This is a genomic window from Rhizobium sp. P1_E6, from assembly GCF_056405875.1.
The window spans coordinates 54,504-108,012 of the sequence record NZ_JBFUBG010000003.1 but is presented as its reverse complement, the minus strand read 5'-3'; the positions used below and the strand labels follow the sequence as shown (position 1 = coordinate 108,012).

The 53,509-nt window shown below is 59.6% G+C and carries 65 protein-coding genes, 3 tRNA genes and 1 pseudogene (2 of these 69 only partly in view); 45 read left to right on the top strand and 24 right to left on the bottom strand.

The window, feature by feature from the left end; all coding sequences use genetic code 11:
* Positions 1-2,213, bottom strand: partial view of a type I DNA topoisomerase gene (topA, locus tag AC1D35_RS03245; RefSeq protein WP_113310773.1) — the 5' portion only. The gene continues 439 nt to the left of window position 1, outside the view; 2,213 of the gene's 2,652 nt are visible here — the first part of the coding sequence; it begins with the start codon at positions 2,211-2,213; its stop codon lies off the left edge, out of view.
* Between the two features lie 255 nt (positions 2,214-2,468).
* Here topA and AC1D35_RS03240 point away from each other — a divergent pair, with 255 nt between their 5' ends.
* Positions 2,469-2,696 carry a hypothetical protein gene (locus tag AC1D35_RS03240; protein ID WP_113301263.1) on the top strand — a complete coding sequence of 76 codons (228 nt, stop codon included), beginning with the start codon at positions 2,469-2,471 and terminating at the stop codon, positions 2,694-2,696.
* Here the strand turns inward: AC1D35_RS03240 and dprA are convergent.
* Genes dprA through AC1D35_RS03220 form a run of 4 tightly spaced genes read right to left on the bottom strand, consistent with a single transcriptional unit; the run spans position 2,651 to position 6,718 of the window.
* Entirely contained in the window at positions 2,651-3,799 is a 1,149-nt protein-coding gene (dprA, locus tag AC1D35_RS03235; RefSeq protein ID WP_113310774.1) for a DNA-processing protein DprA, read from the bottom strand. The genes AC1D35_RS03240 and dprA overlap by 46 nt on opposite strands.
* The gene (gene plsY / locus AC1D35_RS03230) at positions 3,799-4,419 is read right to left on the bottom strand and encodes a glycerol-3-phosphate 1-O-acyltransferase PlsY (protein ID WP_113310775.1); all 621 of its coding nucleotides are present in this window, start codon (positions 4,417-4,419) and stop codon (positions 3,799-3,801) included. Before plsY ends, dprA begins: the two co-directional genes overlap by 1 nt.
* Positions 4,420-4,472: 53 nt before the next feature.
* Positions 4,473-5,765 (bottom strand): dihydroorotase, encoded by a 1,293-nt coding sequence (locus tag AC1D35_RS03225; protein WP_113310776.1) that lies wholly within the window; start codon positions 5,763-5,765, stop codon positions 4,473-4,475.
* On the bottom strand, positions 5,762-6,718 hold the full coding sequence (locus AC1D35_RS03220) for an aspartate carbamoyltransferase catalytic subunit (protein ID WP_477938219.1): 957 nt from the start codon (positions 6,716-6,718) through the stop codon (positions 5,762-5,764). The genes AC1D35_RS03225 and AC1D35_RS03220 overlap by 4 nt, the downstream gene beginning before the upstream one ends.
* 284 nt (positions 6,719-7,002) lie before the next feature.
* Between AC1D35_RS03220 and AC1D35_RS03215 the strand changes: the two genes are divergently transcribed.
* Together AC1D35_RS03215 and AC1D35_RS03210 are read left to right on the top strand one after the other, a co-directional pair.
* Entirely contained in the window at positions 7,003-8,661 is a 1,659-nt protein-coding gene (locus AC1D35_RS03215; protein WP_113310778.1) for an acyl-CoA dehydrogenase family protein, read from the top strand.
* A complete protein-coding gene (locus AC1D35_RS03210; RefSeq protein WP_113310779.1) occupies positions 8,661-9,278 on the top strand; it encodes a GNAT family N-acetyltransferase in 618 nt (205 codons plus the stop codon). Before AC1D35_RS03215 ends, AC1D35_RS03210 begins: the two co-directional genes overlap by 1 nt.
* Positions 9,279-9,389: 111 nt before the next feature.
* On the opposite strand, the gene AC1D35_RS03205 is transcribed toward AC1D35_RS03210, so the two are convergent.
* Positions 9,390-12,254, bottom strand: a complete 2,865-nt coding sequence (locus AC1D35_RS03205) for an Rne/Rng family ribonuclease (RefSeq protein ID WP_113310780.1) — start codon at positions 12,252-12,254, stop codon at positions 9,390-9,392.
* Positions 12,255-12,953: 699 nt separating this feature from the next.
* On the opposite strand from AC1D35_RS03205, the gene AC1D35_RS03200 reads away from it, so the two are divergent.
* The 3 genes from AC1D35_RS03200 to prfB all read left to right on the top strand — a co-directional run bounded on the left by AC1D35_RS03200 (position 12,954) and on the right by prfB (position 18,153).
* The gene (locus AC1D35_RS03200; RefSeq protein WP_477938218.1) at positions 12,954-14,135 is read left to right on the top strand and encodes an N-acetylmuramoyl-L-alanine amidase; all 1,182 of its coding nucleotides are present in this window, start codon (positions 12,954-12,956) and stop codon (positions 14,133-14,135) included.
* 306 nt (positions 14,136-14,441) lie between these two features.
* Positions 14,442-16,901, top strand: a complete 2,460-nt coding sequence (locus AC1D35_RS03195; protein WP_113310782.1) for a penicillin-binding protein 1A — start codon at positions 14,442-14,444, stop codon at positions 16,899-16,901.
* Between the two features lie 120 nt (positions 16,902-17,021).
* A protein-coding gene (gene prfB, locus AC1D35_RS03190) for a peptide chain release factor 2 (protein WP_162747266.1) occupies positions 17,022-18,153 on the top strand; the annotation gives its coding sequence in 2 pieces (ribosomal slippage) (positions 17,022-17,090 and positions 17,092-18,153; 1,131 coding nt in all).
* Between the two features lie 52 nt (positions 18,154-18,205).
* Here prfB and AC1D35_RS03185 read toward each other — a convergent pair.
* Genes AC1D35_RS03185 through AC1D35_RS03175 form a run of 3 tightly spaced genes read right to left on the bottom strand, consistent with a single transcriptional unit; the run spans position 18,206 to position 20,551 of the window.
* Complete coding sequence (locus AC1D35_RS03185) at positions 18,206-19,225, bottom strand: alpha/beta hydrolase family protein (protein ID WP_113310783.1); 1,020 nt, start codon at positions 19,223-19,225, stop codon at positions 18,206-18,208.
* A 29-nt stretch (positions 19,226-19,254) separates the two neighbouring features.
* Positions 19,255-19,773, bottom strand: a complete 519-nt coding sequence (locus tag AC1D35_RS03180) for a hypothetical protein (RefSeq protein WP_113310784.1) — start codon at positions 19,771-19,773, stop codon at positions 19,255-19,257.
* Between the two features lie 4 nt (positions 19,774-19,777).
* The gene (locus AC1D35_RS03175; protein ID WP_113301275.1) at positions 19,778-20,551 is read right to left on the bottom strand and encodes an NAD kinase; all 774 of its coding nucleotides are present in this window, start codon (positions 20,549-20,551) and stop codon (positions 19,778-19,780) included.
* A 238-nt stretch (positions 20,552-20,789) separates the two neighbouring features.
* Between AC1D35_RS03175 and AC1D35_RS03170 the strand changes: the two genes are divergently transcribed.
* From AC1D35_RS03170 to AC1D35_RS03155, 4 genes are all read left to right on the top strand, one after another.
* Positions 20,790-20,865 (top strand) — tRNA-Thr (locus AC1D35_RS03170).
* A gap of 105 nt (positions 20,866-20,970) precedes the next feature.
* Positions 20,971-21,297, top strand: a complete 327-nt coding sequence (locus tag AC1D35_RS03165) for a hypothetical protein (protein WP_113310785.1) — start codon at positions 20,971-20,973, stop codon at positions 21,295-21,297.
* A 195-nt stretch (positions 21,298-21,492) separates the two neighbouring features.
* Positions 21,493-21,999 carry a DinB family protein gene (locus tag AC1D35_RS03160; RefSeq protein WP_113310788.1) on the top strand — a complete coding sequence of 169 codons (507 nt, stop codon included), beginning with the start codon at positions 21,493-21,495 and terminating at the stop codon, positions 21,997-21,999.
* A gap of 74 nt (positions 22,000-22,073) precedes the next feature.
* Positions 22,074-22,607 (top strand): TetR/AcrR family transcriptional regulator, encoded by a 534-nt coding sequence (locus tag AC1D35_RS03155; RefSeq protein ID WP_477832729.1) that lies wholly within the window; start codon positions 22,074-22,076, stop codon positions 22,605-22,607.
* An 18-nt stretch (positions 22,608-22,625) separates the two neighbouring features.
* Here the strand turns inward: AC1D35_RS03155 and AC1D35_RS03150 are convergent, their stop codons facing one another.
* From AC1D35_RS03150 to rlmB, 3 genes are all read right to left on the bottom strand, one after another.
* The gene (locus AC1D35_RS03150) at positions 22,626-22,769 is read right to left on the bottom strand and encodes a hypothetical protein (protein ID WP_162748577.1); all 144 of its coding nucleotides are present in this window, start codon (positions 22,767-22,769) and stop codon (positions 22,626-22,628) included.
* Positions 22,770-22,829: 60 nt separating this feature from the next.
* Positions 22,830-22,988 carry a hypothetical protein gene (locus AC1D35_RS03145; protein ID WP_477832728.1) on the bottom strand — a complete coding sequence of 53 codons (159 nt, stop codon included), beginning with the start codon at positions 22,986-22,988 and terminating at the stop codon, positions 22,830-22,832.
* A gap of 173 nt (positions 22,989-23,161) precedes the next feature.
* A complete protein-coding gene (gene rlmB / locus AC1D35_RS03140) occupies positions 23,162-24,052 on the bottom strand; it encodes a 23S rRNA (guanosine(2251)-2'-O)-methyltransferase RlmB (protein ID WP_113301278.1) in 891 nt (296 codons plus the stop codon).
* 203 nt (positions 24,053-24,255) lie between these two features.
* On the opposite strand from rlmB, the gene AC1D35_RS03135 reads away from it, so the two are divergent.
* The 30 genes from AC1D35_RS03135 (at position 24,256) to rplQ (ending at position 40,965) form a co-directional block, all read left to right on the top strand.
* A tRNA-Tyr gene (locus AC1D35_RS03135) sits at positions 24,256-24,340 on the top strand.
* Between the two features lie 24 nt (positions 24,341-24,364).
* Positions 24,365-24,438, top strand: a tRNA-Gly gene (locus tag AC1D35_RS03130).
* 351 nt (positions 24,439-24,789) lie between these two features.
* Complete coding sequence (gene tuf / locus AC1D35_RS03125) at positions 24,790-25,965, top strand: elongation factor Tu (protein ID WP_113510738.1); 1,176 nt, start codon at positions 24,790-24,792, stop codon at positions 25,963-25,965.
* 306 nt (positions 25,966-26,271) lie between these two features.
* Positions 26,272-26,580, top strand: a complete 309-nt coding sequence (rpsJ, locus tag AC1D35_RS03120) for a 30S ribosomal protein S10 (RefSeq protein ID WP_003547547.1) — start codon at positions 26,272-26,274, stop codon at positions 26,578-26,580.
* 33 nt (positions 26,581-26,613) lie between these two features.
* On the top strand, positions 26,614-27,255 hold the full coding sequence (rplC, locus tag AC1D35_RS03115; protein WP_113297893.1) for a 50S ribosomal protein L3: 642 nt from the start codon (positions 26,614-26,616) through the stop codon (positions 27,253-27,255).
* Positions 27,256-27,268: 13 nt separating this feature from the next.
* Positions 27,269-27,889 carry a 50S ribosomal protein L4 gene (gene rplD / locus AC1D35_RS03110; RefSeq protein ID WP_007812861.1) on the top strand — a complete coding sequence of 207 codons (621 nt, stop codon included), beginning with the start codon at positions 27,269-27,271 and terminating at the stop codon, positions 27,887-27,889.
* Positions 27,886-28,179, top strand: coding sequence for a 50S ribosomal protein L23 (locus tag AC1D35_RS03105; protein WP_007812862.1), 294 nt, complete (start codon positions 27,886-27,888; stop codon positions 28,177-28,179). Before rplD ends, AC1D35_RS03105 begins: the two co-directional genes overlap by 4 nt.
* 10 nt (positions 28,180-28,189) lie before the next feature.
* Entirely contained in the window at positions 28,190-29,026 is an 837-nt protein-coding gene (rplB, locus tag AC1D35_RS03100; protein ID WP_113297892.1) for a 50S ribosomal protein L2, read from the top strand.
* Between the two features lie 15 nt (positions 29,027-29,041).
* On the top strand, positions 29,042-29,320 hold the full coding sequence (gene rpsS, locus AC1D35_RS03095) for a 30S ribosomal protein S19 (protein WP_007531666.1): 279 nt from the start codon (positions 29,042-29,044) through the stop codon (positions 29,318-29,320).
* Positions 29,321-29,322: 2 nt separating this feature from the next.
* On the top strand, positions 29,323-29,712 hold the full coding sequence (gene rplV, locus AC1D35_RS03090; protein ID WP_018115519.1) for a 50S ribosomal protein L22: 390 nt from the start codon (positions 29,323-29,325) through the stop codon (positions 29,710-29,712).
* On the top strand, positions 29,712-30,446 hold the full coding sequence (gene rpsC, locus AC1D35_RS03085) for a 30S ribosomal protein S3 (RefSeq protein WP_007812868.1): 735 nt from the start codon (positions 29,712-29,714) through the stop codon (positions 30,444-30,446). The genes rplV and rpsC overlap by 1 nt, the downstream gene beginning before the upstream one ends.
* Before the next feature lie 38 nt (positions 30,447-30,484).
* Entirely contained in the window at positions 30,485-30,898 is a 414-nt protein-coding gene (rplP, locus tag AC1D35_RS03080; RefSeq protein ID WP_003573792.1) for a 50S ribosomal protein L16, read from the top strand.
* Positions 30,899-30,910: 12 nt separating this feature from the next.
* The gene (rpmC, locus tag AC1D35_RS03075; RefSeq protein ID WP_018115518.1) at positions 30,911-31,111 is read left to right on the top strand and encodes a 50S ribosomal protein L29; all 201 of its coding nucleotides are present in this window, start codon (positions 30,911-30,913) and stop codon (positions 31,109-31,111) included.
* Between the two features lie 11 nt (positions 31,112-31,122).
* Positions 31,123-31,362, top strand: coding sequence for a 30S ribosomal protein S17 (rpsQ, locus tag AC1D35_RS03070; protein ID WP_007812872.1), 240 nt, complete (start codon positions 31,123-31,125; stop codon positions 31,360-31,362).
* Positions 31,363-31,623: 261 nt separating this feature from the next.
* Positions 31,624-31,992: a 50S ribosomal protein L14 gene (gene rplN, locus AC1D35_RS03065; protein ID WP_003573790.1), complete on the top strand. Its 369-nt coding sequence runs from the start codon at positions 31,624-31,626 to the stop codon at positions 31,990-31,992.
* 12 nt (positions 31,993-32,004) lie between these two features.
* Entirely contained in the window at positions 32,005-32,313 is a 309-nt protein-coding gene (gene rplX / locus AC1D35_RS03060) for a 50S ribosomal protein L24 (RefSeq protein ID WP_113297891.1), read from the top strand.
* A complete protein-coding gene (gene rplE, locus AC1D35_RS03055) occupies positions 32,306-32,863 on the top strand; it encodes a 50S ribosomal protein L5 (protein ID WP_113297890.1) in 558 nt (185 codons plus the stop codon). The genes rplX and rplE overlap by 8 nt, the downstream gene beginning before the upstream one ends.
* A gap of 32 nt (positions 32,864-32,895) precedes the next feature.
* The gene (gene rpsN, locus AC1D35_RS03050) at positions 32,896-33,201 is read left to right on the top strand and encodes a 30S ribosomal protein S14 (protein WP_113297889.1); all 306 of its coding nucleotides are present in this window, start codon (positions 32,896-32,898) and stop codon (positions 33,199-33,201) included.
* Positions 33,202-33,213: 12 nt separating this feature from the next.
* Positions 33,214-33,612: a 30S ribosomal protein S8 gene (rpsH, locus tag AC1D35_RS03045; RefSeq protein WP_113297888.1), complete on the top strand. Its 399-nt coding sequence runs from the start codon at positions 33,214-33,216 to the stop codon at positions 33,610-33,612.
* Between the two features lie 41 nt (positions 33,613-33,653).
* Positions 33,654-34,187 (top strand): 50S ribosomal protein L6, encoded by a 534-nt coding sequence (gene rplF / locus AC1D35_RS03040; RefSeq protein ID WP_113297887.1) that lies wholly within the window; start codon positions 33,654-33,656, stop codon positions 34,185-34,187.
* A gap of 12 nt (positions 34,188-34,199) precedes the next feature.
* Entirely contained in the window at positions 34,200-34,562 is a 363-nt protein-coding gene (gene rplR / locus AC1D35_RS03035) for a 50S ribosomal protein L18 (RefSeq protein ID WP_113297886.1), read from the top strand.
* 131 nt (positions 34,563-34,693) lie between these two features.
* Positions 34,694-35,263, top strand: a complete 570-nt coding sequence (rpsE, locus tag AC1D35_RS03030; protein ID WP_007812885.1) for a 30S ribosomal protein S5 — start codon at positions 34,694-34,696, stop codon at positions 35,261-35,263.
* Between the two features lie 13 nt (positions 35,264-35,276).
* The gene (gene rpmD / locus AC1D35_RS03025) at positions 35,277-35,486 is read left to right on the top strand and encodes a 50S ribosomal protein L30 (RefSeq protein WP_113297885.1); all 210 of its coding nucleotides are present in this window, start codon (positions 35,277-35,279) and stop codon (positions 35,484-35,486) included.
* Positions 35,487-35,502: 16 nt separating this feature from the next.
* Positions 35,503-35,976, top strand: a complete 474-nt coding sequence (gene rplO / locus AC1D35_RS03020; RefSeq protein ID WP_113309267.1) for a 50S ribosomal protein L15 — start codon at positions 35,503-35,505, stop codon at positions 35,974-35,976.
* 234 nt (positions 35,977-36,210) lie between these two features.
* A complete protein-coding gene (secY, locus tag AC1D35_RS03015) occupies positions 36,211-37,551 on the top strand; it encodes a preprotein translocase subunit SecY (RefSeq protein ID WP_113297883.1) in 1,341 nt (446 codons plus the stop codon).
* On the top strand, positions 37,548-38,198 hold the full coding sequence (locus tag AC1D35_RS03010; RefSeq protein ID WP_113297882.1) for an adenylate kinase: 651 nt from the start codon (positions 37,548-37,550) through the stop codon (positions 38,196-38,198). The genes secY and AC1D35_RS03010 overlap by 4 nt, the downstream gene beginning before the upstream one ends.
* 219 nt (positions 38,199-38,417) lie before the next feature.
* Positions 38,418-38,786, top strand: a complete 369-nt coding sequence (gene rpsM, locus AC1D35_RS03005) for a 30S ribosomal protein S13 (protein WP_113297881.1) — start codon at positions 38,418-38,420, stop codon at positions 38,784-38,786.
* Positions 38,787-38,919: 133 nt separating this feature from the next.
* Positions 38,920-39,309 carry a 30S ribosomal protein S11 gene (gene rpsK, locus AC1D35_RS03000; RefSeq protein ID WP_003547577.1) on the top strand — a complete coding sequence of 130 codons (390 nt, stop codon included), beginning with the start codon at positions 38,920-38,922 and terminating at the stop codon, positions 39,307-39,309.
* Between the two features lie 97 nt (positions 39,310-39,406).
* The gene (locus AC1D35_RS02995) at positions 39,407-40,417 is read left to right on the top strand and encodes a DNA-directed RNA polymerase subunit alpha (protein WP_007812895.1); all 1,011 of its coding nucleotides are present in this window, start codon (positions 39,407-39,409) and stop codon (positions 40,415-40,417) included.
* A gap of 125 nt (positions 40,418-40,542) precedes the next feature.
* Positions 40,543-40,965, top strand: coding sequence for a 50S ribosomal protein L17 (rplQ, locus tag AC1D35_RS02990; RefSeq protein WP_007812897.1), 423 nt, complete (start codon positions 40,543-40,545; stop codon positions 40,963-40,965).
* Between the two features lie 76 nt (positions 40,966-41,041).
* Here rplQ and AC1D35_RS02985 read toward each other — a convergent pair.
* Positions 41,042-41,414: pseudogene (locus tag AC1D35_RS02985) on the bottom strand (VOC family protein).
* A gap of 97 nt (positions 41,415-41,511) precedes the next feature.
* The gene (locus AC1D35_RS02980) at positions 41,512-42,381 is read right to left on the bottom strand and encodes a DUF817 domain-containing protein (protein WP_113309266.1); all 870 of its coding nucleotides are present in this window, start codon (positions 42,379-42,381) and stop codon (positions 41,512-41,514) included.
* Positions 42,382-42,523: 142 nt separating this feature from the next.
* Between AC1D35_RS02980 and AC1D35_RS02975 the strand changes: the two genes are divergently transcribed.
* Positions 42,524-42,949: a ribosomal maturation YjgA family protein gene (locus AC1D35_RS02975; protein ID WP_477837183.1), complete on the top strand. Its 426-nt coding sequence runs from the start codon at positions 42,524-42,526 to the stop codon at positions 42,947-42,949.
* 9 nt (positions 42,950-42,958) lie between these two features.
* Here the strand turns inward: AC1D35_RS02975 and msrQ are convergent, their stop codons facing one another.
* Both msrQ and msrP read right to left on the bottom strand, forming a co-directional pair.
* A complete protein-coding gene (gene msrQ / locus AC1D35_RS02970; RefSeq protein ID WP_113297877.1) occupies positions 42,959-43,621 on the bottom strand; it encodes a protein-methionine-sulfoxide reductase heme-binding subunit MsrQ in 663 nt (220 codons plus the stop codon).
* Positions 43,621-44,568 carry a protein-methionine-sulfoxide reductase catalytic subunit MsrP gene (gene msrP, locus AC1D35_RS02965; RefSeq protein ID WP_113309265.1) on the bottom strand — a complete coding sequence of 316 codons (948 nt, stop codon included), beginning with the start codon at positions 44,566-44,568 and terminating at the stop codon, positions 43,621-43,623. The genes msrQ and msrP overlap by 1 nt, the downstream gene beginning before the upstream one ends.
* A gap of 318 nt (positions 44,569-44,886) precedes the next feature.
* Between msrP and ilvD the strand changes: the two genes are divergently transcribed.
* Positions 44,887-46,725: a dihydroxy-acid dehydratase gene (gene ilvD / locus AC1D35_RS02960; protein ID WP_113297875.1), complete on the top strand. Its 1,839-nt coding sequence runs from the start codon at positions 44,887-44,889 to the stop codon at positions 46,723-46,725.
* 58 nt (positions 46,726-46,783) lie between these two features.
* Here ilvD and AC1D35_RS02955 read toward each other — a convergent pair whose 3' ends face one another.
* Positions 46,784-47,188: a GFA family protein gene (locus tag AC1D35_RS02955; protein WP_477938217.1), complete on the bottom strand. Its 405-nt coding sequence runs from the start codon at positions 47,186-47,188 to the stop codon at positions 46,784-46,786.
* Positions 47,189-47,263: 75 nt separating this feature from the next.
* Between AC1D35_RS02955 and AC1D35_RS02950 the strand changes: the two genes are divergently transcribed.
* Positions 47,264-47,722: a MarR family winged helix-turn-helix transcriptional regulator gene (locus AC1D35_RS02950; RefSeq protein ID WP_113309263.1), complete on the top strand. Its 459-nt coding sequence runs from the start codon at positions 47,264-47,266 to the stop codon at positions 47,720-47,722.
* Positions 47,723-47,728: 6 nt separating this feature from the next.
* On the opposite strand, the gene AC1D35_RS02945 is transcribed toward AC1D35_RS02950, so the two are convergent.
* Complete coding sequence (locus AC1D35_RS02945; protein ID WP_113309262.1) at positions 47,729-48,079, bottom strand: lysozyme inhibitor LprI family protein; 351 nt, start codon at positions 48,077-48,079, stop codon at positions 47,729-47,731.
* Between the two features lie 287 nt (positions 48,080-48,366).
* On the opposite strand from AC1D35_RS02945, the gene AC1D35_RS02940 reads away from it, so the two are divergent.
* Together AC1D35_RS02940 and AC1D35_RS02935 are read left to right on the top strand one after the other, a co-directional pair.
* Positions 48,367-49,767 carry a DegQ family serine endoprotease gene (locus AC1D35_RS02940; RefSeq protein WP_113297871.1) on the top strand — a complete coding sequence of 467 codons (1,401 nt, stop codon included), beginning with the start codon at positions 48,367-48,369 and terminating at the stop codon, positions 49,765-49,767.
* Positions 49,764-51,080, top strand: a complete 1,317-nt coding sequence (locus tag AC1D35_RS02935; protein WP_113297870.1) for a replication-associated recombination protein A — start codon at positions 49,764-49,766, stop codon at positions 51,078-51,080. The genes AC1D35_RS02940 and AC1D35_RS02935 overlap by 4 nt, the downstream gene beginning before the upstream one ends.
* Positions 51,081-51,098: 18 nt before the next feature.
* Here AC1D35_RS02935 and AC1D35_RS02930 read toward each other — a convergent pair whose 3' ends face one another.
* The 6 genes from AC1D35_RS02930 to AC1D35_RS02905 form a co-directional block, all read right to left on the bottom strand.
* Positions 51,099-51,404, bottom strand: a complete 306-nt coding sequence (locus AC1D35_RS02930) for a DUF1883 domain-containing protein (RefSeq protein ID WP_113297869.1) — start codon at positions 51,402-51,404, stop codon at positions 51,099-51,101.
* A gap of 124 nt (positions 51,405-51,528) precedes the next feature.
* Positions 51,529-51,792 carry a hypothetical protein gene (locus AC1D35_RS02925; protein WP_113297868.1) on the bottom strand — a complete coding sequence of 88 codons (264 nt, stop codon included), beginning with the start codon at positions 51,790-51,792 and terminating at the stop codon, positions 51,529-51,531.
* A gap of 23 nt (positions 51,793-51,815) precedes the next feature.
* Complete coding sequence (locus AC1D35_RS02920) at positions 51,816-52,001, bottom strand: hypothetical protein (protein WP_113309261.1); 186 nt, start codon at positions 51,999-52,001, stop codon at positions 51,816-51,818.
* A gap of 122 nt (positions 52,002-52,123) precedes the next feature.
* Complete coding sequence (gene dapA, locus AC1D35_RS02915; RefSeq protein ID WP_113309260.1) at positions 52,124-53,044, bottom strand: 4-hydroxy-tetrahydrodipicolinate synthase; 921 nt, start codon at positions 53,042-53,044, stop codon at positions 52,124-52,126.
* A 9-nt stretch (positions 53,045-53,053) separates the two neighbouring features.
* Positions 53,054-53,200 (bottom strand): hypothetical protein, encoded by a 147-nt coding sequence (locus AC1D35_RS02910; protein ID WP_477837164.1) that lies wholly within the window; start codon positions 53,198-53,200, stop codon positions 53,054-53,056.
* A gap of 115 nt (positions 53,201-53,315) precedes the next feature.
* A protein-coding gene (locus AC1D35_RS02905) for a 2-dehydropantoate 2-reductase (protein ID WP_113309259.1) crosses the window boundary here: on the bottom strand, positions 53,316-53,509 show its 3' end. Its footprint extends 811 nt past the window's final position; 194 of the gene's 1,005 nt are visible here — the last part of the coding sequence; its start codon lies off the right edge, out of view; the stop codon is at positions 53,316-53,318.

Below are 53,509 nucleotides of genomic sequence, written 5' to 3'. Positions count from 1 at the left end.
GGCCCGTAGCGACCGAGCCCGGAAGAGATCATCTTGCCGGACTCCGGATGCTTGCCGATATCGCGCGGCAGCGAAATCAGCGCCATCGCTTTCTCGTAATCGATATCCTCAGGCTTCCAGCCCTTCGGCAGCGAAGAGCGCTTGGCGTCCTTGCCGTCGCCACGCTGGATATAGGGGCCGAAACGGCCCGAACGCAGCGTCAGTTCCTCGCCGGTGGTCGGATCGGTGCCGAGGTTCTTCGGTTCGTTCAGCGCAGCGCCTTCAGCCTCGCCGCCATTTTCGGAGGAAAGCTGGCGGGTATAGTTGCATTCCGGATAGTTCGAGCAGCCGACGAAGGCGCCATATTTGCCAAGCTTCAGCGACAGGTTGCCAGTACCGCAGACCTGGCAGATGCGCGGATCGCTGCCATCCTCGCGCTTGGGGAAGACCAGCGGCGCCAGCGCCTCGTTCAACGAGTCCAATACGTTGGTGACGCGCAGTTCCTTGGTGTCTTCGATCTGCGAGAAGAAATCCTTCCAGAAGTCGCGAAGAACCTGTTTCCAGTTGAGTTCGCCGGCCGAGATCCGGTCGAGCTTCTCTTCGAGATCGGCCGTAAAGTCGTATTCCACGTATTTCGTGAAAAAGCTTTCGAGGAAGGCGGTGACGAGACGCCCTTTCGCCTGCGGGATCAGCTTGCGTTTGTCGATCGTCACATAGTCGCGGTCGCGCAGCGTAGCCAGCGTCGCGGCATAGGTGGACGGCCGGCCGATGCCGAGCTCTTCCATCTTCTTGATGAGCGAAGCTTCGGAATAGCGCGGCGGCGGCTCGGTGAAATGCTGTGTCGAGTTGATCTTCTGCTTGGCGAGGTTCTCGCGCGCATTGATCTCCGGCAGGCGACCATCCTCGTCGTCGGCGTCGTCGCTCTGTTCGCCGTCTTCCTTCTGGTCGGTATAGGCGGCGATGAAGCCATCGAAGCGGATGACGGAGCCTACCGCACGCAACCCAGCCTTCTGGCCGTTATTGTCGGCAATGATTTCCGCCGTCGTGCGCTCAATCTCGGCCGACGCCATCTGGCTGGCAATGCCGCGCTTCCAGATCAGGTCATAGAGGCGGATCTGGTCGGCATCGAGGAACTTGCGGACGCGGTCTGGCGAGCGGTTGAAATCGGTCGGACGGATCGCTTCGTGCGCTTCCTGGGCGTTCTTGGCCTTGGTGGAGTAGAAGCGCGCCTTTTCGGGCAGATAACGCTCGCCGAACTGATCTGCGATGGCGCCGCGCGCCGCATCGATCGCTTCCGGCGCCATCTGCACGCCGTCGGTACGCATATAGGTGATCAGACCGACCGTCTCGCCGCCGATATCGAAACCCTCATAGAGCTTCTGCGCGACCTGCATGGTGCGCGAAGCCGAGAAACCGAGCTTGGAGGAGGCGGCCTGTTGCAATGTGGAGGTCGTGAAGGGCGGAGCCGGATTGCGCTTGACAGGTTTTGCCTCGACGCTTTCGACGACATAGCTTGCGCCTTCCAGCAGTGCCTTCAGTTTGCCGGCGTCGTCACCATTGCCGATCGCGCGCGGCTGCAGCCGCTTGCCGTCGGCGGCAACCAGCCTTGCTTCGAACTCGTCGCCGCGTGGCGTCTTCAGGAGCGCCGAAAGGTTCCAGTATTCCTCGGAGATGAAGCGCTCGATCTCGGATTCACGATCGCAGACGAGGCGCAGCGCAACCGACTGCACGCGGCCGGCCGACCGCGCGCCGGGCAGCTTGCGCCAGAGAACGGGCGACAGGTTAAAGCCGACGAGATAATCGAGCGCACGGCGCGCGAGATAGGCATCGACCAAGGGGACATCGATGTCACGCGGATCGGCCATCGCATCGAGCACGGCTTTCTTGGTGATGGCGTTGAAGACGACGCGCTTGACGGGCTTGCCGTTGATGACGCGCTTCTTGTTCAGAAGGTCGAGAACATGCCAGGAGATCGCTTCGCCTTCGCGATCGGGGTCGGTCGCCAGGAACAGCGCATCGGAGGATTTCACCGCGTCGGCAATATCCTTCATGCGCTTGGACGAGGCGCTATCCACCTCCCACAGCATCTCGAAATCCTGATCCGGAAGAACTGATCCATCCTTGGCAGGCAGATCGCGCACATGGCCGAAAGAGGCGAGCACCTTGTATCCTGGACCCAGATACTTGTTGATCGTCTTGGCCTTGGCAGGCGATTCCACCACTACAACATTCATGATGATTCTCTAAAAAAGTGCCGATCCGGCGAACAAGCAGGCGGAACATGCACTGCAGCATGAATACCGGCCCTCCGACATGGACAGGGAATTCGCTCTGGTCAAGAGGTTTGCTCTAATTTTACGTCTTTGCGACGTGACGCAACCATTGCGCGACTGTTGGCGTATTGCAATTCAAGATAATTGCTCTATCATTTTTGAAGTTTGGTTCGGGCTCCTTATAAAGCAGCCTTTTCTGATTTCACAGAGACAATTATGGCGCCCAAGGTTGCAGGAACAGACATCGATCGCTCGGCATCGCGTGAGAACATTGCTTTCATCCGGCAGATGCTTGGAGAGTTACGTCAGGTAGCTGAACGCGAAAATGCGGAGATGCTCTGCTATCTTATCGAAATGGCCTATGTCGAATCTGGCGACCTGCAGGCACGCATGACAGCTCAGTCGGTCATGGAAACTGAAACCAACCCGCCGGCATGGCGGTGAAGCCGCCCGGCCATATCCAGCTCCAGAAGAACGAGATAGACGGCGGATGCCGAAAGGCCCGTATGGCGAATAATGTCGTCGATCTCCGCCGGCGTCGGGCCAAGCGCATCGATGACGAGTGTGCGATCCGTTTCGTCGGGCGGAAGCGATATCCTGCCACCTTCGCGCCTCGGTTCTTCTGCTGACGGCAGCGAGAAGAGATCGGGCTGGGAGAGCGGCGCCAAGGCCTCGACAACGTCCTCAGCTGCGGTGACGATCATCGCCCCGTCCTTCAATAGTCCGTTCGTACCGTGACAGCGCGGATCGAGCGGCGAGCCCGGCACGGCAAAGACCAGCCGTCCGAATTCGCCAGCCATCCGCGCGGTGATCAGCGAACCGGAACGAACCGCTGCTTCCACGACAACGACACCGAGCGAGATGCCTGATATCAGCCGGTTGCGGCGTGGGAAATCGCGGGCGCGCGGTTCCCAGCCGAAAGGCATCTCACTGACGGCAAGCCCGTTGCCATTCCATATATCCTCGAGCAGCCCGACATTTTCGGGCGGGTAGGGCTGGTCCAGCCCTCCGGCCATTGCGGCAATGGTGCCGGTATCAAGGCTCGCCCGGTGGGCGGCCGTATCGATGCCACGGGCAAGCCCGGAGACCACGGTATAGCCCGCCCGGCCGCAGTCGCGGGCGACCATCGCCGCAAACTTCGCGCCGCTGATCGAAGCGTTGCGCGAACCGACGATGCCCACCGCCGGCCTGTCACCCACGGAAAGATCACCCTTGACCGCCAGCAGCGGCGGCGCGCCGTCGATCTGACGCAGAGCCTGCGGATAGTCGGGCTCGCCGATACCGACGAAGCGGGCGCCGAAGCGCTGTGCTGCCTCAAGTTCACGATGGGCTTCAGCCTCGGTGGCTATGCGGATCGAACGGGTCGCACCGCCGCGCGCCGAAAGCTCCGGCAGCATGGAAAGTGCCGCTTCTGCCGAGCCGAAATGATTAACGAGATCACGAAAAGTCGCGGGGCCGACGTTGTCGGAACGGATCAGCCTCAGCCAGGCGATCCTCTGCCTCTCCGTCAGCGCAATTCCCTTTGGCCTTGCGCTGAGCGCGTCCATTACCCTTTAGCCCCGATCTTGCTTTCCGTCCCGCTCATCAGGCGGGAGATATTCGCCTTGTGTTTCCAGTAGGAAATGACGGTCATGATTGCCATGATCGCCGCTACCTTTTCATCGCCCAATATCCACAGTGCAACCGGAATGACAAGCATCGCAACCAGAGCGGAAAGCGAGGAATAACGGGTGGTAAATGCGGTTCCCAGCCAGACGGCTGCAAACAGCAGAACCATTGATGGAGCGACGCCGAGCAGCGTGCCGATATAGGTGGCGACGCCTTTGCCGCCCTTGAAGCCGATCCAGACCGGGAAGAGGTGGCCGATGAAGGCAAAGAAACCAGCGATGATGCCCGCTTCCTCACCCACGAAATAGGCCATGACCCAGGCGGCTGCGGCAGCCTTCAGCGCATCGAGCAGCAACGTTGCGGCCGCAAGCTTCTTGTTGCCGGTACGCAGGACATTGGTGGCGCCGATATTGCCGGAGCCGATGCTGCGCACGTCGCCAAGGCCGGCGGCGCGCGTAAGAATGAGACCGAACGGGATGGAGCCGAGCAGGTAGCCCACGAAGACGGCGGCAAGCGCCAGGGGCAGCGTAATCTGCCAGGTGACAAGATCAGATATCATTTTGTTCCCCAACTCTTCTTGCGGAGAGCCCACCAGCAAGGGCAGGGCAGCCTTCAGCCCTGCAATGCGTGAACCAGCTTGCCCCTGACATAGGTCGCGACGGCCCGCCCGCTGAAGCGCGCATCCTCAAACGGCGTGTTCTTCGAGCGGGAAAGAAGCATGTCCTTGGCGACAAGCCAAGGCTCTTCGAGGTCGATCAAGGCAATATCGGCCTTCGCACCGGGCTTCAATGTTCCGGCATCGAGCCCGAAGATCTGTGCCGGGCGGGTCGACATCGCATCGATCAGCCGCATCAGGCTGACATCGCCGCTGTGGTGCAGCCGCAATGCTGCAGCCAGCATCGTTTCGAGCCCTACGGCCCCATCCTCAGCCTCGCCAAAGGGCAGGCGTTTGGTATCGACATCCTGCGGATCGTGGGAGGAGACGATGATATCGATTGCACCCCTGGCCAGCGCGTCCACCATCGCGACCCGATCGTCCTCGGAGCGTAGCGGTGGATAGAGCTTGAAGAAGGTGCGGTATTCGCCGATGTCGTTCTCGTTCAGCGCCAGATTGTTGATCGACACACCGCAGGTGACATTCGCACCACGCGAACGGGCAAGCTCGATCGCCTCGACCGATTCCGGAACCGATATCATCGCCGCATGGTAGTTGCCTCGCGTCAGTTGGGCGATGCGCAGGTCGCGCTCGATCGGGATGAGCTCCGCTTCCTTCGGAATGCCGGAAAGGCCGAGCCAGCTTGCCAGCAGGCCTTCATGCATGACGCCGTTGGCGCCGAGATATTTGTCGCGCGTGGCGCAGGCGATGACGGCACCGAATTCGCGCGCATAGGTCATCACCCGGCGCAGCACCTGTGTGTCGTGGATGCTCGAATGGGCATCCGTGAAGGCGACGGCGCCTGCCTGCATCAGCAGGCCGATTTCCGTCATTTCTTCGCCGGCAAGCCCCTTGGTGATGGCCGCTGCCGGATAGACATTGACGACGGCTGTATCCCGCGCCGTCTTCTTGACGAATTCGACGAGCGCGATGTCGTCGATAACAGGATGGGTATCCGGCATCATGATGATGGAGGTAACACCGCCCGCTGCCGCAGCACGGCTCGCCGAAGCGATCGTCTCGCGGTGTTCGCCACCCGGTTCGCCGATATGGACGCGCGCATCGACGAGGCCCGGCGTCGCGACGAGACCGGTGCAGTCGCGCACGGTAGCGCCTTCCGGCGTGCCCTGGTTCTGCGCATCCTTGCCGGCCGCAACGATGAGACCGTTCTTGACGATAACGGTCCCGACCTCATCGAGATTGCGGGAGGGGTCGACGATGCGCACATTCTTGAGGACGAGATTGCTCATGCGCCCACTCCCTCGGTGCGCGGCCCCTGATTCTGGGAAACGAGCAGGGTTTCCATGACGGCCATGCGCACGGCAACCCCCATCTCCACCTGTTCGGCGATCACGCTCTGCGGCCCGTCGGCGACCTCAGAGGCGATTTCCACGCCGCGGTTCATCGGTCCCGGATGCATGACGAGGGCATCGTCCTTCGCCGCCTTCAGCGTTTCCGCATCCAGGCCGTAGAAATGATAATATTCACGCACCGACGGCACGAAGGCGCCGGACATGCGCTCGCGCTGCAGCCGCAGCATCATCACCACATCGGCGTCCTTCAGCCCTTCCTTCATCGAATGGAAGACCTCGACACCCATCTCGGCAATGCCGGCCGGCAGCAACGTTGCGGGGGCGACGACGCGCACCCTTGCGCCCGTGGCGTTCAGAAGCAGGATGTTGGAGCGCGCCACGCGCGAATGCAGCACGTCGCCGCAGATCGCCACGATGATGCGCGAGAGCCGGCCCTTGGCGCGGCGGATCGTCAGCGCGTCGAGCAGCGCCTGCGTCGGGTGCTCATGCTGGCCATCGCCGGCATTGACGACGGAGCAGGAGACCTTCTGCGCCAGAAGGGCTGCAGCACCGGCGCTGGAATGACGGATGATCAGGACATCAGGCCGCATCGCGTTCAGCGTCATCGCCGTATCGATCAGCGTCTCGCCCTTCTTCACCGAGGAATTGCCGACCGACATGTTCATCACGTCGGCGCCGAGGCGTTTGCCGGCAAGTTCGAAGGAGGCTTGCGTTCGCGTCGACGCTTCAAAGAAGAGGTTGATCTGCGTCAGTCCCCGAAGGGTCGACGTCTTCTTTTCTCTCTGTCGGCTGATCTTGACGGCTTCGTCAGCCTTGTCGAGAAGATAGGTAATATCCTGCTCGGTGAGGCCCTTGATGCCAATGAGGTGGCGGTGGGGGAAAAAGACCATGACCCTGCCTCTTATTGTCTTCGCGGGGTCTATAAAGAGTGCGGGGGGAAGGGGCAAGCGCGTGTTATGCGCAAATCCCTATGTTCCCCATGCATTTTCCGTCGAATCTCGCTACTGCATGATTCCTTAAATCGGAATCGATTTAAGGATAAAATTATGCAGCAATTTAAAGTGCTACAGCGTCCTTTGCGCGTCTGAAAAGACGCGCGGCGCTGTAGAGCAGAAATCTGCGAATCACAAACTTCCGGTTTACCTTTGCCGGGCTCATGAAATAGAAGCGAATAATGACCGCCGCAAACCGGATTGAAGACAAACTCGCCGAACTCAACCAGCCGAGCCTCTGGTCGGGAATCAATGCCTATAGATCCGATCCGCTGATCGTCGATCTGACCTCCACGCTGCCGCGCACCATCCGCGAAGACCTTGAAAACATGGGCCGCTACGTGACCTCGCCGGAAGCGCAGGAACTGGCGCGCATGGCAAACCAGGGCACGCCGCAGCTTCGAACCCACGGTCCGCGCGGCGAGCGTCTGGATATCGTCGAATTCCACCCGGCCTGGCATGCGCTGATGCGCCGTTCCATGGCCTCGGGCCTGCATTCCTCCGTCTGGGATCCGCAGGCCGATACGGAGGCGAAGGACCAGGCCCACCACATTCGCGCGGCTCGTTTCTATCTGACGGCGCAACTCGAATCCGGCCATCTCTGCCCGATAACGATGACCAGCGCGTCCGTTGCCGCGCTCTCGGCGTCACCGGCTGTGCAGAAGGACTGGGCGCCGAAGATCCTGTCGCGCAAATATGATTCATCCAACCGTCCCGCCATGCAGAAGTCGGCCGTGACGATCGGTATGGGCATGACGGAAAAACAGGGTGGCACGGATGTCCGCGCCAACAAGACTGCTGCCGAAAAGGTCAGCGAGGGCATCTATCGCCTCTCCGGCCACAAGTGGTTTATGTCCGCGCCGATGAGCGACGCCTTCATCATGCTGGGGCAGACAAAGGAGGGCATGGGCTGCTTCCTGGTACCGCGTCTTCTGGAGGATGGTTCGGCTAACGGCCTGCAGTTCCAGCGCCTGAAGGACAAGATCGGCAACCGCTCCAACGCCTCTTCCGAGGTGGAGTTTACGGATACGTTCGGCTTCCTGCTCGGGGCTCCGGATGGTGGCATCCGCACCATTCTCGATATGGTGACGCTGACGCGTCTCGATTGCGCACTCGCCTCTTCCGGCATCATGCGCGCCTCGCTGGCCGAAGCCGTGCACCACACCCGCGGCCGCAGCGTTTTCGGCAAGATGCTCGTCAACCAGCCGATCATGACGCGCGTGCTCGCCGACATGGCGCTCGATGTGGCCGCAGCCACGGCGCTCTCCTTCCGCCTTGCAGATGCCTTCGACAAGGCGCGCGGCAATGCCGAAGATGCCGCCTACGCCCGCGTCATGACGCCGGTCGCCAAATACTGGTGCTGCAAGATCGCCCCGGCGCTGATCTACGAGGCGATGGAGTGCATCGGCGGCAGCGGCTACATCGAAGAACGTCCGATCGCCCGCCATTATCGCGAGGCCCCGGTCAATGCGATCTGGGAAGGTTCGGGCAATGTCATGGCGCTGGACGTGCTGCGCGTCTTGAACCGCGGCAAGGACCTCTTCGAGACGGTTTTTGCAGGTCTCGCACGCGATCTCGGCCCGGCTGGCAAGAAGACGATCGACGTGCTGCGCGCAGCGATCGCGCTCTGCGAACAGGACGAGGGTGCTGCCCGCCTGCTCGTCGAACAGCTGGCACTCGCCGCCGGTGCCGCCGAACTCTACCGCCTCGGGGCAGGACGCATTGCCGATGCCTTCATCGAGACCCGACTTGCCGGCGGCTGGCGCTCGACCTACGGCATGCTCGATTCCCGCTTTGACGCGAGTTATATCGTCGACCTGCTTTATCCGCCGGCTGCGTAGTGCCGGCGTTTCGCAATGCGCGGCAGGACGATCTCGATGAGATCTATGCCATCTCGCTTGCGACCGGCGACGGCGGACAGGATGCGAGCCATCTCTATCGCGATAACAGGCTGATCGGTCATATCTATTCGGCACCCTACGTGGTGCTCGGCCCGGAAATGACCCTTGTCGCGGAAGACGAACAGGGCATTGCCGGCTATATCGTTGGTGCTTACGACACGGCCGCTTTCGAAGGCTTGCTCGAGCGCGAATGGTGGCCCTCTTTGCGCGATCAGTATGCCGATCCTGCCGGCGATCCGTCCCAATGGACCGCCGATGAACGCCGCAGCTTTGCGATCCATCATCCACGCATCATGTCGGCTGATATCGTCGAAGCCTACCCCGCCCATATTCACATGAATCTCCTGCTGCGCCTGCAAGGGCAGGGCGTCGGTGGCATGCTTCTGAAGCAGTGGGTGTCACAGGCCCGAAAGGCAGGCGTGCGCGGTATTCATCTCGGGGTCAATGCCGGCAACCAGGGCGGCCAGCACTTCTGGTCCTCACGAGGTTTCGTGCGCCTGCTCCCGCCGCTCGTCTCGGCATCGGAAACCACTGTCTGGTTCGGCCGCACACTCTAGGCTGAACTTCGTCCGACGAGCAGCAGGCTGAACGCCCTTCATTTAACGACATAAAAAATCCGGCCGCGTTGCCGCAGCCGGATCGTGTCACTTATCGCCGAAAATCAGCGTTCAGAAGAAGCCGCGGCGCTGCCACCAGCCGGCCTTCTTCGGCTTGCCTTCGCCGTCAGTCTCTCCGTTTTCGGTGCGGTTCGAGGTGACCGTCGGTTCGGAGGACGAGATGTTGGAGCCGCGGTTGGCGCGGGCAGGCTTTGCCTCTTCCTGTGCTGGGGTCGCGAGATCTGCAGAGGCTTCCATCACTTCAGGCTCGGCTTCGGCAACCGGCGCCTCAGCAGCAACCGCTTCTGCGACCGGCGTTTCAATGATGGGCTCTTCGACCGGCGAGGGTGCTGCGACCTTACGGCGGCCACGGCCGCGTGCGGGCTTGACCACTTCGGCAATGCTTTCGCTGCCTTCGATGGCTGCTGCCGCGGACTGGCCTTCATTGGTTTCAGCTGCGATGACTTCGATCACCTCTGCCTCGGTCGCAGACGTCACTTCGGCTACGCTATCGTCGGCTTCATCCGCGTCGCCGTCTTCGGAAGCTGCACCTTCAGCGCCTTCCTCACCACGGTTACGGCGTCCGCCACGCTTGCCTCGACGGCGGCGCTTGCGGCGCTGGGAGTCATCGCCCTCGGCGTGGGCGTCTGCAACACCTTCGGCGGCATCGCTGTCGCCTTCGCTGCCCTCGTCTTCGCCCTCTTCGCCATCGTCAGCCTCGTCGGAGACGGTATCGGCTCCAACCTGCTGCTCGGCAGTTCCGTTGCGGCCACGACGGCGGCGACGGCGTTTGCGCTTGCGTCCATTTTCGCCTTCACCCTCTGCGCGGGCGGCAGCAGCCGGGCGCTCGGAAGTGGCAGGCTTTTCTTCCAGCTCTTCGTCTTCTTCCTCGTCGTGCTCGATGACGACATCATCATCATCATCATCGTCGGGGATGGCTGCGAAATTGAAGAGGCTTTCGATCTTGACGGGGTTTTCAACCGGTTCGCCACGATCGATCGCGAAGTGCTGAGCACCAACCGAACCATCAGCATCGATGATGATCGCCACGCCGAAGCGGGCTTCATAATCGACGATCGTCTGGCGCTTGTGGTTGAGCAGGTAGAGCGCGATATCGGGCGTCGTGCGTACCGTGATATTATGCGTGGTGTTCTTGAGCAGATACTCCTCGACGCCGCGCAGCACATGCAGGGCAACGGAGGACTGCGAACGAACGTGGCCGGTGCCGCCGCAATGCGAGCAGACCTGCGTCGTCGATTCAAGAACGGAAGCGCGGATGCGCTGGCGCGACATTTCCAGAAGGCCGAAATGCGAGATGCGGCCGACCTGGATGCGGGCGCGATCGTTCTTCAGGCATTCCTTCAGCTTCTTCTCGACGGCGCGATTGTTGCGCTTTTCTTCCATGTCGATGAAGTCGATGACGATAAGGCCGGCAAGGTCGCGAAGGCGAAGCTGACGGGCGACTTCGTCTGCAGCCTCGAGGTTCGTCTGGAGAGCCGTATCCTCGATCGAGTGCTCGCGGGTCGAGCGGCCGGAGTTGACGTCGATAGAAACCAGCGCTTCCGTCTGGTTCATGATCAGATAACCGCCGGACTTCAGCGTTACCTGCGGCTGCAGCATGCGGTCGAGCTGCGCTTCGATGCCGGAGCGGGAGAAGATCGGATGGATGTCGCGGTAGGGCTGAACAACCTTGGCATGGCTCGGCATCAGCATCTTCATGAAGTCTTTCGCTTCACGATAGCCTTCTTCGCCGGAGACGATGACTTCGCTGATATCCTTGTTGTAGAGATCGCGGATCGAGCGCTTGATGAGCGAACCTTCCTCGTAGACGAGGCAGGGTGCCGTGGAGGCGAGCGTCAGCGTGCGGACGTTCTCCCACAGGCGCATCAGATATTCGAAGTCGCGCTTGACCTCGACCTTGGTGCGGTTCGCACCGGCCGTGCGCAGGATCACGCCCATGCCCTGCGGCACCTCCAGCATGCGGGCGATTTCCTTCAGCCGCTTGCGGTCCTGTGGGTTGGTGATCTTGCGGGAAATGCCGCCGCCACGTGCCGTGTTCGGCATCAGAACCGAATAGCGGCCTGCGAGCGACAGATATGTCGTGAGGGCAGCGCCCTTGTTACCGCGTTCTTCCTTGGCGACCTGCACCAGCAGGATCTGGCGGCGCTTGATGACTTCCTGGATGCGGTACTGCTTGCGCGGCTTGCGCTGCACACGGTCCGGAACCTCTTCCATCGCGTCTTCGGCGCCGACGGATTCAATAACTTCCTCTTCGCCGTGGTCGTCATCATCGTCGTCATCATCCTGACGGCGCTTGGAGACGTCCTCGGAGATGGAGTCCGTTTCGACCATTGCGGCCATCTCGCCGCCGGTCGAGCCTTCGTCGTCGTTGTCGGCAACAGACGCTTCCGCTGCTGCCTCTTCGGCGACAGGTTCGACTACCTTCTTGCGGCTGCGGCGGGCGCGGGGCTTCTTGGCCGGGGCTTCTTCAGCAACAGGTGCTGCCTCTTCGGCGGGTGCGGCTGCTTCTTCTGCCGCGACTGCCTCGGGCTGTTCGACCGGAACGATGCCGATATCAGGCTGGTCCTGCGTCGAGAGATCGACCATAGGAGCCGTCTCGACATGCTCGACATCCTCGTCGCGGCGGTGCTCCTCGGCTTCGGCACGAAGCAGGGCCTGACGGTCGGCAAGCGGTATCTGGTAATAGTCGGGATGGATTTCGGCAAAGGCCAGGAAGCCGTGCCGGTTGCCGCCGTAGTCTACGAAAGCGGCCTGCAGCGAGGGCTCTACCCTCGTTACCTTTGCAAGATAGATGTTGCCGCGGATCTGCTTCTTGTGCTGCGACTCGAAGTCAAATTCTTCTATACGGTTCCCGCGAACGACAACGACGCGCGTCTCTTCTTCGTGAGACGCATCGATAAGCATTTTGTCTGCCATGTAAGCTGAGCTCCTCGGCGAGGCCGCGAGAGCGCATTCCCGACTGCTGTTGACACAGAAAGAATGCGGTCCGCAGTGGCCGCGCCGGATAATGAAAGTCGAGATTGGTGCGAGGGGCAGGGCAGCAGCCAGACCGCAGCCGGAACATTTTCGTTCCGGGGCCTGTACACTTCAGATAAAACCTGCTGCGAAACCATCAACAACCAAGCGCGATCGATAAATGACGAAGACCCATTTCGGGTCCGATGAGTTTGCTCCCTGAGAGCGTGGTGGCTGATCCACCAATGAAGTCCCAGCATGAAGCCGGAAAATCAGGATCCAGTTCTTGAGTGGAAATGCATTAGACGGCGGACGATTACCGGTTGTGGCGCCAGGTCCGTAGTGGCTGGCTGCCTCGCGGCGACTCTATCCCGTCAACACCTCTACCCTAAAATTTGTTGTATGTTTTCTCTGTCACAATAGCAAGGGAAAAGCCAAATGTGCCATAATATTGATGGATTTCGTATCGCATAAACTCCTCGGGGATAGGCGATCCTGAGTCGTGGTCGGTGCGTGCGCGCTCGCCTCCAGCGGGCGTCCGCGGAAACGGTGGTGGCTCCATCGCGATAATAAATAGGGTGTGGCGGGCTATTGTTTAAGAGTTCTCGGATCGCGGCGGAGTTGTCCGCAGGGCGCAAACTTGGTTTTACGGCGTGGCTTTTGGCCTTCGCAGTATTTTGCGCGGTCCCGGGCGCGGCAGCCGGTACGAAGGATCCCCTGCTGGCCTACGGAGCACGCATCGTCGGCGACGACGCCAGAACCCGCATCGTTATCGATTTCGACCGTGAGCCGCGTTTTTCCGTCCACTATATCGCCAATCCCGAGCGTATCGTCGTTGACCTGCCGGCAACGGCCTTTGGTTTCCCCGCCAAGGATCTTGAGGCGCGTGGCCTCTTCAAGGACATTCGCTACGGCGCCATGGACGAGGGCAGCGCCCGCATTGTGCTGACGGCGGCGCGTCCGGTCCAGCTCGCGCTGGCCAAGGTGCAGATGGATGAGAGCGGTAATGGCCACCGGCTGGTGCTCGATGCCGAGATGATCGACAAACAGAAGTTCGCCGAGTTGGTGAAGACGCAGTCCTGGACCGATCAGGCCGATGCAGCGCAGACGACAAGTGCGATTCCCCAGCCGGAAAAGACCGCACCCGGAGATTTCGTCATTGCCATCGATGCCGGCCATGGCGGCATCGATACCGGCGCGATCGGTGTCGATACGAAGACCGAGGAAAAGCAGGTGACGCTAGCCTTCGCCAAGGCGCTCGCCGACCGCCTGAACAAGGAGCGGGGCATCAAGGCTTTTCTGACGCGCGACAACGACGAATTCCTGTCGCTCTCGCAGCGCGTGCTCATCGCCCGACAGAACCATGCGGGCCTCTTCATTTCGCTGCATGCCGATACGCTGAAGCAGAAGGACATTCGCGGCGCAACCGTCTACACGATTTCCGACAAGGCTTCGGACAAGCTCGCCGCCGATCTCGCTGAGCGCGAAAACCTGTCGGACCAGATCGCCGGGAAGGAAACGGTCGCCGAGCCGCCCGAGGTTGCTGATATCCTCCTCGACCTGACGCGGCGCGAGACGCAGGCGTTCTCGATCTCGCTCGCCGAAAGCGTGCTCGCTTCCTTCAAGGACCAGGTCGGCACGATCAATAATCCGCATCGTCACGCAGGCTTCCGTGTACTGCAGGCGCCAGATGTTCCCTCGATCCTGCTCGAACTCGGCTTCCTCTCCAATGTCGATGACGAGAAGCTTTTGCTTGACGATACGTGGCGAGTGAAGATGACCGATCTTCTGACGGATGCAGTGAAGCGTTACCGCACCAGCCTGATGGCAAACGGTGGTTAGTGCCTATCCCGGTCAGAACGATTCAATCTGAACGGTAAAGGCTTTAAACCAGGCGTTGCCCGTAAGTAACAACCACCCTAAACCGGGCCTCTTGCCGGAAGGGAAGGCGAAAGTGGCGGGGTAAGCCCTATTTTGCTCACATTCGCGCCGTTACTCCACTCTATATGTTTCGCACCTGTCTAAGACGAAATCGCCTTGTGGCGCCAACGCTCATGGAGTAAGCCGCGCAACGTGCAATGAGACATGATCTGTGCGATTGTTGCGGCTGCGCCGATCTAATGATTAGAAATACCGGTAGCTGAAAATATGGTTAGACTTCTTGGATATTTCTTCGGGATAGCGTGTGTCCTTTTCCTGGGCGCTGCGGCGGTTATTGCCGTCTATCTTGCCAATGTCGCGAAGGATCTTCCTGACTATGCGGTGCTCAACAGCTATGCGCCGCCGGTCACCACCCGTGTTCACGCCGGCAACGGTGCCCTCATGGCCGAATACGCCAAGGAAAAGCGCCTTTTCCTGCCGATCCAGGCGATCCCGGACCGCGTGAAGGCGGCCTTCCTTTCGGCTGAAGACAAGAATTTCTACAACCATCCTGGCGTTGACCTGACGGGCCTCGGCCGCGCTATCCTCGTCAACCTGCAGAATTTCGGCTCAGGCCGCCGGCCGGTCGGTGCTTCGACGATCACCCAGCAGGTGGCGAAGAACTTCCTTCTGACCTCGGACCAGACGATCGACCGCAAGATCAAGGAAGCAATCCTTTCCTTTCGCATCGAGCAGGCCTACAGCAAGGACAAGATCCTCGAGCTCTATCTCAATGAGATCTTCTTTGGCCTGAACTCCTACGGTATCGGCAGCGCCTCGCTCACCTATTTCAACAAGTCGGTCACCGAACTGACGATCGCCGAATCCGCCTATCTCGCTTCGTTGCCGAAGGGCCCGGCCAACTACCATCCCTTCCGTCATCCGGAAGCCGCTCTCGAGCGCCGCAACTGGGTGATCGATCGTATGGTAGAGAATGGCTATGTGAGCCAGAGCGACGGCGAGGACGCCAAGAAGCAGCCGCTCGGCGTCACTGCCCGCACCAGCGGCCCGTCTCTTTTTGCTTCCGACTATTTCGCCGAAGCCGTCCGTCGCCAGCTCATCGACCAGTACGGCGAGAAGACGCTGTATGAAGGCGGTCTCTCGGTGCGCACCTCGCTCGATCCGCAGATGCAGCTCGAGGCCCGCAAGGCGCTGCAGGACGGCTTGGTCACCTATGACGAGCGTCGGGGTTTTCACGGCCCGGTCAAGCAGATCGCTGCCTCGGGGGACTGGGGACCGGCGCTCGCCGAAGTTCCCGCTCTCTCCGACGTGCCGGAATGGCGCCTTGCCGTCGTGCTTGCCGTGTCCAACGAGGCCGTCGATATCGGTCTCCAGCCGCCGAAGGATGGGGGTGGCAAGGTTGCGGCCGCGCGCGAGCGCGGCACGATCGCCGCCAAGGACATGCAGTGGGCATTCCGCTCCGCCACCGGCGACCGCAAGTCGACAAGGTCGCCGGTCGGCGTCGTGACGGCAGGCGATGTCGTTTATGTCGAGCGCCTTGGCGGTGACGGCTCGACCTCCTATCGTCTGCGCCAGCCACCGAAAGTGCAGGGCGGTCTCGTCGCCATGGATCCGAAGACCGGCCGCGTTCTCGCCATGGTCGGCGGCTTCTCCTATGCCCAGTCGGAATTCAATCGCGCCACTCAGGCGATGCGCCAGCCGGGCTCCTCCTTCAAGCCCTTCGTTTATGCTGCCGCGATGGACAACGGCTACACGCCGGCCTCGGTCATCATGGATGCGCCGATCGAGATCGTTTCGGGCGGTCAGGTGTGGAAGCCGGAAAACTACGGCGGCGAAGTCAGCGGTCCCTCGACGCTGCGCTCCGGCATCGAGAATTCGCGCAACCTGATGACGGTGCGCCTTGCTAATGACCTCGGCATGAATATCGTCGCGGAATATGCAGAACGCTTCGGCATCTACGACAAGATGCCGCCGCTGCTCGCCATGTCGCTCGGCTCGGGTGAAACGACGGTGCTGCGCATGGTTTCGGCCTATTCGGTCATCGCCAATGGCGGCAAGCAGATCAAGCCGACGCTGATCGACCGCATTCAGGACCGTTACGGCAAGACGATCTTCAGGCACGAGGAACGTCTTTGCGAAGGCTGCAATGCGGGCGACTGGCAGAGCCAGGAAGAGCCTAACATCGTCGACAACCGCGAGCAGGTTCTCGATCCGATGACCTCTTACCAGATCACCTCGATGATGCAGGGCGTCATCCAGCGTGGTACCGCGGCCGGCAAGGTCGATCTGGCGGGCCGCGACGTTGCCGGCAAGACTGGCACGACCAACGATGAGAAGGACGCCTGGTTCGTCGGCTTCACGCCGGATCTGGTCGCAGGCCTTTACATGGGCTTCGATACGCCGGCTCCGCTCGGCCGCGGCGGCACGGGTGGTGTTCTCTCGGCGCCGATCTTCAACGAATTCATGCAGGCGGCCGTCAAGGATATGCCGGAATCCAAATTCGTGGTCCCGGCCGGCATGAACATGATCGCGATCAACCGCAAGACCGGCATGGCAGCTGTCGACGGCGATCCAGGCACCATCATCGAAGCCTTCAAGCCAGGCACCGGCCCGGCCGACAGCCTCTCTGTCATCGGCATGGACGGCACGATGGCGCCGGAGGAAATCCTGCGCACGTCGCCGCAGGCAAACCAGGCGGTTCAGACCAACACGCCAGGCCTGTTCTGATCGACACCGATTTTTGTTGCGCCCGCCGCGGCTCTTTACATCCGCGGCAGGCGTCTCTATGTCACGAGCCTTAAAGAATAGCCCGGCATTCCCAGAATACCGAAGCAAAGAAGCAGGAAAATGCGAGCGGAAATCCAGAACATAGTCGATGAAACCAAGCAGGCTATCACCCTGCTGAGGAGGCATCTTTGACTGGGACCAGGCGGTAAGACGACTGGACTGGTTGAACAACAAGGCAGAGGATCCCAACCTCTGGAACGATGCACAGGAAGCCCAGAAGCTGATGCGCGAGCGTCAGCAGCTCGATGATGGCATCAATGGGGTCAGGGCGCTGGAACAGCAGCTTTCCGACAATGTCGAGCTCATTGAACTCGGGGAAGAAGAAGGCGACGAAAGCATCGTCAAGGAAGCCGAGGCCGCGCTGAAAAGCCTGCAGGCCGAGGCAGCCCGCCGACAGGTCGAAGCCATGCTATCAGGCGAAGCTGATGGCAACGACACCTACCTGGAAGTCCATTCCGGCGCGGGCGGCACGGAAAGCCAGGACTGGGCGAACATGCTTCTGCGCATGTACACCCGCTGGGCCGAGCGCCAGCGCTTCAAGGTCGAGCTCATGGAAGTGCATGACGGGGAAGAAGCCGGCATCAAATCCGCCACATTGCTGGTAAAAGGCCATAACGCCTATGGCTGGCTGAAGACGGAATCGGGCGTCCATCGTCTCGTGCGCATCTCGCCCTACGACAGCAATGCGCGCCGCCACACATCCTTCTCGTCGATCTGGGTCTATCCCGTCGTCGACGACTCGATCCAGATCGAGATCAACGAAAGCGACTGCCGTATCGACACCTACCGTTCGTCGGGCGCCGGCGGCCAGCACGTTAACACCACCGACTCGGCAGTGCGCATCACGCATATCCCGACAGGCATCGTCGTGCAGTGCCAACAGGAGCGTTCGCAGCACAAGAACCGCGCCAAGGCCTGGGACATGCTGCGCGCCCGCATGTACGAAGCCGAGTTGAAGAAGCGCGAGGACGCCGCCAACGCCGAAGCCGCTTCCAAGACGGATATCGGCTGGGGCCACCAGATCCGCTCCTACGTTCTGCAGCCCTACCAGCTGGTAAAAGACCTGCGCACCGGCGTTGCGAGCACGGCTCCTGACGACGTGCTCGATGGCGACTTGAACGAGTTCATGGAAGCCGCACTTGCTCACCGCATCAGCGGCGCAGCCGACGCTGTCGTCGACGATGTCGACTGACCAGTGAAGACAGATCTGAGATAGAAGGCCCCGGAAACGGGGCTTTTCTTTTTCAGGTGTCCACTGGAATGTCAGTTCTGTGAAAGAACCCACCTGACAGTTCGGCGATCTCCTCGTGGACATCAGCACGTTCTATGCCTGCCGGATCGGTGAAGAGATGTTCTGCGAAGGAAAGTCCCATTGGCGTGCCCTCCGGCAGGAAGACATAATGCCCAAGCCCGCCCGGAAGTATCCTGAGGAGGCTTCGATCAAGTCGTGCATGCAGCCAATTTGAACACTCTTCGACCGGAGCCGTGTTGTCGGCATCACCGACCAGAATGAGGGCAGGCCCATCAATGGCTTTCAGGCTGTCTTCACTGAAGCCTCGGACCGATCGACCCGGCGCGCAGACCAATGCCGCTCTGATCCTGTCATCGCGATAGGATTGCGACATCCTCGACCATGAATCGCGAAATGCCGTGCTCGTGCCAAGCAGCGACGGAATATGATCGGCGAGGTCAGGAAACTCCCTCGGACCGCGCGGTCCTCCAGGCTTCAGCCTGGATTGTTCGAACTGCGAGAATTGCGCGACAGCGCCGAGGAGCAGCATGACCGTATAGGCTCCCGCTGAAAATCCGGCGGCGAACACGCTATCGGTATCGATATGCCCGGCAAGATCACCCTGCCAGTCCTCGCGGCGGTCGAGCATGAGACTTAGATCGGGCGCGCGCTCCCAGAGACAGGCAAAACCCTCGGCGCGATAGGGCTCGCCGCTGGTATTGCCGTGATGGTTGACGCCGAGCGCGATAAATCCTCGATTGACCAGGCGGCTGGCAAGCCATTCCAGCCCGGCAGCCGATCCGCCGGTGCCATGCGACAGCAGGACCAGCGGGTAGGGCTTCGCCATTGGCTGAAGGGGGGCATCGCGGGCAACTGCCACCCTTCGGAACCAGCTTCGTCCCGGGATTTCGGTTTCGAGCGAGCCCTCGGCTGCTGGATACCATAGGGACCAGCGGATCGGTCTTGGGCCGATCGCGTCCCAGTCCGGCCGCGTCTCGTCGTGAAGCACGCCTTCGCGAAAGCCGAGTTTCATGGCCTATGCCTCGAACAGTCCGGTGACACTCAGTTCGTCGCCTTCTCCACGGTAATGTCCCCGAACTCGTCGATCAGCACGGTCCAGCCATCGGATTCGGCGCTAGGGTCGGTCTTCACATAGACCGTGGCGAACAGGCCAGGCTCCTTGATGATGCCGCTCGAATTCTCGGGCCGGATATCTGTGACATAGGGCTTGAGGTCGCTGATTTCCTGCAATTCGACCGTCGAGATGATGGCGGGTCCGGCGTCGCTCTGCGCGATCTGCTGCAGGTAGACCTTGGAGGTCTTGTCGGACTGGCGCACGGCGAAAAGCTTGTAATAGCCGTGTCGCCGCTGCTGCGGCTTGGCATCAGCGGTGCTGACGCTCTGGGTGGTTGTCGGCGCGCGCTCGACCGGCAGCGAATTGCCGTCGTCTTCCCAATAGCCGGTGCTGGTCGCGAAGATGATCGAGGCCGGCAGGATATCGTCGTGAACGGTCTGTGCCTCGGCGGCGATCGCCCATCCCGCTACGAGGAACGCCGTCATAAATGCTTGCCGCATCGCCATTATTTCAATCCTCGAATTGTTCTGCCAAAATCCGGTCCGACCAAGAGCGGTCGGGATCGGAAAGGATGCGTGCTGTCATGTCCTCGGATTGGGCGATGCGCACATGCAGTATGGATTTGATCTCCGTATTGTCGGCGACGGCATTCACCGGCCGCTTCTCGGCTTCCAATATGTGGATGTCGACGGTTACGCGGTTGGGAAGCAGCGCTCCGCGCCAGCGTCGCGGACGGAAGGCGCTGACTGGCGTCATGGCGAGCAGGGGGGCGTCAAGCGGCAGGATCGGACCGTGAGCGGAAAGATTGTAGGCGGTAGAGCCCGCAGGCGTTGCCACCATCAAGCCATCGCAGATCAGTTCCTCCAGCCGCACGTGCCCGTCGATCTCCACCCTGAGCTTCGCCGCCTGATAGGATTGCCGGAAAAGATAGACCTCGTTGATCGCAAGCGCGGACGAATTGCTGCCGTCGGCATTGCGCGTCGTCATTTTCAACGGATGAAAGGCATTCTCGACGGCGAAACAGATGCGGTCGTGCAGGCCATCTGTCTTGTAGTCATTCATCAGGAAGCCGACTGATCCGCAATTCATACCGTAGACGAGCTTGCCGCTGTTCATCGTGCTGTGCAGCGTCTGAAGCATGAAGCCATCGCCGCCGAGTGCGACGATGACGTCGGCCTCGTTTGCGGGCACATCGCCGTAAAGACGAATCAGCTCATCCCGTGCGGCGAGCGCTTCGGTCGTCGGCGAAGCGATAAAAGAAAGCGTCTGAAATGACCTGCCCATGCAATGCCCTTTGTTATGCTGCTCTAGCTAAAGGATAAAGGGCTTGTACGACAAGACGTTTTGCGTTGCGCGCGAAGTTCGGATGATCTTATCACCCATAGATCGGCCCGCGATTTAGTCCACCGGGCTTTCCCAACCATAGCGCTGATCGACAACGGCTGTGGATAGCCTTCTTCGACTGCCCGAAAGAGGCAAATTTTCTTTACAAAAGATCAGAATCTGCTACTTCGCAGCCGTTGCCCTTGTAGCTCAGTTGGTAGAGCACCTGATTTGTAATCAGGGGGTCCCGGGTTCGAACCCTGGCGGGGGCACCAGTTTTCCAACCATTCCATGACATGAACAAAGACTGAAGGGTCGATTCAGCGGCAATTCAGGTGCGCTCGGCCATTCTCGCTTCATCAGAAACGAGGAAGTGAGCCATGAAGGTCGCCAATTTTCTCCTAGCCGTTGCTCTTTCGGCAGGTACCCTGTTTTCCGCCGTAGCACCGGCTGCGGCTGTCCCTCTCAACCGTCCGGAAGTCTCACACCAGAGCGATGTGATTCAGGTCCGCGGCGGTGATCGTGATTGGGGCGATCGTGACGATTGGCGGGATCGCCGCGATTGGCGGGATCGCCGAGACTGGCGTGAACGCCGCTATTGGCGACCGGCCTGGGGCTATGAGCGTCGCGAGTGGCGGGGAGAGGAACGTTGGCGCGAACGTCGCTGGCGCCATCATGATCGGCCCTACTGGCTCTACCGGAGCTGACGGCTGATCAGCAAAGGGCGGTTGCCGGCCTAAACAAAATCCCGTCGCAAAGGTCCAACCGTGCGGCGGGTTTTTTGTGCCTGTAAACATGCATTCTGCCGCATAGACTAGGTGCTTCGAGCAGACAGATATTATTGACTGACCACCAGTCAATAATATAGAAGAAGGCAGATGCCCGCCGCGATGGAGTTCGCCATGTCTGCAAAAACGCTTTTGACCTCCTTGTTTCAGTATAAGGCCAACGTCGATGAGGAACTGCTGGACGCTCTCGACTCATTTTCCGATCGGGGGCCATCCGAGGAGCTGCTGTCCGCTTTCCGCGTCCTCAATCACGCGCATATCGTCGACCGGATCTTCGCCGCCAACCTGCAGAAGAAGTTTCACGGGTACACGGCGAGTTGGAGCAGGGAGCCGCCGGCCTTTGCCGATCTCGCCTCCGCGATCAGGCAAACCGATGAATGGTATCTGAACTATGTATTGCGGCTTACGCCCGACGAGCTGGAAGAGGTGATCGACTTCACTTTCACCGATGGCGGACAGGGCCGTATGTCGCGGGAGGAGATGCTTGCCCATGTGATTACACATAGCGGCTATCACCGTGGCGAGGCCGGTCGTCTTTTGCCTGACATTGAAAACACTGCTATGCGGGACGTCTTCGCAGGCTACCTTCATCGAGCGGAGCCTCAGCGTCGCGGGCATTGACGGATTTTCCGATGGCACCACGCGTGGCCGGCAGGCCAAGGACTAAACCGGCTGAGGAAAGACGGGACGAGCTCATGCTTGCGGCCGAACGCCTCTTTCTCGACAAGGGGGTTGAGCATACGACGATCGAGGAGATCACCCAGGGCGCTGCCGTCTCGAAGGGAGCCTTCTACCTTCACTTCTCCTCGAAGGCGGATGTTATCGAAGCATTGCGGACCCGCTTCGTTCAAAATCTCCTGAACGGCATCGTGGAAGAAGTGGGTAAACAGGGTGTAAGCGACTGGAACGGCAAGTTGACAGCCTGGGCAAAAGCCTGCGCCGAGGGCTACCTGAACGCATCGCCCCTTCACAACCTTGTCTTTGCTGTTGCTCCGCCGCCGAGCCGCGAAGGCCTGACAAGCAACATCCTGATAGATGATCTCGCGGAACTCCTTGCAGCAGGCGACCGCGAAGGGGCTTGGCCGCTGGCGGACCCGGCATTCACCGCCATGTTCCTGTTCAACGCCCTTCATGGTGTCGTAAATCAGGACGGTGTCGGCGAAAATGGCGCTGACCGTGCGCGGCTACTCGGCAATATCGCGGAAAACGTCCGGCGTCTCGTCCGTTGAGGAGATTTGACGTCAGGTTCACTTCTGCTCGGGTGCGTTCACACTTGATGCGATCTTCGTGCCGTTGCCCGTCTGTCCGGCGCCGGACGGAGACATCATCGCGAGGCTGAGCACCGAGGCAATCATAATGGCAACGACAGCAATCATCAGGCGCATGAACATTTAAATCCCTGTTTGTCTTGCGGGATTAAACGTCTGACGGCTTTGCGGGTTCCGGATCGGCTATTGCGCTGACGGAGGTGGGCTTGCTGGCGTCGTCGACGGCGCCAGCGGATCCGGCTGGCGGATCGGGTGAGACTTGTCCACCCACATGATGCTCAAAATGACCATGACGAAGACCGCAATGAAGAGAACACCGAAGATCAGCGGTCGAAATGCCATAATGCGGATTTCCTTTTGTCCGGTGCCCCAGGGGATAAAATGCGTTGCCGACAATAGTGACCAGCAAGCTCTTTCCAACGCGGAATATGGACCAGAGGAGGAGGTGTTCAACCGCGATGGCGGGATCCTTGCCTCTGTCCACGACATATTAAGAGTGATCTGCAGGCTGTGGTCTATGCCTTTAGATGCAGCCCCGCCGCATAAAGCGCAATCGCCGCGGCATTCGATACGTTCAGCGATTTGATGGCGCCAGGCATATCGAGACGGGCAAGCGCGCTGACGGTTTCCCGAGTCTTCTGCCGCAGGCCCTTGCCTTCGGCGCCGAGCACAAGCGCTATTCTGCCACCTGAGAACGTGCCTTCCAGTGGCGCCGGTCCCTCCGAATCGAGCCCGATCGTGAAGAAGCCGAGCTTGTGCAATTCGCCGAGCGCATCCGAGAGATTGGTGATCTGTATATAAGGTATGAGTTCCAGCGCGCCGGAAGCCGATTTGGCAAGTACGCCCGATTCGGTCGGGCTATGTCTCTGGGTGGTGATAACTGCGCCTGCATTGAAGGCGACGGCCGAGCGCATGATGGCGCCGACATTGTGGGGATCGGTCACCTGATCGAGCACGAGAAGCAGCGGACTGTCCTTCAGCGCTTCCAGCCTTCGGACGGGCAGGGGGCTTGTTTCCAGCATCACGCCCTGATGGATTGCTTCGGGGCCGAGCACCTTGTCGATATCCTGTGGCGAAACCATTTCGACGGGAATGCCGATCGTCTCGGGATCGATCTCCAATCGCGCAAGCGCGTTCTGCGTGACCGATAGCTTGATCTTCTTGCGCTCCGGATTTTCGAGCGCGGCGCGAACGGTATGAAGGCCGTAAAGGAAGACCTGGTCGGGGGCCATCGCCGGCGGCTTCCAGTCGTCCCCGCCACGCTTGCGCTTCTGCGGCGCCGGCGTCGGGATTTCACCGCGTTCGCGCTTGCCGTCGCGATGCGCGCGTCGCAGCGTTGCGTAATGCGTGTCCTTTGCGGACTTGTCAGTGATGGGCGTGTCGCCGGATTTCTTATCTTTGCTCATGCGGCTTTATAACGATGGCGCCTGTTTCCGCATAGACCTTCTTTCTTACGCCGGCTTTCAACAGGCGATGAAATTTTTCCTGTCTTTTCCATTGTCTTCGTGTTGACAGACTGAAATGCTCCGGTCATATACGCGGCGCAGACGACGGGGCGGCAATGCTTCAAAGTCTGACGAACTTGGTCTCACGATCCGGACGAAAAACTGGAGAGATGCCCGAGTGGTTAAAGGGGACGGACTGTAAATCCGTTGGCTCAGCCTACGTTGGTTCAAATCCAACTCTCTCCACCATTCGTCATTGGATCGGACCACCCCGCGGGTATAGCTCAATGGTAGAGCAGCAGCCTTCCAAGCTGAATACGCGGGTTCGATTCCCGCTACCCGCTCCAGCTTGATCCCCACTATCGAAGACTTGTTTTAGCGCGTTGCGTTCGAGGCGGAAGGTGCTGTGTCGCCAGCACTATGTGATGCTTGCGCGGCGATTGCAAAAATCGCAGCTGCCTCTGGGCTTGGCTGAAGCGCGAGCCCAGGCCTTCTGTCGATTTTGTCTGGAATTTCAGATGTTTTGGGGAGGGCACAGGCGAATCGTCTTGCGGGTTGCGAATTAGCTCCCATATGCGCTCACACGCGAAGAATGGCGTCTGCAATTAAGTCTTGCGCAATTTCGCCGAAAGCCTTAAACGGCGGCACTAAACCGGTTCGCCGGGGTCACCCATTTTACGTCCACAGGAAGCATTCAAATGGCAAAGAGTAAGTTTGAGCGCAACAAGCCGCACGTCAACATCGGCACGATCGGCCACGTTGACCACGGCAAGACGTCTCTGACGGCAGCGATCACGAAGTATTTCGGTGAGTTCAAGGCGTATGACCAGATCGACGCTGCACCGGAAGAAAAGGCACGCGGCATCACCATTTCGACGGCTCACGTCGAGTATGAGACGCCGGCCCGCCACTACGCGCACGTCGACTGCCCCGGCCACGCCGACTATGTCAAGAACATGATCACCGGTGCTGCGCAGATGGACGGCGCGATCCTGGTCTGCTCTGCTGCTGACGGCCCGATGCCGCAGACGCGCGAGCACATCCTGCTCGCCCGCCAGGTTGGCGTTCCGGCGATCGTCGTGTTCCTCAACAAGGTCGACCAGGTTGACGACGCTGAACTGCTTGAGCTCGTCGAGCTCGAAGTTCGCGAACTTCTGTCGTCCTACGACTTCCCGGGCGACGACATCCCGGTCGTCAAGGGTTCGGCGCTTGCTGCTCTTGAAGATTCTGACAAGAAGATCGGTGAAGACGCGATCCGCGAGCTGATGGCTGCTGTCGACGCCTACATCCCGACGCCTGAGCGTCCGATCGACCAGCCGTTCCTGATGCCGATCGAAGACGTGTTCTCGATCTCGGGCCGTGGTACGGTTGTGACCGGCCGCGTCGAGCGTGGCATCGTCAAGGTTGGCGAAGAAGTCGAGATCGTCGGCATTCGTGCGACGTCGAAGACGACGGTTACCGGCGTTGAAATGTTCCGCAAGCTGCTCGATCAGGGCCAGGCTGGCGACAACATCGGCGCTCTGGTTCGCGGTGTGAACCGTGACGGCGTCGAGCGTGGCCAGATCCTGTGCAAGCCGGGCTCTGTCAAGCCGCACAAGAAGTTCAAGGCCGAAGCCTACATCCTGACGAAGGAAGAAGGCGGCCGTCATACGCCGTTCTTCACGAACTACCGTCCGCAGTTCTACTTCCGCACGACGGACGTTACGGGCATCGTGACGCTTCCGGAAGGCACGGAAATGGTCATGCCTGGCGACAACGTCACCGTTGACGTCGAGCTGATCGTTCCGATCGCGATGGAAGAAAAGCTTCGCTTCGCTATCCGCGAAGGCGGCCGTACCGTCGGTGCAGGCATCGTCGCTTCGATCGTCGAGTAATTCATTCGGCTGCTCCGGTGGGGCAGCCGATTCGATGACATTATTATGATGCAAGCGGCGCTGGCCGCTTGCTTATTACACAGAAATGTTGCAAATGGCGCGCGAGCGCGATTTGCGTACCGCTTTGGTAGACGAAGCGGCGACTAAAGAAACAATAAGGTGGGTCAAAAGGCCCTGAAGAGTGGATAGGGATGCCGTAACAGGCGTCTCTCTCGATCTTTGAAACCGGTGGTCCGCCTTAGGAAGAAAGAACAACCCGTGTCTTGCCCAAAGACATGTGGAAAACAAACACAAGGATAACGTCGAATGAACGGCCAAAATATCCGCATTCGCCTGAAGGCGTTCGATCACCGGATTCTCGATGCTTCCACGCGCGAGATCGTGTCGACGGCGAAGCGCACCGGTGCTAGCGTCCGGGGCCCCGTTCCGCTTCCGACCCGCATCGAGAAGTTTACGGTCAACCGGTCCCCGCACATCGACAAGAAGAGCCGCGAACAGTTCGAGATGCGCACGCATAAGCGCCTGCTCGACATCGTAGATCCGACCCCGCAGACGGTAGACGCGCTGATGAAGCTCGATCTCGCCGCAGGTGTCGATGTTGAGATCAAGCTCTGAGCTTGCTCGAGCTGAGTTGGAAGGATTGAACCGATGCGTTCAGGTGTGATTGCACAGAAGGTGGGAATGACCCGCGTCTACAACGACGCCGGCGAGCATGTCCCGGTAACGGTACTGCGTTTGGAAAGCTGCCAGGTCGTGGCCCAGCGCACCGTAGAAAAGAATGGCTATACCGCGCTTCAGCTCGGTGCTGGCCAGGCCAAGGTAAAGAACACGTCCAAGGCCATGCGCGGCAACTTTGCCGTCGCTAACGTTGAGCCCAAGGCCAAGCTGCAGGAATTCCGTGTTTCGGAAGACCACCTGCTCGACATTGGTACTGAGATCAAGGCTGATCACTTTGCTGCTGGCCAGCTCGTCGATGTCACAGGCACGACGATCGGTAAGGGCTTTGCCGGCGCCATGAAGCGCCACGGCTTCGGCGGTCTGCGCGCCACGCACGGTGTGTCTGTTTCGCACCGCTCGCATGGTTCGACAGGTTCGCGCCAGGATCCGGGCAAGGTTTTCAAGAACAAGAAGATGGCTGGTCACATGGGCCAGACGCGCGTGACGACGCAGAACCTTGAAGTCGTTTCGACCGACGAAGATCGCGGTCTGATCCTGATCAAGGGTGCAGTACCCGGTTCCAAGGGTGCCTGGATCATCGTGCGCGACGCCGTCAAGTCGGCAGCGAAGTAAGGGAGCCAGACCAATGGAATTGAACGTCAAGACCCTCGAGGGAAAAGACGCTGGGAAGGTTTCCCTTTCGGAAGCGATTTTCGGCCTTGAGCCCCGCGAAGATATTCTCGCCCGCGTTATCCGCTGGCAGCTTGCTAAGAAGCAGCAGGGCACGCACCAGGCAAAGGGCCGCGCAGACGTCTGGCGCACCGGCGCCAAGATGTACAAGCAGAAGGGTACGGGCCGCGCTCGTCACCATTCGGCTCGTGCTCCGCAGTTCCGCGGTGGTGGTAAGGCCCACGGCCCGGTTGCTCGCAGCCACGAACACGACCTTCCGAAGAAGGTTCGCGCACTCGGCCTGCGTCACGCGCTGTCCGCCAAGATCAAGGCAGACGAACTGATCATCATTGATGATCTGGTCGCCAACGAAGCAAAGACGAAGGCTCTGGCCGGCGTATTCGCAACGCTGGGCCTCACCAACGCCCTCTTCATCGGCGGCGCCGAGCTCGACGGTAACTTCAAGCTCGCTGCCCAGAACATCCCGAACATCGATGTTCTGCCGATCCAGGGCATCAACGTTTACGACATCGTCCGCCGCGGCAAGCTCGTGCTTTCCAAGGCTGCCGTTGAAGCGCTAGAGGAGCGATTCAAGTGACCGATCTCCGCCACTACGATGTGATCGTTTCTCCTGCGATCACCGAAAAGTCCACGCTGGTATCGGAAAACAACCAGGTTGTTTTCAATGTCGCCAAGAAGGCGACGAAGCCGGAAATCAAGGCTGCAGTCGAGGCGCTCTTCGGCGTCAAGGTTACCGCCGTCAACACTCTGCTGCGCAAGGGCAAGACCCGGCGTTTCCGCGGTTTTGTCGGCAAGCAGCAGGACGTGAAGAAGGCTGTCGTGACGTTGGCCGAAGGCCAGACGATCGACGTCTCCACCGGTCTCTGAGGATAAAAAAATGGCATTGAAAACATTCAATCCGACGACCCCGAGCCAGCGCCAGCTGGTCATCGTCGACCGTTCTGGCCTCTACAAGGGCAAGCCGGTTAAGGCGCTGACGGAAGGTCTGACCAAGAGCGGCGGTCGTAACAACCTCGGCCGCATCACGGCCCGCTTCATCGGCGGCGGTCACAAGCGTACCTATCGCATCATCGACTTCAAGCGTCGCAAGTTCGACGTCGAAGGCACTGTCGAGCGTATCGAATACGACCCGAACCGTACGGCTTACATCGCGCTCATCAAATACGCCGATGGCGAACAGGCCTACATCATCGCTCCGCAGCGTCTTGCTGCTGGCGACAAGGTCATCGCTTCCGACAAGGTTGTTGACGTCAAGCCCGGCAACACGATGCCGCTGCAGTACATCCCGGTCGGCTCCATCATCCACAATGTGGAAATGAAGCCGGGCAAGGGCGGTCAGATTGCCCGCTCCGCCGGTTCCTACGCACAGCTCGTCGGCCGCGACCAGGGCATGGCGATCCTTCGCCTGAACTCGGGCGAACAGCGTCTAGTGCACGGCACCTGCCTTGCTTCGATCGGTGCAGTGTCGAACCCTGACCATGCCAACATCAACGACGGCAAGGCCGGTCGTACTGTTTGGCGCGGCAAGCGTCCGCATAACCGCGGTGTCGTCATGAACCCGGTCGACCACCCGCACGGCGGTGGTGAAGGCCGCACCTCTGGTGGTCGTCACCCGGTTTCTCCGTGGGGCAAGCCGACCAAGGGCAAGCGCACCCGGTCGAACAAGTCGACCGACAAGATGATTATGCGCTCGCGTCATCAGCGTAAGAAGTAAGAGAGGAAGTCTCCAATGGCTCGTTCAGTATGGAAAGGTCCGTTCGTTGACGGCTATCTTCTCAAGAAGGCTGAGAAGGTTCGTGAAGGCGGACGCGCAGAAGTAATCAAGATCTGGAGCCGTCGCTCCACGATCCTGCCGCAGTTCGTCGGTCTCACCTTCGGCGTCTACAACGGCAGCAAGCATGTTCCGGTCAGCGTCAATGAAGACATGGTCGGTCACAAGTTCGGTGAATTCTCTCCGACCCGGACCTATTACGGTCACGGCGCGGACAAGAAGGCAAAGAGGAAGTAACGATGGGCAAGGCAAAAACAGAACGCCGGCTCAAGGACAACGAAGCGCAGGCAGTCGCCCGCACGCTTCGTGTCAGCCCCCAGAAGCTTAACCTGGTTGCTGCGGCCATCCGCGGCAAGAAGGTCGAGCGTGCACTCGCTGAGCTGGAATTCTCCCGCAAGCGCATTGCAGGCGCCGTCAAGAAGACGCTCGAATCTGCGATCGCCAACGCTGAAAACAACCATGACCTCGACGTCGATGCTCTCGTCGTCGCCGAGGCTTATGTCGGCAAGTCGATCGTCATGAAGCGCTTCCACGCTCGTGGCCGTGGCCGCGCATCGCGCATCGAACGTCCGTTCGCTCACCTGACGATCGTCGTTCGTGAAGTGCAGGCACAAGAGGAGGCCGCATAATGGGTCAGAAAATCAATCCTATTGGTTTCCGTCTTGGCATCAACCGTACTTGGGATAGCCGCTGGTTCGCGGACAATGCCGAATACGGTCAGCTCCTGCACGAAGACCTGAAGATGCGGAAGTTCGTCATGAGCGAACTGAAGCAGGCCGGTATCTCCAAGGTGGTTATCGAGCGCCCGCACAAGAAGTGCCGCGTCACGATCCACTCGGCCCGTCCGGGCCTGATCATCGGCCGCAAGGGCGCCGACATCGACAAGCTCCGCAAGAAGCTGTCGGAAATGACAAATTCCGAAACGCACCTCAACATCGTTGAAGTGCGCAAGCCGGAAATCGACGCGACACTCGTCGCTCAGTCGATCGCCCAGCAGCTCGAGCGCCGCGTGGCTTTCCGTCGCGCCATGAAGCGCGCCGTTCAGTCCGCGATGCGTCTTGGTGCCGAAGGCATCAAGATCACCTGCGCCGGCCGTCTCGGTGGTGCAGAAATCGCTCGTACGGAATGGTACCGCGAAGGCCGCGTTCCGCTGCACACCCTGCGCGCCGACATCGACTACGGTACGGCTGAAGCCGAAACCGCATTCGGTATCTGCGGCATCAAGGTCTGGATCTTCAAGGGCGAAATCCTTGAGCACGATCCGATGGCTTCCGAACGTCGCGCGCTGGAAGGCGACGCACAGGGTCCGGCAAGCCGCGAACGCGACCGTGGCGATCGTCGCCGCGAACGCGATAACGCGTAATTAGCGCTGGCGAAAGATAAGCTCGGAGAAGTAAGAAAATGTTGCAGCCAAAGCGTACTAAGTACCGCAAGCAGTTCAAGGGCCGCATCAAGGGCGTAGCCAAGGGTGGTTCTGATCTGGCCTTCGGCGAATTCGGCCTGAAGGCTCAGGAGCCGAACCGCGTTAACGCACGTGAAATCGAAGCGGCCCGCCGCGCGATCACGCGTTACATGAAGCGCGCCGGCCGTGTTTGGATCCGCGTGTTCCCGGACGTTCCGGTAACCGCAAAGCCCACCGAAGTCCGTATGGGTAAGGGTAAGGGTTCCGTGGAATACTGGGCATGCAAGGTCAAGCCCGGTCGTATGATGTTCGAGATCGACGGTGTCTCCGAGGAAATCGCGCGTGAAGCGCTTCGCCTCGGCTCGGCCAAGCTCTCGGTCAAGACGCGCTTTGTACAGCGCATCGCAGAGTAAGGAGAAGGCACGATGAAAGCCGAAGAAGTACGCGGCCTCACGGCCGACCAGCTCAAGGACAAGCTCGCCGACCTGAAGAAGGAGCAGTTCAACCTGCGCTTCCAGAAGGCGACGAACCAGCTTGAGAAGACCTCGCGCATCAACGAAGTCCGCAAGGACATCGCCCGCGTCAAAACCATTGCCCGCCAGAAGGCGGCAGAAGCAAAGGCCTAAAGGAAAAAAACATGCCGAAGCGCATTCTGCAGGGCGTCGTGGTTGGTGACAAGAACGAGAAGACTGTCGTAGTTCGCGTTGAGCGTCGTTTCGCTCATCCGCTGCTCCAGAAGACCGTTCGTCGCTCCAAGAAGTACAAGGCCCACGACGAAAACAACCAGTACAAGATCGGCGATATCGTCTCCATCGAGGAGTGCGCACCGATCTCCAAGGACAAGCGCTGGACGGTTATTGCCGCCCAGGCCAAGTAAGAATTTCACGCGAGGCCTTGCGTCTCGCGGAAATTTCTGTATGAAGCAGCGTCGGAACGCTCGAATGCCGGGCGTTCTTTTGCTTTAAGCGCACGGAAGGTCCCATCTGGGAAACCACCCTGGCAACGATCTATCCCGCGCTATTCAAGCTATTGCCGTGTTTTCGCTGTCCTCACGACGAGCGGCCGGTAGAGAATTCTCATAAGCCGGGAGAGGGGGCATTGCCCAACCATTCCGGTAAGAACAAGAAGGCGACCTGATATGATTCAGATGCAAACAAACCTCGACGTCGCGGATAATTCCGGCGCCCGTCGTGTCATGTGCATCAAGGTGCTGGGCGGCTCGAAGCGCAAGTATGCCTCGATCGGCGACGTCATCGTCGTTTCGATCAAGGAAGCTATTCCGCGCGGCCGTGTGAAGAAGGGTGACGTGATGAAGGCGGTTGTCGTTCGTACCGCCAAGGACATCCGTCGTCCGGATGGCTCTGTCATCCGCTTCGACACGAATGCAGCAGTCCTCATCGACAACAAGAAAGAGCCGATCGGCACCCGTATCTTCGGACCGGTTCCGCGCGAATTGCGTGCGAAGAACCACATGAAGATCATCTCGCTGGCTCCCGAAGTACTGTAAGGAGCGGGAACGATGCAAAAGATTCGTAAGGGCGACAAGGTCGTCATGCTCGCAGGCAAGGACAAGGGCCGCACTGGCGAAGTCCTTCAGGTCCTGCCGAAGGAAGATCGCGCCGTCGTTCGCGGCGTAAACCTCGTAAAGCGCCACCAGCGCCAGACGCAGACCCAGGAAGCCGGGATTATTTCCAAGGAAGCTTCGGTTCACCTGTCCAACGTCTCGATCATCGACAAGGACGGCAAGCCGACCCGCGTCGGCTTCAAGGTTGTTGACGGCAAGAAGGTCCGCGTGGCCAAGCGTTCGGGAGAAGTGATCGATGGCTGAGGCAAAGTACGAGCCGCGGCTCAAGAAGGAATATGTCGAGCGGATCCGTAAGGCGATGCAGGAGAAGTTCTCCTACGCCAACGAGATGATGATCCCGAAGCTCGACAAGATCGTTATCAACATGGGTGTGGGCGAAGCCACGGCTGACTCGAAGAAGCCGACCGTTGCTGCTGCCGACCTGGCTGCCATTGCTGGCCAGAAGCCGGTCATCACCCGTGCACGCAACTCTATCGCTGGCTTCAAGGTCCGCGAACACATGCCGATCGGCGCGAAGGTCACCCTGCGCGGCGCCCGCATGTACGAGTTCCTGGATCGCCTGGTCAACATCGCGCTTCCGCGCGTTCGCGACTTCCGCGGCCTGAACCCGAAGAGCTTTGACGGCCGTGGCAACTTTGCCATGGGCATCAAGGAGCACATTGTGTTCCCTGAAATCAACTACGACAAGGTTGATCAGATGTGGGGCATGGACATCATCGTTTGCACGACGGCCACGACCGACGACGAAGCTCGCGCACTCCTCACGGAGTTCAGCTTCCCGTTCCGTCAGTAACCGTAACGACGAGCGTAGAAAAGGAACCTGACATGGCGAAGACAAGCGCAGTTGAAAAGAACAAGCGCCGCCGTACTACGGTCGCAAACCAGGCCAGCAAGCGTGCTGCCCTGAAGGCGATCATCATGAACCAGGCTCTTCCGATCGAAGAGCGGTTCAAGGCCTCGATCAAGCTGGCATCCCTGCCGCGCGACGGATCGAAGACCCGCATTCGCAACCGTTGCGAAGTGTCCGGTCGTCCGCGCGCTTATTACCGTAAACTGCGTATGTCGCGTATCGCGCTACGTGAACTGGGCAATCTCGGCAAGGTGCCGGGCATCGTCAAGTCGAGCTGGTAAGGAGCAGGTTAGATGACAATGACTGATCCGTTGGGCGATATGCTCACCCGTATCCGTAACGGTGCTTCGCGTCGCAAGTCGTCGGTTTCGACGCCTGCTTCCAGGCTCCGTGCACGTGTTCTCGATGTCCTCCAGTCCGAAGGCTACATCCGTGGCTACTCCGTCGTCGATTTCGGCAACGGCAAGTCGGAACTGAACATCGAACTGAAGTACTATGAAGGCGCATCGGTGATCCGTGAGATCGGCCGTGTGTCCAAGCCGGGCCGCCGGGTTTATGTCTCGGTCAAGTCCATTCCGCAGGTCGCGAACGGCCTCGGCATCACCATCCTTTCGACTCCGAAGGGTGTGATGGCCGATCACCAGGCTCGCGAACAGAACGTTGGTGGCGAGGTTCTCTGCTCGGTCTTCTAAGACTGCGCAGGGTCTCCATAGCGAACAGACAGGATTGAAACATGTCTCGTATCGGTAAGAAGCCCGTTCAGGTACCTGCTGGGATCACGGCTACGGTCGATGGCCAGAAGGTTACTGCGAAGGGCCCGAAGGGCGAGCTGTTCTTCGTCGCAAACGACGAAATCAGCCTCAAGCTTGAAAACAATGCGGTCGTCGTAACGCCGCTCAGCCAGACGAAGGATGCTCGTTCGAAGTGGGGCATGTCCCGCACGATGATCGAAAACATCTTCAAGGGCGTCAAGGACGGCTACGAGCGCAAGCTCGAAATCAACGGCGTTGGTTACCGTGCCTCCCTGCAGGGCAAGAACCTGCAGCTGGCTCTCGGTTTCAGCCACGACGTGGTCTACGAACCGCCGCAGGGCATCACGATCGCTGTACCGAAGCCGACGGAAATTATCGTCACCGGCATCAACAAGCAGCAGGTCGGCCAGGTCGCCGCCGAGATCCGCGAATACCGCGGTCCGGAGCCCTACAAGGGCAAGGGCGTCAAGTATGCCGAAGAGCGGATTGTCCGCAAAGAAGGCAAGAAGAAGTAAGGATCACGCGAAATGGCTAGCAGGAAAGAAGCACTTGCACGTCGTGCCAACCGCGTGCGCCGTCATCTCAAGTCGGTGGCCAATGGCCGTCCGCGCCTGTCGGTTCATCGCTCCTCGAAGAACATCTACGCTCAGGTCATCGACGATGTTGCCGGCAAGACTCTTGCCGCTGCATCGACCCTCGACAAGGATCTGCGCGGTTCTCTGAAGACCGGTGCCGACACAGCAGCAGCAGCCCTCGTCGGCAAGCTCGTTGCTGAGCGCGCCTCCAAGGCAGGTGTCACTGAGGTCGTTTTCGACCGTGGCGCCTTCATCTATCACGGCCGCATCAAGGCCCTGGCAGATGCAGCCCGCGAAAGCGGCCTGACCTTCTAATCAGTTTCCGGCCGAAGGCTTTTTAAGCCTCGGCCGGATTTCACCGGACCGCAAACCGTTCCCTTGAGGAAGACGATGCGGTCCTCGTTTTGTTTGCCGATTGCACCCGGAAAAGAAAAAGGAAGAGGACAATGGCACAGGAAAGAAGGCCGCAGCGGGAAGACCGCCAGAGCCGCGAAGAGCGCGATAGCGAATTCGTCGACAAGCTTGTCGCGATCAACCGCGTCGCCAAGGTCGTCAAGGGCGGCCGTCGTTTTGGTTTCGCAGCACTCGTCGTCGTTGGCGACCAGAAGGGCCGCGTCGGCTTCGGCCATGGCAAGGCACGTGAAGTGCCGGAAGCCATCCGCAAGGCAACCGAAGCCGCCAAGCGCGAGCTGATCTTCGTACCGCTGCGTGACGGCCGTACGCTGCATCACGACGTCCATGGCCGTCATGGCGCCGGCAAGGTTCTGCTGCGCTCGGCCAAGGTTGGTACCGGTATCATCGCCGGTGGTCCGATGCGCGCCGTTTTCGAAACGCTCGGCGTCCACGACGTCGTCGCCAAGTCGACCGGTTCGTCGAACCCTTACAACATGGTTCGCGCCACCTTCGACGCTCTGAAGCACCAGGTTCACCCGAAGGACATCGCAGCCCAGCGCGGCATCAAGTATGCTACGCTCCAGGCTCGCCGTGCCGCTTCCGGCAACGCCTCTGAAGAATAAGAGGAGCTGACCAATGGCCAAGGCTACCAAGAAGGCTGAAGCGAAGACTGTTACGATCGAACAGGTCGGCAGCCCGATTCGCCGTCCGGACGTCCAGCAGCGTACGCTGATCGGTCTCGGACTGAACAAGATGCACCGCCGCCGCACGCTGGAAGACACTCCAGCCGTTCGTGGCATGATCCGTGCAGTCCAGCATCTCGTTCGCGTCGTCGACGAGAAGTGAGTCCGGAGTAAAGCTCATGAAACTCAATGAAATCAAGGATAACGAAGGCTCTACCCATAGCCGCAAGCGCCTCGGCCGCGGTATCGGCTCGGGCTCCGGTAAGACCGGTGGTCGTGGTGTAAAGGGTCAGAAGTCCCGTTCGGGCGTTGCCATCAACGGCTTCGAAGGCGGTCAGATGCCCATCTACCGTCGCCTGCCGAAGCGTGGCTTCACCAACATCTTCGCAGCCGACTACGTTGTCGTATCGCTCGCACGCATCCAGGCTGCCGTCGATGCCGGCAAGCTGGACGCGAAGGCAACGATCGATGCGGCTGCTCTGAAGGCTGCCGGCGTCATCCGTCGCCCGAAGGACGGCGTTCGCGTTCTGTCCGATGGCGAGCTCAAGGCTAAGGTCACGCTCGAAGTTGCAGGCGCTTCCAAGTCTGCCGTCGAGAAGATCGAAAAGGCCGGCGGCAAGATAACGCTTCTTTCTGCCGCAGCGGCAGAATAATAAACACATGATATATCGCCCGGGGTGCTTCACACCGGGCGATTTTGCTCCCATATGTGAGCCTCATTAAACCTGCTTGGACGCGGCTCGCGTCGGTGCGGTAAGACTGAAAACAAGGGTGAGGCACAGGGTTGCGCCAGCAATCCGTCCAAGGCCCGGTTTTTAAAAGAAATTCATACTGATTCCGGTGCCGGCCAATTCGAGAGCGCCGGAATTGGTAGCGCGGAGAATCGCATGGCTTCTGCAGCGGAACAACTGGCCTCAAACCTCAACTTTTCGACCTTCGCCAAGGCCGAGGATCTTAAGAAGCGCCTGTGGTTCACACTGGCAGCTCTCCTCGTCTACCGGCTGGGCACCCATATTCCGCTTCCAGGCCTTAATCCGCAGGCCTACGCCCAGGCATTCCAGGGTCAGGCCGGCGGCATTCTTGGTCTCTTCAACATGTTCTCGGGCGGCGCGGTGCAGCGCATGGCGATCTTCGCGCTCGGCATCATGCCCTACATCTCCGCTTCGATCATCGTGCAGCTCATGACCTCGGTCGTGCCGGCGCTCGAAAATCTGAAGAAGGAAGGCGAGCAGGGCCGCAAGATCATCAACCAGTACACCCGCTATGGCACGGTCATCCTCGGCGCGCTGCAGGCCTACGGCATTGCTGTCGGTCTCGAGAGCGGCAACGGCCTTGTTGTCGATCCGGGTTGGTTCTTCAAAATTTCGACCGTCCTGACTCTGCTCGGCGGCACCATGTTCCTGATGTGGCTCGGTGAACAGATCACCTCGCGCGGCATCGGCAACGGTATTTCGCTTATCATTTTCGCAGGAATTGCAGCCGGTCTTCCGACCGCTCTTGCCGGCACGTTGGAACTCGGCCGTACCGGTGCGCTGTCGACGAGCCTCATTCTGCTCGTCATCGTTGTCGCGATCGCGGTCATCGCCGTCATCGTCTTCGTCGAGCGTGCGCAGCGCCGTCTGCTGATCCAATATCCGAAGCGCCAGGTCGGCAACCGGATGTTCCAGGGCGATACCTCGCACCTGCCGCTGAAACTGAACACTTCGGGCGTCATCCCGGCAATCTTTGCGTCCTCGTTGCTGCTTTTGCCCGCGACGATCGCAGGTTTTGCCGCCACGACAGCGATGCCTGCCTGGGCCACCTCTATCGTTGCTGCCCTCGGCCATGGCCAGCCGCTTTATATGCTGCTCTATGCGGGCCTCATCGCCTTCTTCGCCTTCTTCTACACGGCCATTGTCTTCAATCCGAAGGATACGGCCGACAATCTGAAGAAACATGGCGGCTTCATCCCCGGCATTCGTCCGGGTGACCGCACCGCTGAGTATATCGACTATGTGCTGACCCGTATCACGGTGATCGGCGCTATCTATCTCGTCTTCGTCTGCATCCTCCCCGAGATTCTGGTGTCGCAAACCGGCATTCCATTAGCCCTTGGTGGGACTTCGCTTTTGATCGTGGTTAGCGTAACTCTTGATACGGTGGCGCAGATCCAGGGCCATCTGATCGCACAGCAGTACGAAGGCCTGATCAAGAAATCGAAGTTGCGTGGAGGAAAGAGGGGGCGATGAGACTTATACTTTTGGGGCCGCCGGGCGCGGGTAAGGGGACCCAGGCCCAGCGGATCGTGGAAAAGCACGGCATTCCGCAGCTTTCCACGGGTGACATGTTGCGCGCCGCCGTTCAGGCCGGTACTGAAGTCGGCAAGCGCGCCAAGGCTGTCATGGACGCCGGAAATCTTGTCTCGGACGAGATCGTCAACGCCATCGTCTCTGAGCGAATCGATCAGCCCGATTGCGCCAATGGCTTCATCCTCGACGGTTTCCCTCGCACGCTCGTGCAGGCGGATGCGACAGAGGTGATGCTCAAGGCCAAGGGCATGGACCTTTCGGTCGTCATCGAATTTCGTGTGGACGACAAGGAGTTGGTCCGCCGCGTGGCTGGCCGCTATTCCTGCGCTCAGTGCGGCACGGTCTATCACGACACGGACAAGGTCCCGGTCAAGGAAGGGGTTTGCGACAAGTGCGGTTCTACCCACTTCAAGCGTCGTCCCGACGACAATGCCGAGACCATGACCAAGCGCCTCGAGGTCTACTACAAGGAAACCTCGCCGCTGATCGGCTACTATTACGCCAAGGGCAAACTCACGTCCGTGGACGGCATGGCCGAGATCGATCAGGTTACGGCCGAAATCGAAGGCATCCTTTCCAAGCTTTAAAGCTTTGAAAATAAACTTCGCGGGAGCGGTTGCTTTTTTGCACTGATTCCGTTAAACCGCGCCAACTCGCGACATTCCCTGCGATCGGCGCGGATTTCCCGAAGGAAATCCGGGTTCGGTCGTTTTGCGATGTTACGAACCCGAATTTGAACGAGCGGCCTTTGGCTGCATAACGAAGCCCTATTGCCGGATGGCAACTGGAATGCAAGGAGAACAGGCGTGGCACGTATCGCTGGCGTCAACATCCCGACTGCAAAGCGCGTTGTCATCGCGCTGACCTATATTCACGGGATCGGACAGAAATTCGCGCAGGAAATCGTCGAGAAGGTCGGTATTCCGGCTGATCGCCGTGTTCATCAGCTCACGGATGCTGAAGTTCTTCAGATCCGTGAAACCATTGACCGTGACTATCAGGTCGAGGGTGATCTTCGTCGTGAAACCTCGATGAACATCAAGCGCTTGATGGATCTCGGCTGCTACCGCGGCCTGCGTCACCGTCGTGGCCTTCCGGTCCGCGGTCAGCGCACGCACACCAATGCTCGCACCCGCAAGGGTCCGGCAAAGGCGATCGCTGGTAAGAAGAAGTAATTTCCGGGAAACCGGAGTGGGGAGGCTGGCGGTCTGCGCCGGCCTCTTTTGAGTTTGGAGCGGGGCCGTACAGGTGCCGTTCCGGTGTAGCCGCTGGGATTACGGCGGTGAAGAGATCAACGAAAGGAATACCATGGCTAAGGAAGCCGTCCGCGTTCGCCGTCGCGAGCGCAAGAACATCTCGTCGGGTGTCGCTCACGTCAACTCGACCTTCAACAACACGATGATCACGATCACTGACGCGCAGGGCAATGCAATTGCCTGGTCGTCTGCTGGCGCCAAGGGCTTCAAGGGCTCGCGCAAGTCGACCCCGTTTGCTGCTCAGATCGCTGCCGAAGACTGCGCCAAGAAGGCCCAGGAACACGGCATGAAGTCGCTGGAAGTCGAAGTCTGCGGTCCGGGTTCCGGCCGTGAATCGGCTCTGCGCGCGCTCCAGGCTGCCGGTTTCATGATTACGTCCATTCGCGACGTGACCCCGATCCCGCACAATGGCTGCCGTCCGCGCAAGAAGCGCCGCGTCTGATCATCGCTATCGTCACCGGTGAGCGCCTCAGCGCTCCCGGTGGTTTTCAAGCTCGGTTGTCACGATTGGATAGTGGCAACGAACGGAAGGCAAAATCATGATTCAGAAGAACTGGCAGGAACTGATCAAGCCGAACAAGGTGGAGTTCTCTTCGAGCTCGCGCACCAAGGCGACTCTCGTTGCAGAGCCGCTTGAGCGTGGCTTCGGCCTCACCCTCGGCAACGCGCTGCGTCGCGTTCTGCTCTCCTCTTTGCGCGGTGCCGCTGTTACGGCCGTGCAGATCGATGGCGTGCTGCATGAGTTCTCGTCGATCCCGGGCGTTCGCGAGGACGTTACGGACATCGTACTCAACATCAAGGAAATCGCCATCAAGATGGATGGCGACGATGCCAAGCGCATGGTTGTGCGCAAGCAGGGTCCGGGTGTTGTAACGGCTGGCGACATCCAGACGGTCGGCGATATCGAAATCCTCAACCCCGAGCATGTGATCTGCACGCTCGACGAGGGTGCCGAAATCCGCATGGAGTTCACCGTCAACAACGGCAAGGGCTACGTCCCGGCTGAGCGCAATCGTGCGGAAGATGCTCCGATCGGTCTTATCCCGGTCGACAGCCTCTACTCGCCGGTCAAGAAGGTGTCCTACAAGGTTGAAAACACCCGCGAAGGACAGGTTCTCGACTACGACAAGCTGACCATGTCCATCGAAACCGATGGCTCTATCTCCGGCGAAGATGCCGTCGCTTTCGCGGCTCGCATCCTGCAGGACCAGCTTGGCGTCTTCGTCAACTTCGACGAACCGCAGAAGGAAACCGAGGAAGAGGCAGTCACCGAACTGGCCTTCAACCCGGCACTCCTCAAGAAGGTGGACGAACTCGAGCTGTCCGTTCGTTCGGCAAACTGCCTGAAGAACGACAATATCGTCTACATCGGCGACCTCATTCAGAAGACCGAAGCAGAAATGCTCCGCACCCCGAACTTTGGTCGCAAGTCGCTTAACGAGATCAAGGAAGTTCTCGCTTCCATGGGCCTGCACCTCGGCATGGAAGTGCCTGCATGGCCGCCCGAGAACATCGAAGATCTCGCCAAGCGCTACGAAGACCAGTATTAAGAAACAAAAAAGGCAGGCTTTTTACGGCTGCCTTTCCCCGTCAAACAGCAGGCCTATCGCCTGCATGTGCCAGGAAACGGCAGGCCCAGTTAGCGTAAGGGCACCTGCATTAAAGGAGAATAGCAATGCGCCATGGTAAAGCCGGCCGCAAGCTGAATAGAACTGCAAGCCACCGCAAGGCGATGTTCGCCAACATGGCGGCTTCGCTCATCACCCACGAGCAGATCGTCACGACCCTGCCGAAGGCCAAGGAAATCCGTCCGATCGTCGAGAAGCTCGTCACCCTCGGCAAGCGCGGCGACCTGCACGCTCGTCGTCAGGCGATCTCGCAGATCAAGGACGCTGTCGTCGTCAACAAGCTGTTCGACACGATCGCCTCGCGCTACGCAACCCGCAATGGCGGCTACCTGCGTATCATGAAGGCCGGCTTCCGCCAGGGCGACAACGCTGCTCTCGCCGTCATCGAATTCGTTGACCGCGACACCTATGCAAAGGGTGCAGCCGACAAGGCTCGCGTCGCTGCTGAAGAGCAGTCTGTCGCTGCCTAACATTTTCCGCTTACGGGAACAGGAAAGCCGGGCTTTGCCCGGCTTTTTGCGTTTGTGCGTTTGAGCCCGCTTCTGTTCAAGCTTTGACAAGCGGTTGATTGATCATGGCTTCGATATTGTCGCCATCGGGATCGAGGATAAAGCAGGCATAATAATCGGGCGCGTAGTCCGGGCGCGGGCCAGGTGCGCCATTGTCCCGCGCGCCGGCTGCAAGAGCGCCTTGATAGAACGACTCGACCTCCGCCTGTTGCCGGCTCGAAAGGCGACGTGGACGCGCGTCAAAGGCGGGGTGCTATCGGCCTGCTGGATTTCGAACAGGCAGCCATTGCCTATATCGAAGGCCCAGAACACTTTCTCCTTCAATGTGTATCCCAAAGGCGCGAAGGCGCTTTGGTAAAAGAGCCTGCTCTTTGTGAGATCGCTTACAGAGACGGGATATGGTCAATCAAGCTTGGCGCTCCCTATGAGTTGACAGGAATGGCGAGATAAAAGCCGGTCCGGCGTTCGCTCCGCACATATCCTGGTTCTCTGCCCGTTTTCGGAAATTCATTCAGGCACGTGGATCTTGTGTTTGATATGCTTGAGGTTCGCAACGATCGTAAAGGTCATGATCACCAGCAGACACCACGAAGTCCATTTGCCGATATGCACGGTCGACCACGCGCCGATCTGGTTTGGATAGCGCCACACGCCGAAGAAGGTGCTGATATTCTCTGCGAGCCAGATGAAGAAGCCGATCAGGACGAAGGCGAGAAGCAGGGGCATCTTGCGGTCTTGATCATAGGGCCTGAAGATGACCGTGGTGCGCGCATAAAGACCGAGCGTGCAGGCGGCGATGTACCAGCGGTAATCGCCGATATAGTGGTGGGTGAAGAAGTTGACGTAGATCGCCAATGCCATGAATCCTGCCATCCAATAGGATGGATGGTGTCTGACGCGCAGATCAAACAGGCGCCAGGCCTGGATGACATAGCTGCCGACGGCCGCATACATGAAGCCGGAAAACAGCGGAACACCAAAGAGCTTCGTATAGGCGAAATCCGGATAGCTCCACGACTGGATGCTGCCGGACGTCTTGAAGGCCTCCAGTGCAAAACCGACCACATGGAAGACCGAGATCGCCTTCAACTCATCGATAGTTTCGAGTTTTGCCCAGACCATCCCGGCCTGGATTACAACAGCGATGAGCAGCAGCAGATCGTAGCGCGGGATACCGATGATGCCTGCACGCGGAACCAGGAAGACCGACAGAAAAAACAGGCCTGCGAAGAGGCAGGCCCGAGCCTCCTTGACGCCGAAATAGAAGAATTCGACAACGAAGCGTTCGATGCCATTGCGTGGAAGATCGGCCGGCCGGTCGATCAGATGCTTGTCCAGTAGGGGGAGTAATCCTTGAAGCGCGGCGACTTTCGGCATGTTCTTGCGAGTGATCCCAGACTCGTTTCGAAGTATCGGGAAGCTATCAGGCTCGACTACGCTGGGATAGCGACGGCTTGATAATTTGCTGCTTCGCGGTTAGGCCGTCCAAATCAGTCGAGAGGATGGTGGTCAATTGCAATTGTGCAGAGTGGTTCAAGGCGCGCAGTTCCAGCGCCTCGCGGCCCTACTCCTGATCATCATTTTTGGTTTGATGCTTCGGCGGTTCGGCTATTCCGTCGGGCTGCCCTTCGTCGTCGTCAAGTATGGCGGATCGCTGCTTTGGGGATCGATGGTGTATTTCCTGTTGGCATCTGCTGTTGCAGGTTTCGTCACAAAAGTTCGCCCCCCGGGAATTGCCGCCATGGCAACGGTTGTCGCCATTTGCGTCGAACTGTTTCGGCTCTATCACTCGCCCTGGCTTGATGCCTTTCGACTGACGACCGCAGGCGCCTTATTGCTGGGACGGGTATTCTCGCTCTGGAATATCCTGGCATACGCTATCGGGATCGCGGCCGCGTATGCGCTTGATCCAGTGCATAGAAAATCATCACCTTCGCGGCCTTAAAGCGGACCTTTACGAAGCCGATGACGCCACGGCGCGGGCGCGGCTTGATCGTCCTTGACCCTTTTTCCTGCTCCGCCCGATTGGCTTGTAGGAGCGGTAGAGGATCAGCGCGATGACCAGGCCAACGTAGATATACTGCTCGAGATCGAGGATTTTCGTCGACAGCGCAAAGTGCAGCGCTGCTGAGGCCGCGATGATATAGATGAGGCGGTGCAGCCAGATCCAGTTCTTGCCGAGCCTGCGGATCGAGAAATTGTTGGATGTGACGGCGAGCGGCACGAGCATCGCAAGGGCACCCATGCCAAACATGATGAAGGGACGCTTCAGCACATCGTCGATGACGGCAGCGATATCAAGCGCCTGGTCGAGCACCATATAGACGGTGAAATGCATCAGAGCATAGTAGAAGGTCAGAAGGCCGAGCGCCCGGCGGTAACGCAGATAGTTCCAGCCGAGGAGATCGCGGGCAGGGGTAACTGCCAGTGTCAGGATGAGGAAGCGGATGGTCCATATGCCGAGGAAAAGCTCGAAGGTCTTCACCGGATCGGCGCCGAGCTGATCCGTCGCGCCGAGATAGAAAGTCCAGGCGGCGGGCATAAGCCCGACGACATAGAGCAGCCAGACGGAAGCCGGCTGCCAGCGCTTCGGAATGGCGAACGAAAAAGCCGCCATCAGAAATTCGCCTTTAGATCCATGCCGGAATAGAGGCTGGCCACGTCATCGGCATAGCCGTTGAAGGGCAGGGTGGGGTGGCGGCTGGCGCCGAAGAAACCGCTTTCGCCGATGCGCCGCTCTGTCGCCTGGCTCCAGCGCGGGTGATCAACCGCTGGATTGACGTTGGCGTAGAAGCCGTATTCCTGCGGGTTGGTGACCTGCCAGGTATTCTTCGGCTGCTGATCGGTGAGCGTGATGCGCACGATCGACTTGATGCCCTTGAAACCGTATTTCCACGGCACGACGAGGCGAACCGGGGCGCCGTTCTGGTTCGGCAACGTCTCGCCATAGAGCCCGACGGCAAGCAGCGTCAGCGGATGGCGAGCCTCGTCTATGCGAAGGCCCTCGACATAGGGCCAGGCCAGTGACTGGAAGAAGCCGGCCTGACCGGGCATTTCCTCCGGCCGCACGATGGTCTCGAAGGCGACATATTTGGCGCTGCCCTGCGGCTCCACCTTGTCGAGAAGTGAAGCAAGCGGAAAGCCGTCCCACGGAATGACCATCGACCAGGCTTCCACGCAGCGCATGCGGTAGGTGCGGTCCTCGATCGGGAATTCCTTCATCAGCGTCTCGATGTCGAAGGTGCCGGGTTTGTTGACCATGCCATCGACCTTGATCGTCCAGGGCAGCGGCTTGAACTTACCGGAAAGTGCAGCCGGATCGCCTTTGTCGAGGCCGAATTCATAGAAGTTGTTATAAGTGGTGACGTCCTTGATCGGCGTCAGCTTTTCGTCGACCGTATAATTGCTCTTGATAGTCGAAAGTGCCGCAGCGCTCGCCTTGCCAGCGCCATAGAGCGCCATGGCGCCGAGCGTCGCCGCGCCGAGAAACTCCCGGCGCTTCAGGTAAACCTCGCGCGGTGTGATTTCCGAGGAGCGGATTTTGGGCGGACGATAGCTTGGCATATCGAATTCCTCTTGGGCGGGGCGGCCCTTGTGAATCTTTAAACGCAAATTGCGCGTTTCGGATCAGTGTGTATGCCCTGAATATTAGCGGCGAAAAGCCAATTTTTTGTGTTCGTCCGTGATGGAATAGTCCGTAACAAAAGAGCCCTTGCATCCGTATATGCTTGATGGTGCCCGTACCGCTTTGGGCATTCCCGGTAGTGACAGCTTGGGCCGATTGGATTAGGACAATTCCAAAAAGCAGCGACTGCCCGGCCTTCGCAAATCCTTTGCCGCCTCGCATCGCCAGACCATTCCTGGATATTGAGGAAGACACCGATGCCAGCTTATCGTTCCAGAACCACGACCCACGGCCGCAACATGGCAGGCGCGCGCGGCCTTTGGCGCGCCACGGGCATGAAGGATTCGGATTTCGGCAAGCCGATTATCGCGGTGGTGAACTCCTTCACTCAGTTCGTGCCCGGCCACGTTCATCTCAAGGATCTCGGCCAGCTCGTCGCTCGCGAAATCGAAGCGGCCGGCGGTGTCGCCAAGGAGTTCAACACCATCGCTGTCGATGATGGCATCGCCATGGGCCATGACGGCATGCTCTATTCGCTGCCTTCGCGCGAACTGATAGCCGACAGCGTGGAATACATGGTCAATGCGCACTGCGCCGATGCCATGGTGTGCATTTCGAACTGCGACAAGATCACCCCCGGCATGCTGATGGCGTCGCTGCGCCTCAACATACCCACTGTCTTTGTTTCCGGTGGCCCGATGGAAGCCGGCAAGGTCGTCCTGCATGGCAAGACCCACGCACTCGACCTCGTCGACGCCATGGTTGCTGCTGCCGATGACAAGATCTCAGACGAAGACGTCCAAGTCATCGAACGTTCGGCCTGTCCGACCTGCGGTTCATGCTCCGGCATGTTTACCGCAAACTCCATGAACTGCCTGACGGAAGCCCTCGGCCTGTCGCTGCCCGGCAACGGCTCGACACTCGCCACCCACGCCGATCGCAAGCGTCTCTTCGTTGAAGCCGGCCACCTGATCGTCGACCTCGCCCGCCGTTATTATGAGCAGGAAGATGAAAAGACCCTGCCACGTGTCATCGCCTCGAAGCAGGCGTTTGAGAATGCCATGACGCTTGATATTGCCATGGGCGGCTCCACCAACACCGTTCTGCACATTCTGGCGGCTGCCCATGAAGGCGAGGTGGATTTCACCATGGCCGACATCGATGCGCTGTCGCGCCGCGTTCCCTGCCTTTCCAAGGTCGCACCTGCCAAGTCCGACGTGCACATGGAAGACGTTCACCGCGCAGGCGGCATCATGTCGATCTTGGGCGAGCTCGATAAGGGTGGCCTGCTCAATCGTGACTGCCCGACGGTTCATGCCGAAACGCTCGGCGATGCGATCGATCGTTGGGATATCACGCGCACCACCAGCGATACTGTGCGCAACTTCTACCGTGCGGCACCGGGCGGTATCCCGACACAGGTCGCCTTCAGCCAGGAAGCTCGCTGGGACGAGCTTGATACCGACCGTGTCGGCGGCGTCATTCGCTCGGTCGAGCATCCCTTCTCCAAGGATGGCGGCCTTGCTGTCCTCAAGGGTAATCTGGCGGTCGATGGCTGCATCGTGAAGACTGCCGGTGTCGATGAATCGATCCTGAAATTCTCTGGCCCGGCCCGCGTTTTCGAAAGCCAGGATGCTTCCGTCAAGGCGATCCTCGCCAATGAGGTCAAGGCCGGCGATGTCGTTGTGATCCGCTACGAAGGCCCCAAGGGCGGCCCCGGCATGCAGGAAATGCTCTATCCGACGAGTTATCTGAAGTCGAAGGGCCTCGGCAAGGCGTGTGCGCTGATCACCGACGGCCGGTTCTCCGGCGGCACCTCCGGTCTTTCGATCGGCCATGCTTCGCCGGAAGCGGCAAACGGCGGCACGATCGGCTTGGTGCGCGAAGGCGACATGATCGACATCGACATTCCGAACCGGACGATCAGCCTGCGCGTCGGTGACGAGGAACTTGCCGCCCGTCGCGCCGAGCAGGATCAGAAGGGCTGGCATCCGGCCGAGCCGCGCAAGCGCAATGTTTCGACTGCGCTCAAGGCTTATGCGGCCTTTGCAACCAGCGCCGACCGTGGTGCGGTTCGCGACCTGAACGCGCGCTGAGCGAACAACCTCTCAAACTGAAGATCCACTGATTAAACGTCAGTGGGTCTTTTCATGTTCAGAGATGCCGCGTTTCTGCAGGCACAGTCCACCAGCTATTGTTCCTGCCATCATAATATTGCAACGGCGCCTCGGCGAGTTCGGCAGGGTCGAGATCGTCAAGGCAGGCGAGATTGATTGACACATAGGCGCCACCCATCGCCTCGATATAACCGTCGCCATAAGCCGGTACTCCGCAATTGGCACAGAAGCGGTGATGACCGGAGAAAGTGCCGAACTGGTAATCGCTGATGCCAGTTTCCTCGCACAGCAGGCGAAAGTCCTCTGGCTTGATATTGGTGCCCCAATAGCGGAGCTTCCAGCAGATCGAGCAATTACACTTTCCCGTCCCGGCCTGAAGGTCGATATCGGCCTCGTAGCGGATCCGGCCGCAGTGACAGCTTCCGTGATAGGTATTCTTCATATGCTCCTCCTTGCGTATCGCATTGTAGTATGACAACATATTGTCATTATCGATGTATGACAATATGTTGTCAAGATGACAAAAAAACGTACGCCCGATGGCGATGCCTTTGCTGCACTTTCCATAGCGGTGCTCCGCTTCTCGGCCCATTTGCAGGCTGTGGGCGACGCGCTTGCCAAACCCGCCGGGCAGACGAGCGCGCGCTGGCAGGTGCTTGCCGCAGCCGATCATGCGCCCATGTCGGTTGCCGATGCCGCGCGTGCGCTCGGCCTTGCGCGCCAGGGAGTGCAGCGCATTGCCGATCTGCTGGAAGGCGAGGGGTTGATTGCCTACCGCGCCAATCCTGTCCATCAGCGTGCCAAGCTGATGGAACTGACCGAGGCGGGGAAGAGGGCGCTTGCCGATATCTCCGGCCGCCAAGCCGTCTGGGCAAACGAACACGGCGCGACTTACGGCGAAGAACGGGTACGTCAGGCGGCCAGTCTCATCAACGAGATGATTGCCGATTTCCAGGGTCAGAGCACACCGGACTGAATGTCTTTAGAGTGGACGATTGATGTTCTTGTAGGTTTCGTCCATCTGCTTCAACCGCTCCTGATAGGCAGCGCCAATGCAGGCGGCATCCGGACCACAGGCCTGCCGCTTCTTCAGCCACGCGGTCTGCTCGTCCTGCAGCGTACCGCGTGCGCCCATGGCCAGCAGGCCGGACAGCAGCTCGAAGGTGGTCACCATCTTAACATCGGCGTCGTTGAGCGACCGGTCCTCGCAGATCACTTTCTCATCCGGCAGCAACTCCTTTGCATCGCAGTTGAAGCTTGCCGCCTGCGCACCGTGTGGCGCGAGCGATAAGAGAGTGGCGCAAAGCGTCGCTGATAGAATGGCTGTCTTCATGATCTTTCCCTGCTTCGTGGACACGATATTCGGTCTGCAGGAAGATGATGCAGGTTCGGTTTATGGCAAGGACGAAACCCCGCCTTCCAGCCCGATACACGCCTGCCGAATAATATCTCTCTCCGGTGACTCTGCGCAGCTTTTGGGTTTAAATATCAGCAACATGATTGATTTTCCTGATTCAAATTCCCAGATCCGGAATGCCTTATCTTCCATGCTTCCGCCCTCTTTCCTTTCTAGCGTCGGGCGCTACAACATTTTCTTGAGAGCATTTCAAAAGGATTCCCATGCAAGGCCTGTTCAAGCGCGCCTCCGTTTCCCTTCTGGCATTGACACTTCTGCTGCCGGCTGCCGCCGAAGCGCAGACCAAGACCGTGCCGGAAAGTCAGATGCAGATGCAGCTTTCCTTCGCGCCACTGGTCAAGCAGACGTCAGGCGCCGTCGTGAACGTCTATGCCGAAAAGACCGTCCGGCGTCAGTCGCCTTTTGCCGGCGATCCCTTCTTCGAGCAGTTCTTCGGCCAGCAGATGCCGAACCGGTCCGAGAAGCAGTCTTCGCTGGGGTCCGGCGTCATCATCGAGACGAACGGCACTGTGGTGACCAATAATCACGTCATCGAGGGCGCCGACGACATTAAGGTGGCGCTCTCCGACGGCCGGGAATTCCCCTGCACGGTCGTGCTGCGTGACGACCGTGTCGATCTCGCCGTGCTGAAGATCGACAGCAAGGCGGACTTCCCGGCATTGCCGATCGGCAATTCCGATGCTGTGGAAGTCGGTGATCTCGTACTGGCGATCGGCAATCCCTTTGGCGTCGGCCAGACGGTGACCAGCGGCATCGTTTCCGCACTTGCCCGCAATCAGGTCGTCAAGAACGAGTTCGGCTTCTTCATCCAGACGGACGCGTCGATCAATCCCGGCAATTCCGGCGGCGCGCTGATGAACATGAAGGGCGAACTGATCGGCATCAATACGGCGATCTTCTCGCGTGGCGGCGGTTCCAACGGTATCGGCTTTGCCATTCCCGCCAATCTCGTGAAGGTCTTCCTCGCTTCTGCCGATGCCGGCGTCAAATCCTTCGAGCGACCCTATATCGGTGCGAGCTTCGATCCGGTGACCTCTGAGGTCGCCGATGCACTCGGCCTCGACAAGGCGCGTGGCGCGCTGATCGCCAAGCTCAGTCCGGACAGTCCGGCAGCCAAAGCCGGCCTCAAGGTGGGCGAGATCATCACCGCCGTCGATGGTGTCTCCGTCGAGCATCCGGATGCGCTTCTCTATCGCCTGACGACTGCCGGTCTCGGCAAGTCGGTCAATCTGACCGTCGTCGAGAACGGGCGTGAGGAACAGATGCCGCTTGTGCTCGCCCGCGCGCCGGAAACCCAGCCGCGCGATCAGCGCACGATCGGCGGACGTACGCCCTTCACAGGTGCCGTGGTGGAAAACCTGTCGCCCCGCGTCGCCGATGAACTCCGCATGCCGCTGGATTCGACCGGTGTCGTCATCTCCGACGTGACAGGGGACTCTCCAGCTGCCCGGCTTGGTTTCGAGCCGAAGGATATTATTGTCTCCATCAATGGCGCTGAAGTGAAGACCAGCCACGACCTGCAGGAGATTGCCGATTCCGATCCGGGCCTGTGGCGGGTCGAGATCGAGCGTGATGGTCAGCGTATCCGGCAGTTCTTTCGATGAGCAATGATCTCTTCGCGCCGCGTGTTCCGGAAGAGGTCGCCAGCCGGCGCCCGCTTGCCGATCGCTTGCGGCCGAAGACGCTCGGCGAAGTCACCGGTCAGGAACATCTGACCGGTGAAGATGGTGTTCTGCGCCGAATGATCGAAAGCGGCTCACTCGGCTCCATGATCTTCTGGGGGCCGCCCGGCACCGGCAAGACGACGGTCGCGCGGTTGCTTTCCGGCGAGGCGGGTCTGGCATTCGAACAGATCTCGGCGATCTTCTCTGGCGTTGCCGATCTGAAAAAGGTCTTCGAGACAGCCCGCCTGCGTCGCATGGACGGCCGCCAGACGCTTCTTTTCGTCGATGAGATCCATCGTTTTAATCGAGCCCAGCAGGACAGCTTCCTGCCGGTCATGGAGGATGGCACGGTCATCCTCGTCGGCGCTACGACGGAAAATCCGTCCTTCGAGCTCAACGCCGCCCTTCTGTCGCGCGCGCGGGTGCTGACCTTCAAGTCGCATGAGGAACAGAGCCTCGAGGAATTGCTGAAACGTGCCGAGGCTGTCGAGCAGAAACCGCTGCCGCTGACCGAGGATGCGCGCGCCAGCCTGATCCGTATGGCCGATGGCGACGGCCGCGCGGTGCTGACCCTTGCCGAGGAAGTCTGGCGTGCTGCCCGCGAGGGCGAAACCTTCGATACCGAGGGCCTGACGCGTATCGTCCAGCGCCGGGCGCCAGTCTACGACAAGGCACAGGACGGTCATTACAATCTGATCTCGGCACTCCACAAGTCCGTCCGCGGCTCCGATCCCGATGCTGCGCTCTATTATCTCGCCCGCATGTTCGATGCCGGTGAGGATCCGCTCTATCTCGGTCGCCGGCTGGTGCGTATGGCGGTGGAGGATATCGGCCTTGCCGACCCGCAGGCGCTAGTGATCTGCAATGCCGCCAAGGATGCCTATGACTATCTCGGTTCACCGGAAGGCGAGTTGGCGTTCGCGCAAGCCTGCGTCTATCTCGCGACCGCACCGAAATCGAATGCCGTCTATACCGCCTTCAAGGCGGCGACGATGGCCGCCAAGCAGAACGGTTCGCTATTACCGCCCAAGCATATCCTCAACGCGCCGACCAAGCTGATGAAGGGCGAAGGATATGGCGATGGCTACCGCTACGACCATGACGAGCCGGATGCCTTCTCGGGCCAGGATTATTTTCCGGAAAAGATGGGCCGCCAGACCTTTTATGATCCGCCCGAGCGCGGTTTCGAACGCGAGATCCGCAAGCGGCTGGACTGGTGGGCGAAACTTCGTAAGGAGCGCAATCAGCGCTGATAGGGTTCCGCGCTGAGATCAGGAAACGCGCGACTGCGTGACGGGCGCGTTGATCAGCTTGACCGAGGAATCTGCAAGCCCGTGATGGCCTTCCATGTCGACGACAATATGCCAGTGGCCGCTTTCGGGAATGGCGAGCCTGATCGGTGATTTGCGCGCGACACCGCCGATATATTTGAAGTCGAGCACTTCGGTGAACCGCTGGAAGTTCGGGGCAGTCATCAGCCGCACATTGTTCACAGCGCTCAGCGACACCTCGACAATCGTTCCGGGGCGCTGTTCCTTGATATCATAATGGGTGAAGCGGAAGTTTGGTTTCGGCATCGGTCTCGCGGCACATGTAGTCTCTGCACGCGGGACTCTATCAGGACGGCAGTTAAGGAAAAGTTGGAAACCTTGGGCCTGGTGCCGTTCCTGCTGTGCCAAAATGGCAGGAACGACACGGTATTTAGTGGATATTGCCGGCACCACGCGCAAGAGGTGCAAAATCGAGCACCGTGCCCGTTGCCGCGCGGCAGATATCAGCGGGATTGTGGTTGCACTCTTCCGCAGCGAAATGGAGGGCTGCGGCTTCATTGACGAAGAGGCCGCCGACGAGCCCCTCGCGATCCTGGACGATCCAACCTCCGCCCTTGGCGCGGCCGACAGTGAAGCGGGCCGGACGCGTGGTGAGGGGAGCCGAAAACTGCCGGCGTTGCTGTGCATTTGCCATTGTCGTGATCCTCGATCCGGCGCTCACTGGGAGATAAGGTGAAAGCTTACCTGCACGAGCCCGGCAAAGGCCATGACGACGCCGAGCCGTGGTGCGACGGCTGCAAGGCCGACAAGTAGCGGGTGGGAGGGATCGACCGCAGCTGTATGGGCGCTTACGCTACGTTGCAGCGGGTCGGTCTTGGCATTCGTATCGGTCAGGCGTGACATCGTTTGTCCTTTCGAAGTCTAACTCAACCGCCGTTTGAGTTCCGCGGCGGTGTCACGCTGATAAAGATAGATGCTGGCGGATAGGGTTTCCATTTGGTGCCAAAAGCGAAAATATTAAAATCTCATAGGGACAGCGCCATGCGCTGAGCGCCGCCGCCGACAAAAGGAGAAAGCGCGGCTATAATCGCGACGCGGCTTTCGGCCTCGGCCGATACGAGTGGCAGACGAAGATCGGCCGACGTGCCGCGCAGCACCTGCAACGCATATTTCACTCGGGCAGGATCACTCTCCGAACCCAGTGCCGCGACGAGCGGATGCAGCCTGTCGTTGAGCGCAAACGCTGCGGAGATATCGCTCCCATAAGCTGCCTGCTGCAGCGAGGTGACGAGCCGCGGAAGGATATTGGCGGCCGCCGACACGATGCCGTTGCCGCCCGCCAGATGAAAGGAAAGCGCCGTGCCGTCATGGCCGGACAGGAAAAGGAAGCGGCGTCGCAGTGCAGGCGGTAGGTTGGCGAAGCGGGCAATATCCCCCGTCGCATCGACGATAGCGACAATCGCATCGAGTTCGGCAAGTCGCTCCAGCGTTTCCGCCGTCAGGTCACTCGCCGTGCGAGCTGGCGCATTCTCGATCAGAACAGGCAGATTGCTTGCCGCAGCGATTTGCTGGAAATGATGGAGAATGCCCTTCTGCCCTGGCTTGGAATAATAGGGGACGGTGATAAGCACAGCGCGGGCACCGCATTCTTCCGCATCCCGGATAAGCGCGATCGTAGTCTCGGTGCAATTGGTTCCGGCCGCGGCGATCACCGGAATACGGTCCGCCGCGGCCCGGATGCAGATGTCGAGCACCATGCGGCGTTCCCGAGGTGAAAGGCTCAGCCCTTCACCCGCCGCCGTGCAGAGGGCGAGTCCATCGACGCCGCTCAGCACCTGCCATTCAACAAGAGCTTCCAATGCTGCGCTGTCGACTTCGCCGTTGCGGAACGGCGTGACGAGCGCGGTGATCGCGCCACCCGGGCGCAGTCTTCCTTTGCTGTTCATGATGGGGTCTCAGAGCGAGCCGAGGATCACATAGAGTTCGACACAGGCGAGCACGATGCCGAAGATCATCAGCGTCTGGGCCGTGCGCTTCTCACGCATCTGCCGCTTTCCGCGCGTGATGTGGTAGGGGCGAAGCGGCAAGTATCGGGAGGACATGACATCTCGCATGGCGGTAACCTTTGCTGTTGTGGCAAAGGCTACTGCCGCCTCCGATAGGAAATCCATTCGGAGTGGAGATCGAAGATATAGGAATCGCATAAAGAGGCCGATGTCAGCCGCCCCGCTGGTTTTCCTTGTCGAGCTGCGTGACCAGCGCGAGCACGACTTCCGAGACGGGCGTCGGCACGTTGGCAGTGCGTCCGAGTGCCACGACCATACCGACGAGCGGCACGATTTCCAGCGCTTTGCCGGCCAGAAGATCTTGAAGCATTGATGTGCGTACAGGGCCGATATTGCGCGACTGCT

Coding starts and splice junctions, on each gene's coding strand:
- AC1D35_RS02945 (WP_113309262.1), bottom strand. CDS start 48,079: ATGAAGACAGCCATTCTATCAGCGACGCTTTGCGCCACTCTCTTATCG.
- dapA (WP_113309260.1), bottom strand. CDS start 53,044: ATGAACAGCAAAGGAAGACTGCGCCCGGGTGGCGCGATCACCGCGCTC.
- AC1D35_RS02955 (WP_477938217.1), bottom strand. CDS start 47,188: ATGAAGAATACCTATCACGGAAGCTGTCACTGCGGCCGGATCCGCTAC.
- rplV (WP_018115519.1), top strand. CDS start 29,323: ATGGGCAAGGCAAAAACAGAACGCCGGCTCAAGGACAACGAAGCGCAG.
- dprA (WP_113310774.1), bottom strand. CDS start 3,799: ATGGACGCGCTCAGCGCAAGGCCAAAGGGAATTGCGCTGACGGAGAGG.
- AC1D35_RS03165 (WP_113310785.1), top strand. CDS start 20,971: ATGAAGGTCGCCAATTTTCTCCTAGCCGTTGCTCTTTCGGCAGGTACC.
- AC1D35_RS02950 (WP_113309263.1), top strand. CDS start 47,264: ATGACAAAAAAACGTACGCCCGATGGCGATGCCTTTGCTGCACTTTCC.
- AC1D35_RS03150 (WP_162748577.1), bottom strand. CDS start 22,769: ATGTTCATGCGCCTGATGATTGCTGTCGTTGCCATTATGATTGCCTCG.
- rpmD (WP_113297885.1), top strand. CDS start 35,277: ATGGCCAAGGCTACCAAGAAGGCTGAAGCGAAGACTGTTACGATCGAA.
- AC1D35_RS03145 (WP_477832728.1), bottom strand. CDS start 22,988: ATGGCATTTCGACCGCTGATCTTCGGTGTTCTCTTCATTGCGGTCTTC.
- rpsN (WP_113297889.1), top strand. CDS start 32,896: ATGGCGAAGACAAGCGCAGTTGAAAAGAACAAGCGCCGCCGTACTACG.
- rpsH (WP_113297888.1), top strand. CDS start 33,214: ATGACAATGACTGATCCGTTGGGCGATATGCTCACCCGTATCCGTAAC.
- AC1D35_RS02980 (WP_113309266.1), bottom strand. CDS start 42,381: ATGCCGAAAGTCGCCGCGCTTCAAGGATTACTCCCCCTACTGGACAAG.
- AC1D35_RS03175 (WP_113301275.1), bottom strand. CDS start 20,551: ATGGGCAGGTCATTTCAGACGCTTTCTTTTATCGCTTCGCCGACGACC.
- rplD (WP_007812861.1), top strand. CDS start 27,269: ATGGAATTGAACGTCAAGACCCTCGAGGGAAAAGACGCTGGGAAGGTT.
- AC1D35_RS03240 (WP_113301263.1), top strand. CDS start 2,469: ATGGCGCCCAAGGTTGCAGGAACAGACATCGATCGCTCGGCATCGCGT.
- rplF (WP_113297887.1), top strand. CDS start 33,654: ATGTCTCGTATCGGTAAGAAGCCCGTTCAGGTACCTGCTGGGATCACG.
- rplO (WP_113309267.1), top strand. CDS start 35,503: ATGAAACTCAATGAAATCAAGGATAACGAAGGCTCTACCCATAGCCGC.
- AC1D35_RS02925 (WP_113297868.1), bottom strand. CDS start 51,792: ATGGCAAATGCACAGCAACGCCGGCAGTTTTCGGCTCCCCTCACCACG.
- rpmC (WP_018115518.1), top strand. CDS start 30,911: ATGAAAGCCGAAGAAGTACGCGGCCTCACGGCCGACCAGCTCAAGGAC.
- AC1D35_RS03180 (WP_113310784.1), bottom strand. CDS start 19,773: ATGGCGATGCGGCAAGCATTTATGACGGCGTTCCTCGTAGCGGGATGG.
- tuf (WP_113510738.1), top strand. CDS start 24,790: ATGGCAAAGAGTAAGTTTGAGCGCAACAAGCCGCACGTCAACATCGGC.
- rplR (WP_113297886.1), top strand. CDS start 34,200: ATGGCTAGCAGGAAAGAAGCACTTGCACGTCGTGCCAACCGCGTGCGC.
- ilvD (WP_113297875.1), top strand. CDS start 44,887: ATGCCAGCTTATCGTTCCAGAACCACGACCCACGGCCGCAACATGGCA.
- rplQ (WP_007812897.1), top strand. CDS start 40,543: ATGCGCCATGGTAAAGCCGGCCGCAAGCTGAATAGAACTGCAAGCCAC.
- rplP (WP_003573792.1), top strand. CDS start 30,485: ATGTTGCAGCCAAAGCGTACTAAGTACCGCAAGCAGTTCAAGGGCCGC.
- secY (WP_113297883.1), top strand. CDS start 36,211: ATGGCTTCTGCAGCGGAACAACTGGCCTCAAACCTCAACTTTTCGACC.
- msrQ (WP_113297877.1), bottom strand. CDS start 43,621: ATGGCGGCTTTTTCGTTCGCCATTCCGAAGCGCTGGCAGCCGGCTTCC.
- rpsE (WP_007812885.1), top strand. CDS start 34,694: ATGGCACAGGAAAGAAGGCCGCAGCGGGAAGACCGCCAGAGCCGCGAA.
- rplC (WP_113297893.1), top strand. CDS start 26,614: ATGCGTTCAGGTGTGATTGCACAGAAGGTGGGAATGACCCGCGTCTAC.
- AC1D35_RS03155 (WP_477832729.1), top strand. CDS start 22,074: ATGCTTGCGGCCGAACGCCTCTTTCTCGACAAGGGGGTTGAGCATACG.
- AC1D35_RS03195 (WP_113310782.1), top strand. CDS start 14,442: ATGGTTAGACTTCTTGGATATTTCTTCGGGATAGCGTGTGTCCTTTTC.
- AC1D35_RS03215 (WP_113310778.1), top strand. CDS start 7,003: ATGACCGCCGCAAACCGGATTGAAGACAAACTCGCCGAACTCAACCAG.
- rplX (WP_113297891.1), top strand. CDS start 32,005: ATGCAAAAGATTCGTAAGGGCGACAAGGTCGTCATGCTCGCAGGCAAG.
- rpsQ (WP_007812872.1), top strand. CDS start 31,123: ATGCCGAAGCGCATTCTGCAGGGCGTCGTGGTTGGTGACAAGAACGAG.
- rplE (WP_113297890.1), top strand. CDS start 32,306: ATGGCTGAGGCAAAGTACGAGCCGCGGCTCAAGAAGGAATATGTCGAG.
- msrP (WP_113309265.1), bottom strand. CDS start 44,568: ATGCCAAGCTATCGTCCGCCCAAAATCCGCTCCTCGGAAATCACACCG.
- plsY (WP_113310775.1), bottom strand. CDS start 4,419: ATGATATCTGATCTTGTCACCTGGCAGATTACGCTGCCCCTGGCGCTT.
- AC1D35_RS02920 (WP_113309261.1), bottom strand. CDS start 52,001: ATGTCACGCCTGACCGATACGAATGCCAAGACCGACCCGCTGCAACGT.
- AC1D35_RS02940 (WP_113297871.1), top strand. CDS start 48,367: ATGCAAGGCCTGTTCAAGCGCGCCTCCGTTTCCCTTCTGGCATTGACA.
- AC1D35_RS02995 (WP_007812895.1), top strand. CDS start 39,407: ATGATTCAGAAGAACTGGCAGGAACTGATCAAGCCGAACAAGGTGGAG.
- AC1D35_RS03220 (WP_477938219.1), bottom strand. CDS start 6,718: ATGGTCTTTTTCCCCCACCGCCACCTCATTGGCATCAAGGGCCTCACC.
- rlmB (WP_113301278.1), bottom strand. CDS start 24,052: ATGAGCAAAGATAAGAAATCCGGCGACACGCCCATCACTGACAAGTCC.
- AC1D35_RS03185 (WP_113310783.1), bottom strand. CDS start 19,225: ATGAAACTCGGCTTTCGCGAAGGCGTGCTTCACGACGAGACGCGGCCG.
- rpsJ (WP_003547547.1), top strand. CDS start 26,272: ATGAACGGCCAAAATATCCGCATTCGCCTGAAGGCGTTCGATCACCGG.
- AC1D35_RS02935 (WP_113297870.1), top strand. CDS start 49,764: ATGAGCAATGATCTCTTCGCGCCGCGTGTTCCGGAAGAGGTCGCCAGC.
- AC1D35_RS03010 (WP_113297882.1), top strand. CDS start 37,548: ATGAGACTTATACTTTTGGGGCCGCCGGGCGCGGGTAAGGGGACCCAG.
- AC1D35_RS02930 (WP_113297869.1), bottom strand. CDS start 51,404: ATGCCGAAACCAAACTTCCGCTTCACCCATTATGATATCAAGGAACAG.
- rplN (WP_003573790.1), top strand. CDS start 31,624: ATGATTCAGATGCAAACAAACCTCGACGTCGCGGATAATTCCGGCGCC.
- AC1D35_RS03225 (WP_113310776.1), bottom strand. CDS start 5,765: ATGAGCAATCTCGTCCTCAAGAATGTGCGCATCGTCGACCCCTCCCGC.
- rpsC (WP_007812868.1), top strand. CDS start 29,712: ATGGGTCAGAAAATCAATCCTATTGGTTTCCGTCTTGGCATCAACCGT.
- AC1D35_RS03205 (WP_113310780.1), bottom strand. CDS start 12,254: ATGGCAGACAAAATGCTTATCGATGCGTCTCACGAAGAAGAGACGCGC.
- rpsS (WP_007531666.1), top strand. CDS start 29,042: ATGGCTCGTTCAGTATGGAAAGGTCCGTTCGTTGACGGCTATCTTCTC.
- rpsK (WP_003547577.1), top strand. CDS start 38,920: ATGGCTAAGGAAGCCGTCCGCGTTCGCCGTCGCGAGCGCAAGAACATC.
- AC1D35_RS03160 (WP_113310788.1), top strand. CDS start 21,493: ATGTCTGCAAAAACGCTTTTGACCTCCTTGTTTCAGTATAAGGCCAAC.
- rplB (WP_113297892.1), top strand. CDS start 28,190: ATGGCATTGAAAACATTCAATCCGACGACCCCGAGCCAGCGCCAGCTG.
- AC1D35_RS02910 (WP_477837164.1), bottom strand. CDS start 53,200: ATGTCCTCCCGATACTTGCCGCTTCGCCCCTACCACATCACGCGCGGA.